This window comes from Nesterenkonia maliinae (assembly GCF_051262655.1).
Lineage (GTDB): Bacteria > Actinomycetota > Actinomycetes > Actinomycetales > Micrococcaceae > Nesterenkonia.
In genome coordinates, this window is sequence record NZ_JBIMEY010000004.1 from 54,318 (window position 1) to 106,692 (window position 52,375).

Genomic DNA, 52,375 nt, shown 5'->3' on the forward strand with positions numbered 1-52,375 from the left:
CGCGGCGCGGGTGGTCCGCGGAGCCTGAGCGCCGTGGAAGGTCGGCGGAGTCTCACCAGGTGTCATGCGCGTCTCCGATCAGATCGTCCCAGCTCAGGCGGTCCTCAGTCATCACCGTAGGCAGCGTCGCCTCATCGGTCTCGGCGTGGGACTGGCGGATGTAGACGCTGAGGTCGGCGACTCGCTGGGCATGGATCGCGTCCGAGGCGAGCGGTCCCGGCCCGAGTGCGCGCCCGGTGCGGTCGATGACCTCGGCGGCCAGTCGGTCGATGTAGGTGCGCACCGTGAAGGCCTGCGCCTTGGCCAGCGGCAGGTTGTGCGGGTCGGCGTCGACCGCGCGGGCGGTGCTGCTCATCAGGGCCCAGCCTGCGGTCAGCGCGGCGGCCACGGCTCCGGCATGAGCGCGCAGGATCGGTGAGGCGTCGGCGGCGGTGGCTCGGGTGAGCAGCGGTGCGGCGACCGCGCGGGCGGCGCCGTACCAGCACGCGGCCACCCCCACACCGCCGTGCCAGAAGCCGGCGCGGTCGAGGTAGTCAGCATGCGTGCCCAGCGCGGTCGCGGGCACCTGCTCGAAGGAGACCCAGCCCGAATCGCTGGCCGCCATCCCGACCGCCTGCCAGGTGTCTGGCACCGGAGCGACGCCCGGGGAGGAGAGGTCCACCGCGAAGAACATCTTCTGCGCCGCACCGCCCGATGCTTCGGTGCTTGCGGCGACGGTCGCGGTGACCAGCGCATGGGTGCACAGCGACGCTCCGGAGCACCACGGCTTGGTGCCGGTCAGGGTCCAGCTCTCGCCGCTGCGCACTGCGGTCAGCACCGGTCTGGGCGGCTCTGCGGCCCAGACGCCCCAGAGCTGACCGGGGGAGACCAGGGCGGGGAGATCGAGGTCCGTGGTGATCGCGACCGCGTCGGCGTGGGCCTCATAGAGCCGTCCCACCACGGTATTCTCTGCGGTGATCGCGGCCAGGCGGAGCCAGCGCGCCTCCGTGTCACCCCGCCCGGGAAGCCCCGGGGTGGGCTGGCGGAGGTGCTCGTGCAGCTGGTGCAGAAGATCCGTCATGCGTTCAAGGCTCCCAGGGTTCGAGCGAATCCGCGCGGGGCGCGGCCGGTGGTGCGCCGGGAGGTCATCACGGGCATGTCGGTGGCGGTCACGAGGACGGCGTCGCTGCGCTGCAGCCGAGAGACCAGGTCGACGTCCTCGTCATCGGCGAGGCTGCGGAACCCCTTCACGGCGAGGTAGGCGCGGGCGGTGAACGCCAGGTTGGCGCCGTGGATGTGGCTGTGCCTGCTGCCGGTGATCTTCTGCGCGTAGTCAGCCGCCCAGGCCAGACCCACCGGGTCGGCCCCGGCAACCGGGGTCAGCATCACGGTCCCGACGACGACGTCGGCGCCGCGGTCTCGATGCTCGGCCTGCTTGGCGAACCAGTCCGGCGGGACATGGCTGTCCGCGTCGGTCGTGGCCAGCCACTGTTCGTATGCCGGTGGTGGGTGATCCGCGCTCGCTGGGAGATCTGCGGCGTCCACGGGGCTGGTCAGTGCGTGATCGAACCCGGCCGCGCGGGCGGCCCCGACATTATTGGCATCGATCTCGAGCACCTCGGCGCCTGCGGCGCGCGCGATCGCGGCCGTCTCGTCGGTGCAGGCGTCGGCGACCACGAGCAGCCGAAGCCGCACGTCGGCCTGGCGGGCAGCGGCGTGGACGGAGCCGAGCGCAGCGGCGATGGTCTCGGATTCATCGTGGGCAGGGATCACCACGATCACCTGCGGGTCCTGCGCTGAACGGGCGGTCACCTGACTGAGTCTAGGCTCTCGGCGGGGAGGGGCGTCACCGCTGTCTGCGGTTTTGGTCCTGGTGCTCGGGCTCATCCTCCAGCAGCTGCTGGAGCGCCTCCTTGTGCCCGAGGTATGCCTCACGTCCAGCGGGAGTCAGCGAGAGCATCAGGCGGGAGCGGCCCTTGAAGACGAAGGGCTCCTCGCTGAGGTATCCGGCGTCGGCGAGCTGGCTCAGGTGCTTGCTCAGCGCCGATTTGGAGAGCCCGGTGCGCTCCTGGACCTCACGGAACTCGATGCCCGTCGCCTGGGACAGCATCGCGCAGATCCGCAATCGCTGCGGGGCGTGAATCAGCGCGTCGAAATGCGGCTCAGGCGCCACGGTGCCGCCGCTGATACGGAACCCCGACGGCGAGGACCCCTGCCGCGAGGATGGCGCCTGCCACCAGCCAGATCCAGGTGCCCAGGACATCGTCCAAGAGGATCGCCGCGACCGGGACCGCGCCTGCCAGAATGCCTGCCGCACAGACCTTGACCCACGGCACGCGGGTGCCTTGGTAGCCCGGCTGATGGAAGCTGAACCTGCCCACCAGTCCTCCGATCCCCACGGAGAACAGCACGGTGAGAACCACCTGGAGAATCCGCGCCGGGCCGCTCAGCCCCTGCAGGGCATTGAGGCCGCACAGGGCGAGGATCAGGCCAGCGATCGCCGGGAAGTACCAGAACGGCACCGGCCGGTTGATGGTTGCCTGTTCCTCCCGCTCGGCCGCGTCCAGAGCGCGGCGTGCTTCCTCCGGAGTCGGCCTTGACCGCTGTGTTTCCATGCAAGAAACACTAGCTAGTTTCCTCAATGGAAACAAGTGGTCTGGGTATGTGTCTCGACTCTCTCTCGAGCGTTCGGGGGAATTTCCGCAGCCTCTCCTGGCTTCCACCGGACATGACTTCCACTGCAGAATCCTCCACACCCACCGGCCGAACAGCGCTGATCGTAGGCGCCTCCGGGATCACCGGCTCCGCCATCGCCCGCCAGCTCATCGCTGAAGGGTGGGAGGTCATCGCGCTCTCGCGCAGCGCCTCCTCCGCCCCGGGCATTCGCGGAGTCGCCGCTGACCTCCGTGACCCGGAGAGCCTGCGCGGCGCGCTGGCCGCCGAGCGCCCCACGCACGTCTTCTTCACCGCGTGGCAGAAGCAGGACTCCGAGGCCGAGAACATCACGGTCAACGGCGGCATGCTGCGCGACCTGCTGGCAGCGCTGGCGCATGCGCCGTTGCAGCACGTGGCACTGGTGACCGGACTCAAGCACTACCTCGGCCCCTTCGAGGCCTATGCCGCGGGCGAGACCCCCGACACCCCCTTCCACGAGGAGGAGCCGCGCCTGGAGACCCCGAACTTCTACTACGCGCAGGAGGACGAGCTCTTCGCAGCCGCCTCTGCCCAGGGTTTCCACTTCTCGGTGCACCGCGCGCACACGATCATCGGCCACGCCGTGGGCAACGCCATGAACATGGGCCTGACCATCGCTGTGCAGGCCACACTGGCCAAGGAGCTCGACCTCGACTTCGTCTTCCCGGGCAGCGAGCAGCAGTGGAACGGTCTCACCGACATGACCGACGCCGGACTGCTCGCCGAGCAGATGATCTGGGCCTCCACCGATCCCGCTGGTTCGGATGAGGCGTTCAACATCGTCAACGGCGACGTGTTCCGCTGGCGCTGGATGTGGCCCCGACTCGCCGCAGACCTCGGCGTCCCCGCCGAGCGCGTCGTCGGCTACCAGGAGGCCCCGCGTCCGCTGGAGCAGCAGATGGCCCCGCATGAGGCGGCATGGCCCGGCATCGCCGAGAAGCACGGCCTCGTGGAGTCAGACATCAGCCGGCTCGCCTCCTGGTGGCACACCGACGCCGACCTGGGCCGGGACATGGAGGTCGTCACCGATATGGGCAAGAGCCGCGACGCCGGCTTCCTCTCCCACCGCCGCACCGAGCAGGCGTTCAAGGACCTCTTCGCCCGCTACCGTGCCGACCGGGTCATTCCCTGAACTGATGACCCGGTGCCCCGACTGACCCGGCGCCCCGACTGGCCGGGGGTGTTGGATGCTCCGCCGCCCTGAACGCTCTGCGGACCTGCGCGCCCGATTGAACTGAGCGTCCAGCCAGGCACTCAGCCCTGGACCGCGGCGACGGCTTCGATCTCGATGAGTTGCTGGTCGTAGCCGAGGACCGTCACGCCGAGCAGCGTGCTGGGCGGATCATGGTCACCGAACGCCGCTCGCACCACGCGCCAGGCGGTGACCAGGTCGGCCTGGCGCGTTGAGGCGACCAGCACTCGAGTGCTGACCACATCGCTGAGCAGAGCGCCGGCGTCGTCCAAGGCGGTGCGCAGGTTCGCCACACACTGCGCTGCCTGGGCGGCGTAGTCGCCGACGCCGACGGTGGCGCCCTCCAGGTCCAACGGGCACGCGCCGGCCAGGAAGATCAGCCGGGCGTCCGCCGGTGCGGTGGCCGCGTAGGCATACTCCACGGACCCGGCAAGAGAGTCGGACCGGATCAGGGTGACGGCGCGCCGCGCGCTCATCGCTGGCTGATCCGCAGCAGGTTGCCGGAGGGGTCGCGGAAGGCGCAGTCGCGGACGCCGTAGTCCTGGTCGATGGGCTCCTGGACCACATCGGCGCCGGCGGCCTCGAGCTGCTGGTAGAACGCGTCGAGGTCATCCACCGCCAGCGTCATGCCGGCGAAGCTTCCCTTGGCGATCAGGGAGTGGATCACTCGACGCTCCTCCTCGGTGATGCCCGGGTCCACCGCCGGTGGCTGCAGCACGATAGAGGTCTCCGGCTGCCCAGGAGGGCCCACGGTGATCCAGCGCATGTCTTCGTAGCCGACGTCCTGGCGGACCTCGAAGCCGAGCAGGTCCCGGTAGAACCCCAGCGCTGCCTCGGGGTCGGTGTGCGGCAGGAACGTGTAGTGGATGGTGATGTTGTTCATGACCGCCAGCCTAGGCAGGCACGTCCGCGTGCGCTTCTCGATTCCTGACCAGTTCTGCGGACGTTTCACCGGAGCTGCCCCGAATCGGTCGGCTGACCTGCTTGGCCAGGCACGGCGGGATCCCCTTCAGCGCCCCGGCTGCGGTCTCCCGGTAGACGCGTGGCGGGACCCCCACCAGCTCGGTGAATCGTGTGCTGAAGGTTCCCAGCGAGGAGAACCCGAAGGCGAAGCAGACATCGGTCACGGTCATGTCCGCCCGGCGCAGCAGCGTCATCGCCCGCTCGATCCGGCGGGTCATCAGATAGGAATACGGCGACTCCCCATAGCTGAGCCTGAACTGCCGGCTCAGGTATCCGGCCGAGAGGTGCACGCCCCGGGCCAGCTGCTCGACGTCCAGCGGCCTGTCGTACTCCCGGTCGATCCGGTCGCGCACCCTGCGCATCAGCACGAGTGTCCTGGGCTGCTGGTCCTGCCGTGCGCTGCCCATGACGGCATTGTGCCTAACTGTGCGGCGCCGCGCGAGGGTTCGGCGCACGGTAGTGACGATCATCGACGGCAGGGGGTGCCAGAGCTTTTCTGTCGCTGTACACTTAAACTTGTACCTACAACTAAAGACATGGTGTTCGGTGCCGCACCGACCACCACCCAACCCAGGAGCGACTCCGTGTCCGAGACCCTCGACGCCGCAGGCACCCTCAGCCCCGCCGCCGCCATGGACGCGGTCACCCTGCATGTGGGTGATCTCGAGCTGATGTCGGACTACTACGGCAAGGCGCTCGCGCTGACCCCGGTGGAGGAGGCTGCCCGTGGCCGACAGGTCCACCGGGTGCTGGGGCGCGAGGGGGTCCCGATGCTGCGCCTGATCCACACTCCTGGGCTGCCTCCGGTGAACCCGCGCGAGGCCGGGCTGTTCCATACGGCGTTCCTCTTCGAGACCCCCGCGGCGCTCGCGGCCACCGTCCAGCGAGCCGCCACGGACCCGCGCTCGCGATTCGTCGGCTCTGCCGACCACCTGGTGGGCGAGGCGTTCTACTTCACCGACCCCGAAGGGAACGGCATCGAGCTCTACCGCGATCGGCCGCGCTCTCAGTGGAGCCGGCGCAACGGGGAGCTGGCCATGGAGAATCTCCCGCTGCACCCCGGCGAGTATCTTCAGCAGCACCTCGAGCAGCAGGACGATTCAGGCCGGCGCGCCGCGGGCTCGGTCGGTCACGTCCACCTGCAGGTCGGGGACCTGGAGCGGGCCCGCAGCTTCTATGTGGACGCGCTGGGCTTCGAGACGACCGTGAGCAGCTATCCCGGAGCGCTCTTCGCCGCAGCGGGCGGATACCACCACCACGTGGCCATGAACACCTGGAACAGCCGTGACGCCGGGCCCCGCGCGGCCCGCCTCGGGCTCGGCGATGTCGCCATCACCGTTCCAGGTCGGGAGGACCTCGACGGCCTGTCCTCCCGACTGCGCGGGCATGGCATCACCCATGATGACGACGGACGGCGGATCAGCACCCGGGACCCATGGGGCACCCAGGTCACCGTGGCGCTGACGGGCAGCACGGTGGATGAGCTGCTCGCGCGCTGAGCTCAGCCGGTCCCGGGGCCCGGGACCGCGTCGTGCTTCGCGTAGACCGGACGCATGGCGTCCCCGACATCGAGCCGATCCAGGATGCTGCTGGTGATCTCGGTCAGCTGGGTGACCTGTTCGGCGCTCAACCCCTCCAGGACCAGGGAGCGGACCGCCTTCACGTGGACCGGTGCCGCGGAGACGACCTTCGCCCAGCCCTGCTCGGTGAGCGAGGCGTTGGTGGCGCGCCGATCCTCCGCACAGGGCTGCCGCTGCACGTAGCCACGGGTCTCGAGCCGAGCGACCACGTGAGAGAGCCGGGGGAGCGAGGCGTTGGTGACCTGCGCCAGATAGGTCATGCGCAGGGTCTTGCCCTCGGACTCGGAGAGCACCGAGAGCACCCGATAGTCGAAGTGGGTCAGCTCGGCGTCGCGTCGGAGCTGACCGTCCAGCGCACCCGGCAGCAGCTCTAGGATCGAGGCGAGCCGCACCCAGGCGGCGAGCTCGGTCGAGGTCAGCCAGGGAGTGCTCATGGGACGGTCCTTCCTGCGGTCTGCCGATTGGTTTCTGCGACAACCTTACGCCGGTCCACAGACGCACAGCGGCCCGCCGCAGCGGAGCTTCTCAGCTCTGCTGCGGCGGGCCGCTGATGCTGGGGGACCAGCCGGTGTGCCTGCGGGGATCAGGCGGCGGCGGCCTGCTCCAGCGATGCGATGTCGATGACGGCGCGGTAGCGCACGTCGCCGGAGACGACCTTCTCGTAGTACTCATCCACCTGGTCGGCGTTGATCAGCTCGATCGTGGAGGTGATGCCGTGCTCGGCGCAGAAGTCCAACATCTCCTGGGTCTCGGGGAGCCCGCCGACCATGGAGCCGGCGTAGTTCCGGCGCATGCTCAGCAGGGAGAACATCTGGAAGGACTGCTCCTCGCTCGGTGCGCCGACGTTGACCATGGTGCCGCCGCGGCCCAGCAGGCCGAGGAAGGAGTCCAGGCTGACCGAGGCGCCGACGGTGTTGATGATCAGGTCAAAGCTGCCGGCCAGATCCTTGAACGCGGAGCCGTCTTCGGTGGCGCGGTAGGCCTTGGCGCCGAAGGCCAGGCCGTCTTCCTTCTTGCTGTCGGTGCGGCTGAGCACGGTGACCTCGGCGCCCATGGCGGCGGCGATCTTCACGGCCACGTGCCCGAGGCCACCCATGCCGATGACGCCCACGGCGACGCCGGGACCGGCGCCGTAGCGCTTGAGCGGGGCGTAGGTGGTGATCCCGGCACAGAGCAGCGGGGTGGCTGCGGCGGGGTCCAGGCCCTCGGGGATGTTGAGCACGAAGTGATCGCGCACCACGATCTGCTGGCTGTAGCCGCCGTGGGTGTTCTCCCCGTTCTTGTCCTGGCCGTTGTAGGTGCCGACGACGCCCTGGCTGCAGAACTGCTCCTCGCCGTCCTTGCAGGCCTCGCACTCCATGCAGGAGTCCACGAAGCAGCCCACGCCCACGGTGTCGCCGACGCTGAACTTCGACACCGAGGAGCCGACCTCGACGACGTCGCCGACGATCTCGTGTCCCGGGGTGATCGGGAAGGTCGTGCCGCCCCATTCGTCGCGGACCTGGTGGATGTCGGAGTGGCAGATGCCGGCGTAGCGAATGGCGATGCGCACGTCGTCGGCGGCCAGGCTGCGGCGCTCGATGGTGCGGGTGGTGAAGCTGGACTCGGCGCTGTCGGCCTGAAGTGCAGTGACTGTCGTGGTCATGAGGGGTGATTCCTTAAAGCTGGGTGAAAAAGTCGTGGACACGGCGCAGGGCCGCGGCGGGCAGTGAATGCGCGCCGCGACCCTGCAGCAGTGTGGTGGACCCGGACGGGTCCAGGTGTGGTCAGCTCTCGAAGGTGGCGTCCAGAGTGATCTCCACTCCGGTGAGCGCCTTGCTGACCGGGCAGCCGGTCTTGGCCTCTTCGGCGGACTTCAGGAACGTGTCCTCGTCGATGCCGCTGACCTCGCCGTTGACGATGAGCTTGATCCCGGTCAGCTGGAAGCCGCCATCGGGATCGGCGCCCAGGGAGACCTCGGCGCGCACGTCGAGGGCTTCCACGGTGCCGCCGGCGCCGGAGAGCACGGCAGAGAGCTGCATCGCGTAGCAGGAGGAGTGAGCTGCGGCGATGAGCTCCTCCGGGCTGGTGCTGCCGTTGGCCTCTTCGGCCGAGCGCTTGGGGAAGGACACCTCGTAGGTGCCGATCTTGGAGCTGCTGAGCTCGACCTGGCCGGAGCCCTCCTCGAGTGATCCGTTCCAGGCGGTGCGTGCTGTGCGTGTAGGCATAATGAGTCTCCTTGAATAGGTGGGTTCAGCGTCAGTCTTGCCGCTGTGTCCGGATGCTTCCTGAACGTGATCAGCTGCGCAGGAAGGTCAGCAGGTGCTCGTTGACCTCCTGCGCGTGGGTCCAGAGCATGGCGTGGGGTGCGTCGTCGATCTCGTGATACTCCGCCGAGGGCAGCGCCTTGTGGAAGACCCGTCCGGTGGAGTCGATGGGCAGGATGTTGTCGGCGGTCCCGTGGACGATCAGCGCGGGGACGCCTGAGCGGCCGATGGCGGCGACGTCCTCGCGGAAGTCGGTGAGCCAGGTCGGCTGGGCCCAGACCGAGGCGTGCGGGGAGGCGGCGTAGGCAAGGTTCTTATGCGCCGCGAGGGCCTCCTCGCTGAGCCGGCTGCCGAGGGTGTCCTTGGTGTTGAAGAAGTCATCGAAGAACGCCGTGAAAAAGGCGTAGCGGTCGGTGGTGACGGCGTCGAAGAGGCCGTCGAACACCTCCTGCGGCACACCGGTGGGGTTGTCCTCGGTCTGCAGCAGGAAGGGCTGCAGCGAGCCGAGGAAGACGGCCTTACTGACTCGGTCCGAGCCGTGGTTGGCCAGGTAGCGAGCGACCTCGCCGGTGCCCATGGAGAAGCCGACCAGCACCGCGTCGCGCAGATCCAGGTTCTCCATGAGGGCGTTCAGGTCGGCGGCGTAGGTGGTGTAATCGTGTCCGGTGGTGGGGCGGGAGGACTTGCCGAACCCGCGCCGGTCATAGGTGATGACGCGGTAGCCCGCGTCGAGCAGCGCGGAGGTCTGCTTCTCCCATGAGGAGCCGTCCAAGGGGTAGCCGTGGATGAGCACGACGGGCTGGCCCGCGCCGTGATCCTCGTAGTAGAGCGAGATGTCTGTGCTGTTCTCGGTTCCGACGGTGACGTGAGACATGTCAGTTCCTCCTTGAGGTCGGAGAACGTTCGTTCTCCCTGTTCCACAGCCTAGGAGAACCATCGTTCTCTGGCAAGTACACTGGGATGAAGGCACCATGAAGAGCACGGAAACTGATACGCCCAGAAACCCGAGGAGAGGCCCGAGGATGACGCGTCAGGGGGACGCACGCCTGCATGAGCCCGTCGACCCAGTGCGCCAGGGCATCATCGAGGCGGCCGATGAGCTCTACTACGCCCATGGCTTCCGCGCCGTGGGCATGGATGCGCTGCGTCAGCGCGCCGGAGTCTCGCTCAAGCGCCTCTACACGGTGTTCCCATCCAAGGAGTCCATCGTGCTCGCGGTCCTGGACTACCGCCACCAGATGTGGGCCGACGAGATCGCCGCCGCGGTGGCGAAGGAGGTCACCCCTCGGGAGCGGCTGCTGGCGATCTACGACTACCTCGCCGGGTGGTTCCGCTCGGACTCCTTTCGTGGCTGCGTGTTCATCAACGCCTTCGGGGAGCTGGCCGCCGAATCTCCCGCCGTGGCCACCAAGGCCGCCGACCACAAGCGTGACTTCCGCCGCTTCATGGAGCGGCTCGCGACCGAGGCGGGGTTCTCCGAGGAGCTGGGGGACCAGCTGATGCTGCTCGCCGAAGGTGCGCAGACCACCGCGGCGATCACCGGAGACTCCTCGATGGCGCTCAAGGCACGTCGTGCCGCAGAGGCGTTGCTGCGCGCAGAGGCGTTGCTGCGCGCCGAGGCGTCCGCGCAGGCCCAGTCCGCGTCATGAGCAGGTCCACGGCGCTGCTCTGGTGGGCCGGCCTGCTGGGTCTGCTCAATGCGGCGCCGAGCTACTACTGGGCCTTCGGCGGAGGCGTGCTGCTAGAGACCATCGGAACCTGGCTCATCGACCTGCGGGACGAGCTGCCGGTCCTGACCGGCCTCGCCCTGCTCGGGATCGCAGTGAGCAAGACCCTCGCGGTGCTGATCCCGCTGGCCGCAGCCCACCTGCTGAGGTTTCGAGTGCGGCCGTCACGTGACCTGCGAACCGTCGCCGCCGGCTCACGGGGGTCTCCTTACGCGGCGTCCCGCCGGCTGGCATCGAGCAGACTCAGCCGGCGCCCGGACCTGTGGTGGAACGTCTCCCGGCTGATCGCCGCGGCGCTGATCATCTACGGGGCGGCTGGTCTGCTGGTCAACGCCGGTCTGCTGCTGTGGCCCGGGCTGGATCTGCAGGATCCCACCGCCCGGCTCGGTCAGGCGCTGCTCTGGTATCCGATGCTGCTGGTCTGGGGGCTGGTGCTGGCCGCGGGCCTGCGCCGGGTCAGAGCCACTCCCGCCGCTTGAAGACCGCCCACAGGGTCACACTGAGACCGACCATCAGCGCCACCGCCACCGGATAGCCCCAGGCCCAGCCGAGTTCGGGCATATTCCGGAAGTTCATCCCGTAGATCGAAGCGATCAGCGTCGGCGCGAAGAGGATGGCGGCCCAGGCCGAGATCTTCTTGCTCTGCTCACCCTGGGCATAGGAGGCGTCGGCGAGCCGGCGCGTGGCCTCGTTCTGCTCGATGGTCAGCAGGGTCGAATGCAGCGCCACGGCATTCTCCAGATGCGACCGCAGCAGCTCCACCCGGTCCCGCATCCGGCGGGTCCGCATGATCAGATCGGCCCAGGTGGAGGACTCCTCGCCGGGACTGCTGGACTCCGCGGCGTCGGCGGCGCGCTCGGTGGCCGCAGACTCCAGGGGGCGCAGCGCCCAGTCGAAGCGATGCACCTTCTGGAGCAGCTGGTAGATCCGGTGCGAGAGCTCCGCGTCGAGCCGGGCCTCCTGGAACAGAATCCCCTCCATAGCCTCGATCGCGTTCTCGAGCTCATCCAGCGCCACCGGGTATTCTCGCAGCACCACACCGAGCAGGCCCGCGACAGCATCCGAAGCGGTCACCGAAGACCGGGGCCGAGACCGCAGCGCATTCTCCAGCAGATTCTGCAGGCCCAGCGGCGCCTGCCCCGCCTCGACGGCCTGGACGGTCACCAGGAGTCCGGCTGCGGTGAGGACGCGCAGCTCCGAGAAGCGAAACCTCGTGGTCTGGGGTGACTCCTCGGTGCTGGTGGTCACCCGGTGGAGCACCGTGGCCACCGATGCGGGGGAGGAGGTATGCAGGGGAAGCCGGCTGCGGTTTCCGCAGAGGAACTCGTGCTGGGATTCGCGCAGGCCCAGTGCCGCCGCGGTGTCCGCGAAGTCCGGAAGGTCCTCCCCGGCGAGGTCGACCCAGAGCAGCGTCGTCTCGGGGCTGCTCTCGGGGGCGTCCATCAAGGACTCCACTGCGGAGCTCGACCCGTCGGCGGTGAACCGCCGCATGGTGATGGCCACTGCGCCCCCTGGGATGCCGGGGAGATCAGGACCTCCCTGATGCCCGGCTGGATCTCAGGGTAGCTCAGCGCTGGTCATGCCGGACGCTCGCAGGACCTGCGTGGGCGGACCAGCGTGACCGGACCTGCGTGGATCAGGACCGCTCAGTGCAGCGACATGTCGCGGTACCGGTTGATCGCAGCATGGATCTCATGGGTCCGGGGCCGGGCCAGGTGACCGGGATGCCCGCGGTGCGGGGAGAGCGCGTCCAGTCCTTCCACGTCGAGCCGTTCCACGAGCGCCGCGACCAGGGTGGGGACGTCGCGTTCACCATCGGCCTCCTCGGCGAGACGGTCCAGCGCCTTAGCCAGCGCTTCGGTCTGCGCCGGGTCCACCAGCTGAGCCACCGCGGTGAGGTCGATGTCCTCGCGGCCGTACTGGATCATCCGGTGACCGCGGCTGCGGGCGGGCTTGGGCTTCTTCCTCGGGTGCAGCGAGGCGCGACGCGGGACCCTGGCCGGGACGTCGGAGAAGACGGCTGAGTCCGAGGCTGCTGGGTGCGTCGTCGTCTGGTGGTCTGCGGCGATCCGGTGCGCCCGTGCGGTGACCTCGCGCAAGTGATAGTCCTGCAGCGCGATGACCTGGTCGGCGACCTCGAAGAACGCGCCGGAGCCGCCGGCGACCAGCACCGTGGAGACCCCGCGCTCGGTGAAGAGCGGACGGACCCGGTCCACGAAGGGCGTGATCGGTTCCCGATCGGCGGGGATGAGCTGGCGCATCCGGTCATCGCGGATCATGAAGTTCGTCGCCGAGGTGTCCTCGTCGATCAGCAGGGCGCGGGCTCCCGCCTCAACGGCCTCGACCAGGTTGGTGGCCTGGGAGGTCGAGCCCGACGCGTTGGTGCTGGAGAAGCTGCGGGTGTCGGCTCCGGAGGGCAGCCCGGAGATGAAGGGGGAGATGTCGACGCCGACGGCGCTGCGGCCGTCCTCAGCGCGGATGGAGACGGCGGAGGGTTCGGTGATGACCCACTCGCGGCCGTCGCCGGCGATGTGCGGGTAGACGCCGCGTTCGATGGCGCGCAGCAGGGTCGATTTGCCGTGATAGCCCCCGCCGACGATCACGGTGACCCCTTCGGGCACGCCCATCCCGGTGACCTCTCGGCCGCTGGGCAGGGTGAAGCTGCGGCGCAGCGCCGCGGGGCTGGTGAACTCGACCGCGTCGGCGCCGAGGGGCAGATCGGAATCTCCGGCCCGGCGGGGAAGCACGGAGCCGTCGGCCGCGAAGGACACCAGTTTCGACGCGCTGAGCTGGGAGCGCAGGTCCTCCTGGTCACGCAGCAGTGTCACGTGGTCGCGCAGCGCCTCGGCATCCAGGCTGGCGTGAAGCAGCGAGGCCTCCGCGATGCTGGGCAGGGTCTCGGTGAGCAGCCGGGCGGCTTTGCGGCCCAGCGCCTTGCGGCCCGCTGCAGGCAGCGCCACGGCGAGCCGTGCGGTGATCGCCTCGTCGGTGATGACCACGCTGGTGCGTTCGAGCACCTGCTGTCCGGGACGGCCGATGCTGATGCCTTCGGCGCCGGCACCCAGGGCCTCGGCGAAGGCGCGGGTGAGGAAGTCACTCGCGGCGATCCGGCCGAGCCGGTCATCGAGCAGCTCGAGCGGGAGGGCCGCGTCGTCGCGGGAGACGCTGAGCTGCATCAACGAGGGTGGCGCGAACGGGTCCACCTGGACCTTGTCCACATGCAGCGTGAAGCGGCCGAGGTCGTAACGACCGCGCAGCTGCTTATACGAGGCGTAGCCCCGGCCGTCGATCGAGGTCAGGGTCTGCAGCAGGGTCTTCTGATCGCTCATGCGCTCTCCGTGTATTCGCGCTGGCGTTCGCGCTGTCCGTGGGTCAGCCGGCGCAGGTCTACGCCGGAGTCGAAGCTTGATCCGATGGCGCCCGCGAAGACGCCCATTCCGGCGCTGAACCAGGCGATGTTCAGGTAGTTCATGAGGGTGACCTCGCTGCCGATGGTCATCGACATATATTCGGCGTCGATGATCACCAGTCCTGCCAGGAAGATGACCCCGACCAGGAAGAGGTAGAGCATCAGGATGCAGGCCAGCAGGGTGATCGCGGTGGACCCGTTGTAGAGGGTGACCACGGTCGCCAGGCTGCGGTTCTTGGGCCGGTCCCAGAGTCCGTCGCGGATGATCAGCCAGATGATCATGGTGATCACCGCGGCGAGTCCGACCAGTACCAGCCGCAGCGGGCTCAGCGCGTCGGCCATCTGCCAGATCGAGCTGTAGAAGATCCCGAACGCGCCGGTGGCGGCACCTGCGGCCAGGGCGCTGGAGAGCTTCGGGACGGTGGGCAGCGGATCGTTTCCCAGCACCATGCCGAGCATGGTGCGGGGACCGCCGGTGATGGTGTGGGCGAACAGACCCAGCCCGTCACCGCGTTCGGTGGACTTCCACTGGCTCCAGCGCTGGTCGTACTTCTTCGGATCCGGGCCGGCTCCGGAGGGGAGCAGGCGCAGCAGCGAACTGGTGAAGACCTTGCGGATGCGACTCCTCGTGGCCCAGGCCCCCAGGGTCGGACAGGACACGATCGCAACCCTGTTGTCGGGGAAGATCTCGGAGATCAGCGGGTGGCCCTTGGTGTGGCGGGGGATCTCGGTGAGCATGATGACCGCGTCGGCCTCGGCGTGATCTTCTTCCATCTCGCGCACCGCGTCGATGTCCAGGGTGGCGTCGGGGCGGATGCGCAGCATGCGGGTCTCCGAGGAGACGGTGACCTCGCCGGTGAGGAGCTTGCGCGCTTCCTCAGCAAAGTCTTCCTGGATGGATTTCACGCGCCGGGTGGGAAGACCCGGGTCGGCGAGTAGCCGGATGTGGAACGGTTTCGCGGGTTCAGACACAGCCTCAGGTGCTCCTTAGCTGTTGGGGTGGTGGCCTCACGGGATGAGGTCACCCGCCCGCTGGGCCGGTGGCCCAGCGGGAGATGCCCATGAAGTGGGCGGGCGAGCACGCTCTAGGCGAAGAGCGGTGCGAAGCCGGTGGGAAGCTGCGAGCGCAGATCCTTGATCTCACCCTCGGAGACGGAGTCCGAGAGCGTGGAGAACACTGCCTTCACCTGGGGGAGGGCTTCTTCGGTGCCGAGGCCCGACTCAAGCTTACTCGCGACGCGACGCAGGAACTCATCGACATCGTCGACGGTGTCGGTTCCGGCGTTGGCCGTCAGCGGCGCCTTCAGCTCCTCCGGCAGCTGGGCTGCGAGGTTGCTCGCTTCGCCGCCCTTGAGCCGCTTGCCGAGATCCTCCAGCACCACGTTCACCAGCTGGCTGGCCTGGTCGCGATCCTCGGGACCGCCCTTATCGGTGACGGTCTTCAGAAATTCGTCGTGGCGCATATGGTGCTCCTTCGCTTGCGGTGGCCAGTGGGCCTTGCGCGGAGACGAGAACGTCCGCTCCCACGTACCGGCAGGGTTCACGCGCTGCCGACGGGCCCGACTGGCCGATCCCTCCACCGTAAACACGGGACCCCCGCCGCTGTCGAACCACAGGTCTCATCGGCAGTCACACACGTGGCGCAGGCCATATGGCCCACGTCTCACCAGGGGTCCTGCGGCTCAGACATCCCGCGCGGTGCGGCCTATGCCTCGCGGGCGATCCGCCAGGCTGTGCGGACCAGGGGCACCTGCAGCGGCAGCCGGGCCAGGGCGATGGTCCGCGCCGTCGGCCGGTGCCAGTATCGCTTCACCGAATAGATGTTCGCCGGGTAGACGGCGAGCATCAGCGCCGCGGTGCAGACCCCGCCCGCCCGTCGGGTCGCCGGAACCGCGAGCAGCGCCGCGCAGCCGAGCTCGGCGACCCCGCTGGCGTAGGTGATCAGACGCCGGTCGCCCAGCTGCGGCGGGACGATGGCGTCGAAGGGCCCCGGCCGCAGGAAATGCATGGTCCCGGCGACACCGAGGAGTGCGGCCATCGATGTTGCGCGCTGGGTGCTGTTCATGGGTCCTCCGGGGTGGGATATCGGGGTGAGAGACTGAGCTGATGACGATCCTGACAGTGACTCGAGGCTTGTGGGGATCCTCTCATCCCGGACCGACCGTGGTGGTGACGGTGCTCGCCGCCGCGCTCGCGGTCTCGACCGGACTGGCGGTGGAGCGGATCGCGCTCCTGGCGGCCGCGGTGTTCCTCGGTCAGCTCTCGGTGGGCATCTCCAACGACGCCTTCGACGCGGAGCGGGATCGCGCCGTCGGACGCACCGACAAGCCGATCGCACGCGGGGACCTCAGCGTGCGCGCCGCCTGGGCGGCCGCGATCGGCTGCCTGGTGCTCGCGCTGCTGCTCTCGGCTCCGCTGGGTCTCGGGGTTCTCGGTGCGCACGCGGTCTTCCTGGCAGCCTCCTGGGCCTACAACGCCGGGCTCAAGGCCACGGTGTTCTCCCTGGCCCCGTTCCTGCTCGCCTTCGGACTGTTCCCGTCCATTGCGACCCTGGCGGCACCGGACGCGGCGTTCGCCGCGGGCTGGGCCTGGTTCGCCGGGGCGGCCCTGGGTGCCGCGATCCACCTGACGAATGTGCTCCCCGACCTCGACGACGACGCCCGCACCGGCATCACCGGCCTCCCGCACCGGCTCGGTGCCCGCCCCTCGGCGGCGCTGGCGGCCACGGCGGTGCTCGCGGGCGGGGTCGCGGTCACCGCCGGGGCCGCCGAGTGGCAGCTGCAGCAGGTCCCCCTGGTCTCCTGGGTGTTCTTCGTCCTGGTCAGCGCGGTGGCGCTGCTGTCGCTGGGCATGGCGCTGCGAGCCCGATCAGGGCGCGTGCTCTTCCGGCTGGTGATGCTGGCGGCGCTGCTGCTCGCCGCCCAGCTGGTGGTGGCCGGCGGCTCGCTGGCCGGCTGAGCATCGGACTGGCTGAGGTCAGCGTGGCTGAGGTCAGGCCGGTCGAGACTCGTGCCGACCGGGGTCAGGCCCCGGCGTCGAAGCCCATCGCGTAGGCATGTGCGAAGAGCCGGCCGGCACCGGGTCCCAGCATCAGGCGCACACCATGGCGGCGTGCGGCGTCCGCCGTCGGGCTCAGCGGTCGGCCGAGCCGGGTGTTCAGCGCCGCCAGCTGGGCCGCCCTGCGGGCAGAACGCAGCCGCGCGCCTTCCCACTCTCGGAGCTGCGGCTCTGGAGCGGTGCCGGTGCGGACCCAGGTGGTGAGCAGCGGAGCCAAGGTCGCGGCATCGAGCAGTCCCAGGTTCATCCCCTGGCCTCCGATCGGACTGACCTCATGGGCGGCGTCGCCGATCACCAGCAGCCGCTGATTGCGCAGCGCCGGCGCCACGAAGCGGCGCACCCCGAAGCCGCTGACCGCCCCGGTGAGCGGCTGGCCGTGGGCTGCCAGTACGCGTTCCATCCGGTCGCGCTGCGCGGCGGGCTCCTGAGAGGCGGGATGTTGGTGAACCGGGTTCTGAGGGGCGCCCGAGGAGTCCCAAGCGACGAACCGGCGTCGTCCCTGCGGCAGCGGGAAGGATTCCAGCACCCCGGAGGGCTCGAGGTGGACGACGGCGGTGCGCGCGTCCCGCGGCTCGCCGACCTGGTCCTCCGGCACGACCGCATCGGTCATCAGGTATCGATCCGGGTAGGTGTGCGCGAGTGGGGCCTGGTAGACCAGCTCACGGGAGCGCTGTCCTCCAGCGAGCACCACCAGCGGAGCGCGGCGGGTTCCGGCGCCGGTGTCGACCTCGACGTGCTCGGCGGTGGTGCGCAGCGCGTCGACGCTGATCCCGCGCTGTGGCACCGGCGCGATCTGGGAGAAGACCGACTCGGTGCCGGACTGCGGAAGGGTGGCGACAAAGGGAAATCGGGTGGAGAGTCGGTCGAAGCGCACCTCTCCGAGCATCCTCCCCTGTGAGTGCGCCTCCCCTCGGGGCACCCGCACGGCCTGCTCGAGCAGTCCTGCGGTGAGCCCGGAGTCCTCCAGGGCGGCGAGCACCGGGGCGTGGACTCCGATGGCGCGGCTGTCCCCGCTGCCCGCGCCTCGCTGTTCCAGGATCTCCACATCGATTCCGGCGCGGCGCAGCAGCCCGCCCAGCAGCAGTCCCACCGGGCCGGCGCCGATCACGATCACCTCAGCCAAGGCCGGGCGCCTCCGCGATCAGGCGGAACCGAGCCGGAGTGCTCACGGTCCATCCGGTGCCCAGGGCGGCGGCGAGCTCCTCGCGCCGGTAGCTGCGCCGGATCGAGCGCAGCCCGTCGGTGCGCAGGAAGGTCCCGGGTGCCAGTGGGGTGATGCCGAGCGAATAGAGGCTGTAGGCGAGTCGACCCCTGGCGATGTCGCTGTGCAGCACGGTCCCGGTGGAGAGTCGCCTGGAGGCCTCGGTGAAGTCGAGCAGCCCTGGTGCGTCGAGGTGGTGGAGCACATGGTTGGACACCACGACGTCGAAGCGCTCGCCTGCGGCCAGCAGCGCCTCGGCATCGGCGCAGAGGAACCGCACCGGTGGTGCTCCCTCAACGCCCTGAGCGCGCTGGAGCCGCTGGTCCTGGGTGTTCTGCGCCGCCTCGTGGGCCCGTGGATCCGGGTCCGCCCCGGTCCACTCCACAGGCAGGCCGTCTCGAGCGGCCAGCTGCGCGAGGCGGGTCACCACGTCTCCACCGCCGGAGCCCAGATCAAGCACCCGGGCGGGCCTGTCCAAGCGCAGCAGCGTCGGGCGCAGTCGTCGACGGTAGACCTGGTCCCAGCCGGAGATCAGCCGGTTGACCAGGTAGAACCGGCGCAGGGTCGCCTCGAGCCGCACCGGATCGCAGTCCGGGTCATCCATGAGCTCGCGCAGCTGTTCATCGCGGACGGAGAGTTTGACCGGGCTCATCGGGTCACCGGGTCTTGCGCAGCAGCGCGGATTCCACGGTGAGCCCGGGTCCGAAGGCCAGGGCAGCGATCCGCCCGCTGGCCTCGGGGTCCGCGAGCAGCCGGCGCAGGATGAACAGGATGGTCGCGCTGGACATGTTGCCGTGGTCGCGCAGCACCGCACGGGAGGCATCCAGCGCGGTGGGATCGAGCGCCAGCCCGGTCTCCACCCGGTCCAGCACGCTGCGTCCTCCGGGGTGCACGGCCCAGCGTGCGGGGGCCTCCTCCGCGCCGAGGAACCGGTCGACGGCGGCGCGGATCTCGCGTCCGATGATCCGGGGCACCTCTGCGGAGAGGCGCATGTTGAACCCGCGATCCCCGATGGTCCAGACCATGTCGGTCTCACCCTCGCTGGTCAGCGCGGTGGCGAACCGCTCCATGGCGATCCCACCGGGGGTGCCGAGGGTCTCGTCTGCGGTGACCACCGCGGCTGCGGCGCCGTCGGCGAAGACCGAGGCCGCGACGATCTGTTCGGAGTCCGCGGTGTCGCGGATGTGCAGCGAGCACAGCTCCACGCACACGACGAGCACCACGGCCGCGGGCTCGGCGGCGGTGATCTGGGAAGCGGTGCGCAGCGCGGGGAGCGCAGCGGCGCAGCCCATGAATCCCAGGTGGCTGCGTTCCACGGTGTCCGGCAGGCCGAGGTCGCGGATCAGCCGGAAGTCCAGCCCCGGGGCGAAGAATCCGGTGCAGGAGACGGTGACGACGTGGGTCACCTGGCTCGGGGCCAGGGCCGCCTCGGTGAGTGCCGTGCGGGCGGCGTCGGAGGCGAGGTCCGGTGCGGCCTCTCGGTAGAGGTCGTTGCGGGTGCCGGTGGTGGGGGCCAGCAGCGTGGAGCCCTCGCCGACGAACACCCCGTCCGGGGTGCCGCCCAGGCCGGTGAGCACCGAGTGTCGGGTCTCGATGCCTGCGGCGTCGAAGGCGGCCCCGATGAGTCGACGGGTCAGCCGGCTGTTCTCGGGCTGGTCCGCGAAGAAGGCACGCAGATCCTGCTGGGGCACCGAGGTCGCCGGGAGCGCCGTGCCGATGGAGATGATGCGCGCGGACATGTCACCACTAAACCATGACGACGACCCTCGCGGCCGTCGAGGACGGAACGGAGGACACGAAAGCAGGAAAAGTGCTTGCCGAATCGATGCGGCTGGTATTTGATGATCGCGTGAGACCAGATTCGGTGCAGCCGGCACGGGACGCCACCATCGACATCGCCAAGGCGCTGGCGATCATCCTGATCGTGCTTGGCCACGTGTGGCGGGCGTTCGAGCCGGCAGGTCTGGTGCAGGACCCGCTGCTGACCCAGGTGGATTCGGTCATCTACATGTCGCACCTGTCGGTCTTCGCCTTCCTGGCGGGACTCTTCGTGGCATCAGGGATGCGTCGCGACGGTGAGTGGCACTATGCCAGATCCCGATCGGTGACCTTCCTCTGGCTCTATTTCCTGTGGTCCACGCTGCAGCTGCTCATGAAGATCGGCGCGGGCTCGGCCGTGAACGATCCGGTGGATCCGGTCGAGCTGCTCATCATCTGGGAGCCGAAGGAACAGTTCTGGTTCTTCGGCTGGATCACGGTGATGATGCTGCTCACCGCCGCTGCGAAGCCCTGGCGCAGCCAGCGGGCCGCCGTCGTGACGCTGAGCCTGGCCGCTCTCGGTTCCGCCGCGGTGTGGGGCCTGAACTGGAGGATCCTCGGCGGAGAAGGGCTGGCGCTGACCATCTTCTTCTTCCTCGGAGTGGTGCTCACCGGCAGGCGACTGCTCAGCTGGGTGCAGCAGGTGCACATGGGCTGGGCCGTGGTCGTCGTCATCGGGGCCGGGACCGTATGGGTGGTGCTGGGCTACACGCTGCTGGCCACCCCGCCCACCGCCTACGGTGGCATCCGCACGCCTGCGCGCGTGGGGCTCGGGTTCATCGCCTCGACTGCCGGAGTACTCGCGATCCTCGCGGTGGCCCTGCTGCTGGCGCGGATGGGGGCCCGCACCCGCTGGCTGGCGCGCATCGGGGAGCTGTCCCTGGTGATCTTCGTGGCGCACGTCTTCTTCACCGCGAGCACCCGGATCGTGCTCAGCATGCTCGGGGTGGAGGCCCTCACCCCGCACGTGGTCCTGCCGACCCTGTGCGGGGTGATCGGGCCGCTGGTGATCTACGCGGTGGCGCAGCGGCTCGGACAGGACTGGCTGTTCGAGGCCCCGGAGTGGCTGCGTCAGCTCACCGGGGCCGCCCGATCAGAGGCTGCAGCGTCAGCCGCCCCCGAACTCGGTGGACCTACGCTCGGTGGACCTGCGCTCGGTGCGCCTACGCCCGGCGATCCTCGGACTGAGGGTTCCCCACCGGAGGCTTCCCAGGCCGAGCCTCCTCAAACGCGTCCGGATCCATCCCGGTGATGTAGGCGGCCTGGGCGAGGTGCGCCATGGCGTCCAGCGAGATGCTGATCAGTCGCGCCGCCCGGGTGACCGGCGGGTCCCAGTCGGTGTCGATCACCTCCTCGAGGTCCGCTTCATCCAGAGAGTCCAGGTAGGACAGCTGGGCCTCGACGACGGCGCGCAGATGCTCCACGAGCAGGTCGGGATCGCTGACTTGGATCCGGCGTGCCTCGGTGCCGGTATGGCCGAATCCCATCTCGTGGTCGTCGAGGTCCAGGCCGAACCGTTCTGCGAATCCCTGCGCGGTCCAGACCGGCTGCTGTCCGGAGAGGCTGGCGAGCTGCTCATCGACCTCTCGGGCCGAGTGCCAGAGCAGCCAGGCGATGGAGTTGTTGTGATGCGGGTGCGCGTCGAGCACCCTATGCGTCAGGGTCGGGCGCAGCGCCTGCGCCTCCTGTAGCGGGCGGCGAGCGATGTCCTTGAGAATCTCGATGCTGTTCATGGTGATCACCTGTTCTTCCATGGTGGGGAGTAGCTGCGTTCAGTCGGCAAGCAGGGCGCTGACGTGCCGCTTCAGCGTCGTCGTCGGACGTCCGAGGAGCCGGGCGAGCGTGCCGTCCGAGTCAGCGAGCAGCCCGTCGGCGATGTTCGCGTCCAGTGCCGTGACGAAGCCCGCGGTGCCCTCATCGAGGCCGAAGCTCTTCAGTGCGGCGAGGTGCTCCTCGGTGGAGACCTGCTGCACGCTCACCTCGCGTCCGGAGACCTCCGTGATGGTCGCGGCCAGCTCATCGAAGTCCCACGGCTGATCGCCGCTGAGCTCCAGGATGGCGCCGTCGTGCTCATCGCTGAGCAGCACCACGGCGGCGGCTTCGGCGTAGTCACGGCGCGGGGCGCTGGCGATCTTGCCGCCGGCGGTGCTGGTGAGCAGGGCGCCGGTGGCGACCCCCTGACGGATGGTGTCGTCGTAGTTCTCGGTGTACCAGCTGTTGCGCAGCACGGTGTGGGTCAGTCCGGAAGCAGCCAGGAGCTCCTCGGTGGCCTTGTGCTCCGGGGCGAGCACCAGCGCGGAGGTCGAGGCCTTAGGGGCGCTGGTGTAGACCACGGTGGCGCTGACCTGCCGCGCGGCGTCGATCACGGCCTGGTGCTGGGCGACCCGCTGGCCCACCTCGTTGCCGGAGATCAGCAGGATCTTCTCTGCATCGGCGAAGGCCGCCTCGAGCGTGGCCGGATCGTCGTAGTCGATGCGCGCGGTGCGCACGCCCAGGGTGGCGAGGTCACTCAGGGCGTCGGGGCTGCGCCCGCCGGCGACGATGTCGGAGGGTGCGGCCCCTCGGGCCAGCAGCTGCTCGATGACCTGGCGGCCGAGATGGCCGGTGGCTCCGGTGACGACGATGCTCATATGTGTTCTCCTTCGATTCTGGCACCCGTGTGGTGTCCTGCTGGGGTCAACCGTGCTCGATCGCAATCGCTTCCCAAAAGTTAGTACGCACTTTAAGGTAAGTTGCTGTCATGACCGTCGTCTCAGTTCTCAGCGCCAACTGCCCCAGCCGTACCCTGCTGGAACACGTCACCAGCAAGTGGGGCGTGCTGGTGATCTTTGCGCTCGCTCAAGATTCAGCGCGATGGAGTGAGCTGCGCCGCACCATTGAAGGGGTCAGCGAGAAGATGCTGGCGCAGACCCTGAAAGTGTTGGAGTCGGACGGATTCGTCGCGCGGTTGGATCACGGCACCATCCCACCGCGGGTGGAGTACTCGCTGACCGGCGCGGGGGAGGAGCTTGCAGCGCATCTGCTCCCGCTGTTGAGCCTCATCGAGGACCATGTCAGCACCCGGGAAGAGCAGTGAGACCGAGGGCTTCTCGGCAAAGGCCGTCCGCAGTGGGCGGATCAGCAGCGAGCTGCCGCCCGGTCTCCGGCTCATGATCCAGCGCCGCTGAGTGAGCTGATGGCGGCCGCGACGACTCTCGGGTGCGAGAGCATCGGCAGATGTCCGGCGGGCACGTCGAAGGTCTCAGTGGGGTTGAGCCGAGCGGCGAAGCGCCGCTGCAGGGTCGGGGGCATCTCAGGGTCCTCGGTGGTCAGGAGGTATCCGCGCGCAGGCAGCGCGCACAGGGCGGCAGGGTCTGCGGCACAGCTGGTGAAGTACTCGCGCGGCTCCGGTGACAGGTCGTCGACGAGGCGCTGGGTGGTGATCTCATCCAGACCGGCGCCGAGGCCTTTTCGGATCGAGGACTCTGGGGGCCGGGTCCCGACCACCCGCATCACCACCGGTAGGACCAGCCGCTGCAGGAACGGCATCGAGGTGACGAAGCATGCGTCTTCCCGGGGGACGACGGCGGCGATCCCGAGCACCCCGGTGATGCGTCCCGGCACGGCGGAGAGGACGAGGTCGGCGGCGACCACTCCGCCCGAGGAATGCGCGACCAGCATGAACCTCTCGGCAGGGGCCGCCTCCAGGGCGGCCCGGGCGTAATCAGCCACAGACGTGCCTGTGTCAGGTCGTGGCGCCACGCGTGTCGGGGCCTCCACCAGGGACCGGACCTCGTCCCAGATCCAGGAGGGGAGTCCGGCGCCGGAGAGGAACAGCAGGGGAGTGGACATGGGGTCGATGCTAGGAACAGCAGGCGTGAAGCGGAAGGTTCAGTCTGCCGCGGCTCTCCAGCCCGCCACGCAGAACCCCAGCTCGATAGGCTGTTCGGCATGACGGAATCGGATGAGTTTCCCGGGGACCTCGGCCTCGACGGCGCGACCGAGTCTCACCTGCCCAATCCGTTCGGCACGGCGGCCCAGCTCATCCCGGCCTCGTCCAGAGACATCGAACACATCCACATGGACCTGATGTATCAACGGATCGCCGACAACACTGGACCGCCGCGCGCCTTCGCGACGCGGTACCTTGAGGATTCAGTCACCTGAACGGAGCTGCGCGCGATGCAGGATGTAGCGGGCGGTGCTCAGCGTCAGATCTGGGCGCTGCCGGCGCAGAGCCGCGATCGCCTGCAGCTCGTGCCCCGGGCTGACCTGTGCCTGTCGGAGTGCCTCATGGGCCCAGGCGGAGGCGTGGTCTTCGTCGGTGAATCCTGCGTCACGGATCGCGATCCGCTGATCTCGCCGATCCCCGAAGATCTTGTGCTTCAGGTTCTCTGTCCGTGTACCCATGAACTCAAGACTATTGCTGGTCCTCCGGGGCTTATCCAACCATTCTCCGCGGGATCGTTCACTGTTCTGCTCGAAAACCAATGAGTGTTGTTCCAGGCAACTGGACGCGGATGTGCTGGGATGGGCGAAGCAGGGGGTCCGAATGCCGTGAGTATGAATGGGAGTTCATGCAATGCAGACAGCACCCTACGACAGCTTCGCCTCAGCCTACGCCGCAGACAACGAAGTAAATTTCGTGAACGGGCACTATGAACGCCCCGCGATGATCGACCTGGTGGGAGATGTGGACGGGCGCCGAGTGCTCGATGCCGGCTGTGGCTCCGGGCCGCTCGCCGCCGCGCTGATCGACCGGGGCGCCGACGTCGTCGGATTCGATCTGAGCCCAGCCATGGTGGAGATCGCCCGGCAGCGGCTCGGCACAGACGTGGACCTGCGCGTGGCAGACCTCGGCGAGCCGCTGCCCTACGCGGACAGCTCCTTCGATGACGTGGTCGGGTCCCTGGTGCTGCACTACCTCGAGGATTGGACGTCACCGCTGGCGGAGCTGCACCGGGTGCTCAAGCCCGGAGGTCGGTTGATCCTCTCGGTGAATCACCCTTACGTGTACATGCTCAACTACCCGAAGGCCGACTACTTCGCGACGACCCAGTTCTCCGATCAGTTCACCTTCGCGGGCGAAGAGGCGACGCTGACCTACTGGCATCGACCCCTGCCGGCGATCACCTCGGCCTTCACGGAGGCCGGATTCGACATCGCATCGGTCAGCGAGCCGCCCTATGATCCGGAGACACCTCTCGAGCTGATCCCACCGCCACTGGTGGGACGGTCGTTCATCTGCTTCATGTTCTTCGTGCTCGAGGCGCGGTGAGCGAGGTTGGAGCTCAGCCCCCGGACACCTCGAGGATCTCCGCGAGACCCACCAAGTGCTCAGCTTCGATCTCCGGGGCCTGGAAATAGCTCGGATACGCCGCCCCGGTGCGATTGATCCACGCCGTCCGAAGACCTGCCGTCGCGGCCCCGTGGATGTCCCAAGGGTGCACCGCGACCAGCATGAGCTCATCCACGCGTCGTCCGGTCTGCCCCGCGGCATACTCGTAGGCCTCCCGAGCAGGCTTCCACAGCGGTGCCTCCCCGACGCTGAGGCACTGCGAGAAGAGCTCCCGCACGCCGCCGCGGGCCAGCAGGGACTCCGCGATCGCCGCCGATCCGTTGCTCAGCGTGACCAGCTCTGCACTCCGGCGCAGAGCCGCGACGCCCGGCACGACATCGGGATGAAGCTCGAGGTGGGTGAAGACCTCCAGGACTCGGTCCGCCTGCCCAGGGTCATCGCGAGCTCCAGGGGCCATATCCAGGTGGCGGCGCAGGGCGTCGCGAGCGATCACCACGAAATCTGGATTCTCTCCGGTGGCGGTCAGTGCGAACCCGTCGCGGAGCACCTCGGTGAACCACAGCGACGCCCCCGCAGCCGGCATCCCCGCCTCCTCGAACGCCCCCACCAGGGGACCCATATCGGACAGCGTCTCGTTGACATCGAAGAGCACCACGGGCGGGGAGACAGTCATGGACCCCTTCCTACCACGGGCGGGGCGCCGAGCGCCCGGGATCCAGCCCGGGCCCCCGGCGCTCAGGGGCGCTGCCGCTGGGCTCCAGTACGCTCTGGAGAGTGAGTGACCAGGAGCCGGACCGCCCCAGCTCTGCGGCCGCGCATGCCCCCGGCTCCGCGGCCGCGACGCAGCGACGCCGCCGAGTCGCGGTGGTCAAAGCCGTGTTGCTGGTGGTGACGCTGGCGGTCTTCACCCTCGCTGCACTGCTGCTGCCACTGCCTCCGCTGGAGCAGATCCGCGCCCACCTCGCCGGTGCCGGCTGGTGGGGCCCGCTCGGGTTCGGTCTCGGCTACGCCGCACTGACCCTGGCTCCGGTGCCGAAGAACGTGCTCTCCATCGGCGCCGGAGTGCTCTTCGGCTTCGGCTCCGGGCTGCTGATCGTCTACACCGCCGCCATACTGGGTGCCTCCGCCGCCTTCTGGCTGGGTCGCGCACTGGGCCGCGAGGCAGTCGAGCGGTTCACCGGCACCCGGGTCGCTAAGGTCGAAGAGGTCTTGGACCGTCACGGGTTCGCCGCCGTGCTGGGCGTCCGGCTGGTGCCGGTGCTGCCCTTTACCGCGATCAACTATTCCGTCGGCCTGACCTCGTTGGGCTGGTGGCCCTATTTCCTGGGCACCCTGATCGGGATCATCCCCGGCACCGCCAGCTACCTGGCGATCGGCGCCTACGGCTTCGAGTCGGGCGCCCACGCGGAGCTGGCCCTCGCGGTGCTCGGAATCCTGACCCTCACCGGGGTCGCTCTTGCCGTCCGTGCCCACCGAAGGAGCACCGCGACCGATGTTTGATGCCAGGCTCAGGTCCGCTCTCAGCCCCGCGCTCGAGGCGGGCGCTCGGCTCCTGGATGTGCCCTGGGTGACCCCGAATCGGCTCACCGGGCTGAATCTCACCGCCGGCCTGCTCAGCGCCGCACTGGCCGCGACCCAGCAGTGGATCCCGGCGCTGATCCTCTGGCTGCTCTGCCGGGTCGCCGACGGGTTGGACGGCCCGCTGGCCCGGCGCCGGGCCGGTGGGCACTCACCTGACTCTGGACAGGGCGGCTTCTGGGACATCTGCGCGGACTTCATCGTCTATGGCGCCACAGTGGTCGGGGTGGCCATCGGCGCGACCGCGGCCTTCGAGGCACCCTGGCTGCCGTTCCTGCTGGTGCTCTTCGCCTACTACATCAACGGCGGCGCGTTCCTCGCGTTCTCCTCCATTGCAGAGAAGCAGGGCAGAACGCTCGACGACGGCCGGTCGCTCTCCTTCATCGGTGGCCTGGCGGAGGGGGCCGAGACCGTACTCGTGCACAGCCTGTGGCTGATCTTCCCCTTCGCGGCCGCCCCGATCGCCGCTCTCTGGGCGTTGCTGGTCGGCCTGAGCGCGGGGCACCGCGTCGTCGTCGGCTATCGGGCGCTGGGCTGAGACCCAGGACCGCGGCGGCGTCGTCGCACCAGGGCGGCCAGTGCGCTGGTCGCCGCCTTGACCGCGGGGGCGTCCAGTCCGCCGCGGGCATGGGCGATCGCGGCGTTCCAGAGGGCGTCGTTGAAGGTCGGGTAGGCGTGGGTGACCGCGGCGAGCTGCCGGGTGGTGAGCTTCTGCGCAACGGCGAGGGTCAGCTCTCCGAGTGACTCACCCGCCCGTGGACCCACGATGGTGCCGCCGAGGATCCGACCGCGCCGGCTGATCACCAGCCGGGCGAACCCTTCCGTGGAGTCCTCAGCCAGCGCCCGGTCAGTGTGCTCCAGCGAGACCGTCGAAGTGGTCATGCCTGGGCCGGTGGCTGCGGTGAGCCCGACCGCGGCGACCTCCGGGGAGGTGTAGGTGATCCGCGGTGCCGTGGCGCTGACCCGTCGGCGCAGACCCAGCACCGCGTTGGAGGCCGCAGTGCTGGCATGGACCCCGGCCAGATGGGTGAACTTCTGGTGCGGAGTGACGTCGCCGGCCGCGAAGAGGGCGGGGTTCGAGGAGCGCAGCGCGGCATCGACGATGACGTGGCCGGCGTCGTCGCAGTCCACCCCTAGATGTTCCAGCCCCAGGCCTGCGGTCCGCGGGGTGCGACCGGTGGCGACCAGGACGACGTCGGCCTCCAGCCGTCGACCCGCCGCAGTGGTGACCACCTTGTCGCCTGCCACGCCAGGTTCCTCGGTGGTGTCGGTGGTGTCGGTGCTGTCCGGCGCGAGCTGGACACTGGTGGGCTCATCATCGAGGAGCACCGTGACGCCGTCGCGTTCCAGGCCTGCCTGCACCAGGTCGGCGGCGTCGGGGTCCTCCTTGGGCAGCAGTCGCGAACGGGCTAGCACCGTCACGTGCGAGCCGAGCCGGGCGAAGGCCTGGCCCAGTTCGCAGGCGATCGGGCCGCCGCCGATCACCAGCAGCCGCGGCGGCAGCGCGGTCAGGTCCCAGACGGTCTCCGACGTGACATATCCGGCGTCGTCCAGGCCGGGAATCGTCGGGACGGAAGGAGTGCTGCCGGTCACGACCAGAACCTGGCGGAAGTGAATCCGATGAACCGCGCCAACTCCGTGCCCTGCGGCTCCGGCAGGGCTCTCGTTCCCCGCAGCACCATCGATCTGCGCGCCGCCCGAGACCTCCGCCACGCCCGGAGCGATGAACCGGGCGGTCCCGTGCACCACGGTCACGCCGGCGCGCTCCAGGGCCTCCGGGGAATCTTCGGGTTCGATGGTGGTGATCGTCGCGCGGATGCGTGCCCGGACCGTGTCGAAGTCCGGCTCGAGGCCAGCGGCCTCGCGGATCACCGCGGCCCGCCCAGCCGCGGAGAGGATGGTCTTCGAGGGTACGCACCCGGTCCAGAGACAGTCGCCGCCGGTCCGATGCTGCTCGATCATCACCGTGCGGGCACCCAGCCGGGCCGCGGTCTTCGCCCCCACAATCCCGGCGGTGCCGCCGCCGATGACCAGCAGGTCGATCAGATCCTCCATGGTGAGCTCCTTCGGCAGCGGACAGGCGAGACAGGCATCAGCACATACCCTGGGCGGTGAACCTGGAACAGTTGTGCACAGCGTACGTGGAAGGGAAGCCTGGTCTTGAAGAGAGGCAGCGCCGAGAAGTACACCGCTTTCGCCCCGTTCTACGATCTGCTCTCCGCCGAGCACCCCGTCTACGGTGCGGGACGACGACGGCTCATCGAGTCCCTCGCGGTGCGTGCGGGTGACCAGGCGTTGGACCTCGGCTGCGGCACCGGGCTGAACTTCGCGCTGCTGCAGCGCCGGGCGGGACCAGGCGGGGTCATCGTGGGCATCGATCGCAGCGCCCAGATGCTCGCCCAGGCCCGGAAGCGGGCGGACCGCCACGGCTGGGACAACGTGATCCTGATCCGGGCGGACGCGACCACCCTGGTCCCCGCAGAGATCTCCGAGCAGATCACCGACGCCGGCGGGCGGGCACTGTCCCGCGTCGGACTCGCCACGTATGCGCTGTCGCTGATGGATCCGTGGGAGCGGGCCTGGGAGAAGCTCTGGCAGCTGACCAGCCCCGATGCGCAGCTGGGGGTGCTGGACATGCAGCGCCCGACCGGACTCAGCGCGCCGCTGAGCCCGCTGGCCAGATTCGCCTGCCGGCTCGGCGGCGCCGACATCGAGGCACACCCGTGGACCGGGCTGGAACGCGACTGCGCGCACGTTCGAGCGGACTCGGCCCGTGGGGGTCACCTGCAGGTCCGGGTCGGGGTCAAGCCCCGAAAGACGTGATTGTTTTGGGCGAGACTCAGCTCCGGGGAGACGTCTAGGCTTGGATCGTGGTGGAGATCCTCAAGTACACATCCCAGCATCGAGACGCGGTGCTCGCCCTGTCCCTGCGCGCCTGGGATCCCGTGTTCCCACTCATGCGTGAGTCGGTCTCTCCGTTCGTCTACGAGAACTTCTATCCGCATGGTTGGCGCGAGCGTCAGTCTGAGGATCTGGCCGCGGTCCTCGATGGCGAGCCGGAGAACGTGGCCGTGGCGGTGGATGGTCCGACGACCGTGGGCTGGGTCTGTACCCGGCTGCACGCGCAGGACCAGATGAGTGAGATCTATGTGCTGGCGGTCGATCCGGCGTTTCAGGGAAGGGGCATCGCCCGGGCCCTCATGGAGCACTCGTTCGACCAGGGGCGCGCAGCGGGCATGCGCATGGTGCTGGTGGAGACCGGCGGTGACCCGGGACATGAGCCTGCACGTCTTGCCTATGAGGCTGTCGGTTTTCAGCGTTGGCCGGTTGCCCGGTATTTCAAAGATCTCTCCAGCTGAAGGTGCTCTCGCGGCTGAGCCGCCGCGCGAGGGTGAACGACTGCGGCCGCGCCCGCAGGCTCTGGGTGACACCGTGGAGGTGTGGCACCAGGGCCTGCGGACGCGGCCGCGAGCTTTCAGCATGAGTCAGATCAGAAGACCATGTCGAAGGCGAACGGTCCGATGAGCACGGTGAAGATCGTGATCAAGATGACCCCGACCACGTTGAGGACCAGCCCACCACGGACCATCTCGGTGATCTTCACATACCCGGTCGCGTAGACGATCGCGTTCGGCGGGGTCCCCACCGGCAGCATGAACGCGCACGTCGCGGCCAGCGCGGCCGGGATCAGCAGCGTGATCGGGTCCACCCCGATCCCGACCGCGACACCGCCGAGGATCGGGATGAACGTCGCCGCGGTCGCGGTGTTGCTGGTGATCTCAGTCAGCAGCAACACGATGGTCACCACCACCGCGAGCAGCAACACGATCGGCAGCGCACCCAGGCCGCTGACCTGTTCACCGAACCAGGCATCGAGCCCGGTGGACGCCACGGCCGCGGCCAGGGAGAGGCCGCCGCCGAAGAGCAGCAGCACGCCCCAGGGCAGGCCTTCTTCGGCGTCTTTCCACTGCAGGGTCATGTTCCCGTGCTTGTCTCCGGGGATCAGGAACAGCAGGACTCCGGCGCCGATGGCGATCACGGTGTCATCGAAGAGTTCCAGCCAGGGCAGCTGTTCGCCGATGTCGCCGATCCCGGAGAGCACTCCGGGCACGATCCAGCAGAACGCGGCCAGGATGAAGACCCCGAGCACGACCTTCTCGCCCTGGCTCATCCGGCCCAGACCGGCGATCTCCTGGTCGATGAGCTTCTTGCCGCCGGGGATCTCCTCGAGCTGGAACCGGAACATCACCCGGGTGATCAACAGCCAGGACAGGCCGATGAACACGATCACGATCGGGACGCCGAGCATCATCCATTGAGCGAAGCCGACGGTCTGGCCGAGTTCATCGCTGATGTAGCCGGCCACGATCGCGTTGGGTGGGGAGCCCAGCAGGGTGCCGAGTCCTCCGATGGTCGCGGCCCAGGCGATGGAGAGCACCAGGGCGACCCCGAAGATCCGGACTTCGCGGTTTTCGATGACGTCGCTGATGGCTCTGCCGGCACGGATCTCTTCACTCATCGATGCGGTCTCGGCCTGGGTGCCGGTGTTGCGGCTGTTTTCGATGACCAGGGTGAGCACGCTGAGTCCGATGGGCAGCATCATCAGGGTGGTGGCGGTGTTGGAGACCCACATGGAGAGAAACGCGGTGGCGATCATCATGCCCAGGATGATCTGGCGGGGGTGGGTGCCGACTCGTTGCAGGGTCAGCAGCGCGATGCGGCGGTGGAGGTTCCATTTCTGCATCGCGATCGCGATGAGGAACCCGCCGAGGAAGAGGAACACGATCGGGTTCGCATACGGTGCGGTGACCTCTGCGATCTCGAGGGCGGTCAGGACGGGGAAGAGCACGATGGGCAGCAGGGAGGTGACCGAGAGGGGCATGGATTCGGTCATCCACCACACGGCCATGAGGATCGCGACCCCGGCGACGAGTCGGGCGTCGGCGGACATGTCAGCGGCGCCCAGCAGTGCCCAGACCAGGATCGCGAGGATGATGCCGAGGGCGCGGAAGGCCCAGGTCTTCCCGGGCGAACGCGCAGGACCGGCGCTTTCGGTGGAGTGAACGGACTGCTCCGTATTCCCTTGCTGGGAGGCAGTATTCCCTTGCTGGGAGGCAGTGCCTGGTGGCTGCTCGGTCATGGTCTGGTCCTCTTCGATAGTGGGGTCGAACGGCTCGTCATTGATGCCGCAGAGGGGTGTAAGAATGCGCAACGGGTATCAAGCATGAGCTACATCACACAGCATCAGCTTGCATAGTGTCCAAGACGAAGAAGTGGTCACGTCGATAGGATTTTCTTATCTGTCTTGATTTTCCGGGTCTTCAGTGCTGGACCAGTCACCTGCAAGGGTGAGAAACGCATGCGCCGCGGGGCTGACCGGGCCCGGACGGTGCATCAGGTCGACAGCCAGAGACTCCGGGAGGTCCAGCTCTCTGACCGTGAGTCCCGAGGCCTCAGCTGCCGCGCGAAAGCCATCGGCCACCACGGCGATGCCAGCGCCGGCGAGGACCAGCGGAAGGAGTGCCTCGCGACTCTCGATCTCCACGGCGATGCTGCTGCCGGGAGCCCCGGCGAGCACCAGATCGGCTGCGCGTCGCACCCCGGTGCCGGGCTGGCCCACGATCAGGCGTGCGCCGGAGAGCGCCCGTGGAGGCAGGGGTGCCGGACCGGGGGGAAGGGCCTGCGGATCCTTGGCGACGCAGAGATAGTTCTGGACCTCCAGGGATTGGATGGTCAGGTCCCGGGGTGGCGCCTCGTTCACTGACCGCGCCATGAGGCCCAGCTCAGCGCCTCCTCCCCGCAGGGAGGAGACGACATCTCCGCGGCTGGCGGCGGCCTTGACCACGATCTGCACACCCGGATACTGCTCCAGGAAGCGCCCCACCAAGGGGGCCAGCGGGCTTGCCGCCTGTGAGGGAGTCGAGCAGATCACCAGACGTCCGGTCTGGAGCCCGTCGACGGCGTCGACCAACGACCGGGCCAGGTCCACTCCGTGCATCACCTCGCGTGCGGCAGGGATGATCGCTTCGCCTGCGGCGGTCAGCGTCAGGGAGCGTCCCGTCCGGTGGAACAGTCTGGTGCCGAGCTCCTGCTCCAGGCTCCGCAATGCCTGTGAGATCGAGGGTTGGGCGACCATCAGTGAGTCGGCGGCTCGGTGCACTCCTCCCTGGTCCACGACGGCGAGAAAGTACCGGAGCTGACGCAGATTCATCCAGCGGCCTGTCCGTGCGAGACCCGACGGACTCCTTCGAGAATCGCCTCGTGCACCCGAGCTCTGCCGAGCGGCAGGAAGTGTCCGCGGCTGCCGAGCTGCACATTGTGCGCGCCTTCGAGGTGGCTTCCACCGGGGATGTGCGGGTCGAAGCGACCGTAGATCGAGACGATCCTGCGATTCACCTGGTGGCTGGCACCGAGCTCTGCGAGCTCCGGGGAGCGCGGCAGGAAGAGTCTGATCGCGGGAAGCGGCAGCAGTCGGGCCAGTGGTGATCCCTCGAACGGGGTGTTCAGCGTGACCATTCCGAGGACCAGGTCGGTGTCGAGGCGCCGGGTGAGCAGGAGCTTGCCGATCAGTCCGCCCTTGCTGTGCGCGACCAGCACGCAGCGCCCGATGCCCTCACGTCGGATGTGCTCCTCCACCAGGTCGGCCATGTCCGCGATGGTGCCGCCGTTGTAGCCCAGGTCCACCACGGCGTGCACATCGTAGCCCGCCTCTCGCAGCGCGTCAGCCACCGGAAGCATGAAGGACCAGGTCTCATAGATCCCCGGCAGCAGCAGGACTGTTGGCTCCTCCGAGTCGGGCCGGCGGTACGCCTGAGGGTCAGGCCCACGGAGCAGTCCGGACACCTGCCAGCGCAGCGCGTAGGCGTAGTCGCGGATCCAGGCGCTGAGGTTGAGGCCGAGATCGGTCACGGCCCGCAGGCGACCATCGCCCCCGGTGCGGCAGGGGACGCCCCGATGCAGCCGAGTCATGCGGGCCGGGAGGTCTGCAGCGGGTCGCGCCGCTCGGCGTCGACGGCGGCCAGGAACGGGGCGCATCCGGCGGCGAGCTCCGGAGCCCGGTTGATCTGGAGCGCATGTGGAGCATCCGGGATCTCCAGCAGGCTGGCATCCGGGGCGAGGTCTACCAGCCGCCGGGCCCACTGCGCCGAGGCGATCGGATCCCGCTCGCCGCGGACCACCAGCCCGGGGATCGAGCAGCGCCGGACGGACTCCTCGGTCCGGTGCCTGAGCATGTGTCGGACCGTGATCAGGTAGCGCAGCGGGCCAATGCGCAGGTAGTTGCGGAACACCACGACGTTATTGCGCACCGGTTCACGCAGGGTGTCGCGGACCAGCCGTGCGCTCTGGCCGAGGAAGCTGCGCTGTCCCGGGTCCACTGTCGGCCCGATCAGCACATAGCCGGCATAGAGGCGCGGGTTGGTCGCGACCGTGTCGGCGATGACCTGGCACCCCATCGAATGCCCGACGACGACGGGGCGATCCAGTTCCAGGGTCCTGACCAGCCCGGCGACGACCGCGCCGAGTTCCGAGATGGTCAGCGCGTGATCCGGAGTGGGAGTCTTGCCGTAGCCGGGCAGGTCCAGCGCGTAGACGTCGTGGGTCGCCGCGAGCTCCTCGGAGAGGGGCAGGAAGTACTCTCCGGACATGCCGAGCCCGTGCACCAGCACGATCGGTGGGCGCTGCGGGGTGAACGTCCCGCGGACATCCACGGCATGCTCACCGACCTGCACCCGCCGCGTGCCGGGCCCCACATCGGGGGTCTTTCGCTGGAACATCGGGCCCCTTGGTGTTCTCGAGTGATGCCGGAGTGAGCCCAGTACGGCACCTCTCAGATGCTTCATCGTAGCGAGGCGAGCTGGACGTCCCGTCACGGGTCCTCGGCGGTGCCGGGTCTGCCGCCTAGGTGCTTCGGTCGGGGAGCTCCGAGGTGCTTGCCTCGGGCGAGAGGTCGAGCCGGCGCAGCAGCTGGGCATTCAGCGCAACCACGACGGTGGAAGCTGACATCAGGATCGCGCCGATGCTCATGGGCAGCACGAATCCCACCGGCGCCAGCACGCCCGCGGCGAGTGGCACCGCGGCCAGGTTGTAGCCGGCGGCCCACCATAGGTTCTGCTTCATCTTCCGGTAGCTCGCCTCGGAGAGTCTGAAGACCGACAGCACCGAGCGGGGGTCTGAGCTGGCCAGGATGACTCCAGCGGATCCTATGGCCACGTCGGTGCCTGCGCCGATCGCGATGCCGACGTCGGCCTGAGCCAGGGCGGGGGCGTCGTTGACGCCGTCGCCGACCATGGCCACCTTCATGCCTTCGGACTGGAGTGCCGCGACCTTCGCCGCCTTGTCCTCGGGCCGGACCCCTGCGAAGACCCTGTCGATGCCCAGATCTCGCGCCACCGTGTCGGCCACTGCCTGGGCGTCCCCGGTGATCATGACGACTTCGACGCCTCGGGCGTGGAGGGAGCCGATGGCGGCGCGGGATTCCGGCCGGACCTCGTCCGCCAGTCGCAGCGCTCCGATGACCTCGCGGTCTGCCAGCACGTGGAGGATGATCGCGCCTTCCTCACGCCACTGCTCTGCGACGGGGAGCTCCTCGCGTTCGCGCTGGTCAAGAAGATGTGGGCCGCCGACTTCGACGACGCTGCCCTCGACCGTGGCGCGGACGCCCACCGCGGGGGAGGAGGAGAACTCGGCAGCCCTGGGCACATCCAGCTCACGGGTCGCCGCAGCACCCATGATCGCCCTGGCCAACGGGTGCTCGCTGCCTGACTCCGCAGCGGCGGCCAGTGCCAGCACCTCGTTCTCTCGGCGGTCTCCGGCAGGATGGACCGCTGTCACCGTGGGTTCGCCCTTGGTGAGCGTGCCGGTCTTGTCGAAGAGCACGGCGTTGACCGTGCGCATGGACTCCAGTGCCAGACGGTCCTTCACCAGCACGCCTGCCCGGGCGGCCCGTTCGGTGGCGATCGAGACGACCAGGGGGATCGCAAGGCCCAGCGCGTGGGGGCAGGCGATCACCAGGACGGTGATCGTGCGGATCACCGCAGCGTCGGGCATCCCGAGGACTGCCCAGGTCAGCGCGGTGACGACCGCGGATCCCAGGGCGAACCAGAACAGCCAGCCGGCGGCGGTGTCAGCGATGCGTTGGGCCTTGGAAGAGGATTCCTGGGCATCCGAGACGAGCTTCTGGATGCCGGCCAGAGCGGTGTCCGCTCCGATGGCGGTGACTTCGACGCGCAGCCCGGAGTCTGTGGCCACCGTGCCGGCGACGACCTGCTCCCCGGTGCTGCGATGGACCGTCTTGGATTCACCGGTGACCATCGATTCATCCATCGAGGCGGCTCCGTCGGTGATTCTCCCGTCGGCCGGCACTGAGGAGCCGGGCCTGACGATCACCACATCGCCGACGGCCAGGTCGGCTGGGGCGACCGTCACGACGTCGTCGCCCTGGACCTTCTCGGCCTCATCCGGAAGCAGCGCCGCCAGGGAGTCCAGGGCCGAGGTGGTCTGCGCCAGCGAGCGCATCTCGATCCAATGGCCCAGCAGCATGATGACCACGAGCAGGGCCAGCTCCCACCAGAAGTTCAGCTCGTGATCCAGGATCCGCAGCGTCGCACCCCAGGACGCGAGGAACGCCACGGTGATCGCCAGCCCGATGAGCAGCATCATGCCGGGCTGCCGGCTCCGGATCTCTGCGACGGCCCCCGTGAGGAAGGGGCGGCCGCCCCAGAGGTAGACGACCGTGCCCAGGATGGGGGAGACCCACCACACCCACGCGGCGTCGGGGAGTTCGTAGCCGACCAGGTGCGCGAACATCTCGTTGAAGCCCACCACCGGGACGGCCAGCGCCGTCATGATCCAGAACAGCCGGCGGAACTGGCCGACGTGGTCAGCGTGGCCCTCATGTCCTCCGTGGCTTCCGTGGCTGTGTCCTGAATGTCCAGCGTGGTCCTGATGCGCTTCAGGGCTGTCATGGCTCGGATGTTGATCCTGCCCGTGCCCGTGCCCGTGGTGTGGGGTGTCCGCAGCGGGGCCTGCTGCGGTCTCGTGGGGTGCTCGCGGTGAATGATCCATGGTCCATGTATACCCCCAGGGGGTATATAGGTCAAGGTCTGGCCACGACGTGAGCTTCATCGAATCTTGAGCTGATCCGACGCCCTTCTAGGACCTGTCGCGGCTAGGGTTGATGGCTGGCCGTTCCACTCTTGGAGGAGATAGACCAATGCAGCGCGTGAACCGCAGACGCCTCATCGCCGGGGGTCTTGGAGTGCTCGGAACGGGTGCCCTGGCAGCCTGCTCGCGCGAAGCTCAGCCGGAGGCCCCGGCCCAGGCCCAGGCCCCGGCATCAAGTCCAGCGCTCTCCCACATCCATGCCGTCGTCCGTGATCCCGACGATCCGTCGGTCGTGCTGCTGGCAGCGCACGAGGGGCTGTTTCGCCTCAGCGAGCGGCGGCCGACCGCCGTCGGACCGGAGATCGATCTGATGGGCTTCACCGTAACCCCCGAGGGTCGCTATCTCGCATCTGGACACCCCGGGCCTGGGGTCGACCTTCCCGAGCCGCTCGGGCTCATCGAGTCCACGGATCGGGGCGAGAGCTGGAACGTGATCTCCCGGGGAGGCGAATCCGACTTCCATGCGCTGGCGTCCACCTCCGATCGCGTGCTGGGCTTCGACGGCGAGCTGCGAGTCAGCGAGGATGGCCAGAGATGGACGACCCTGCCCATCGAGTCCGCTCCCGCATCCGTCGCGATCGCCGAAGGCAGCGGAGTCATGCTCGCCGCGACCGAGGAGGGCGTCCTGCGCTCCGAGGACGGGTCCACCTGGGATCGACTGGACACGCCGCAGCTCATCCAATTTCTAAGCTGGGTCGATGCGCAGACGATCGTGGGCGTCAGCGTCGCGGGCCATGTGTTGATCAGTCATGATGCGGGAGACAACTGGACGGTCAGTCAGGAGTCGGTCGGGGAGGTCTCTGCCCTGGGAGCAGGACTGACCGGCGAGGGTGACGTCGAGTTGCTGCTGGTGGTGGGCGTGACGGTTCTGCGCACACTCGACGGCGGGGAGACCACCGAGCGGCTCCTCTGAGCCGATCGGTGGGCACCTTCCTCAGAGGTCGGTCAGCAGTTCTTCCATCTGCTCGATCTCGGCCTGCTGGGACTCGATGATGGACTCCGAGAGCTCCAGGGCTTCGGGGCTCTCGCCGTCCTGAAGGTGCTGCTCTGCCGAAGCGACGGCGCCTTCATGGTGGACGATCATCTGCTCCAGGAACAGGCTCGACGCGGCGGTGCCGGTGGACTCGTCGAGCTGTTCGAGGTCGTCCTCGCTCATCATGCCCTCATGGCCCATTTCGCCGCCCATCGCGTCGCCGTCCATCTCGCCGCCCATGTCTTCTCCATCGCCCATGTCCTCGTGGTCCATGTCCTCCATGTCCCCATGGTCGGAGGCCTCGTCGCTCGCCCCCCACGCATCCAGCCAGGATTCCATCTGCTCGATCTCGGGGCCCTGAGCGTCACGGATATCCTCGGCAAGGGTCTGAACCTCTGGCTCGACGTCGTCCTTCTCGAGCATCATCTCGGACATCTGGACTGCCTGCTGGTGGTGGGGAATCATGCCGGAGATGTAGTCCACATCGGCGTCGTTGTAGTCCGATGAGGTCTCCTCCGCGGCCTGCTCCTGATCGGACGGGGTGTCATCAGCCGGGTCCTCGGTGGGGCCGCAGCCGGTCAGTGCGGCGGTGAGCGCGAAGGCGCCGATGAACGCTGCAGATGTCCTGGTCCTCATGGTGTTCTCCTTGATCGAAGTCAGCAGTGCCTTGTTCAGGAGTCAACCGCGCGGCCGGCCCCGGCATTGCCCAGAAGCGCGATCTTGAAGAAACCTTCATCAAGTGCAGACTCGTTCTTGATCAGAGCGCGAGATCTGAGCCTGGCCGGTCTGCTCAGCGCGCCCGCCGGGACAGTTTGGGCGCCCGCAGGAGAACCTCCAGCGGCCCTCGGGTGAAGCGCTGCCGCCAGAGCCAGGTGAACGCCGTCAGGGCGGCGACCGTCGCGGCGCTCGCGAGGACCCCCTCGAGCAGCGTGTCGGGTCCCGGACGGACGATGAAAGCGAGGATCAGCAGGTGTCCCACGTAGGCCGTCAGGGCCAGCTGGCCCAGGTGGATCAGGGGAGACGCCACCGGGTGGGACCAGGTGCGGATCTTCAGGCACACGCCGAGGACGAACACCGCGGAGCCCGTGCCGCCGATCAGCCAAAGCGGCATCTGGGAGTGGGCCACTGAGCTGAAGAGTCGCTGCCAGGCCAGGTCGCTCGTGGGTTCAACGAAGGTCGCCAGCAGGAGAAGCGAGGCCACGCGGGCCCCGATCGCCGCCACGGCTCCCCAGATGATCATCCGGGTGCTGACTTTCGCGTCCGTGAGGGCGATGCGTCCGAGCCAGATCCCGAGCACGAAGGGAGCAGCCCAGACGATCAGGGGGTAGGGGCCCGTGAGGACGATGTCGGTGAAGATCCCCCAGAGCGGGTCGGAGGCGGAGACGGGGTCTCGATCGAAGTCTCCGTCGGTCTGAGACTGCACCGCGATCCAGATCAGCGGGCCGATGAGGGTGCTGGCTGCGGCGGTGAGCAGCAGGATCCTGCCGGAGGCCCGCAGGAGCGGGAGGGAGAAGAGGATCAGCAGGGCGTAGATCTGCAGAATGACCGAGACGTCGTGGGTGAGTTCTTGGAGCGCGAGCCCTCCGAGGAGCAGCAGGGCGCAGCGCCAGAGCAGCGAGATCCAGGGCAGCGGAGCGTGCTGTACGCGACTGCGCCGGGTCATCAGGGAGATTCCGATGCCGCCGAGGAGGACGAAGAGCAGCGATGCCCGACCGTATGGAACCCGGTAGAGCAGCTCCAGGAGCTCGTTGTCGCCGCGGGGACCCGTGTTGACGGCGATCATGCCGATCACCGCCAGGCCGCGTGCCGCGTCCAGCGCAATCATCCGCTGAACACCCGAGCGAGGCGGCCTCTCCCTGGAGGTCTTTCGCTGAGACAACACTCCCGCTCCCTGTCTGATCCGTTGGTGGGCCCCGTGACGGTGAGCACCCAGCTCTTGACTCTATCCATCTGCCCTTGTGGGCGTTGTGGAGACGTGGGTCCTTTATGGAACCTTCATGGTTTTGTGGGCGGACTGAGGCAGCTCGACGGTGAAGGCCGCACCGCTGCCCGTCCCTCTGCTGGAGGCCCAGACGGATCCGTCGTGAGCGGTGACGATGGAGCGCACGATCGCGAGTCCGATCCCGGATCCGCCGTGGGTGCGGTCGCGCGCGCTGTCGGCGCGGTAGAAGCGTTCAAAGATGTGCGGAAGGTGGCCAGCGTCGATTCCGTGTCCGGTGTCGACGACGTCGAAGGTCACGGAAGATTTCGACGTGCGAGCGCCGAGGAACACCTCGTCGTCGGGGTCCGTGTGGTGCAGCGCGTTGTCGAGCAGGTTGGTCAGGACCTGACCGATGCGGTCGCGGTCCACGCTGATCCGTGCAGCTCTGGTCCGGCCGTCGGCCTTGACCGCGAGGTGCACGCCGGCGGCCTGATAGCGGGCGCGGATCTGGGCAGAGGCGGCGTCGAGGAGCTCACCGACTGTCACGGGAGCGGGACGGAGGTTCAGACGTCCCTCCTCGGCGGCACTGACCAGGGAGATGTCCTCGGCAAGACGTTTGAGACGTTCGGTCTGTTCTCTGAGCATCACCAGGGTCTGCTCATCAGCCTGGGCGACCCCGTCCTGCATCGCTTCTAGGTACCCATCGACGGTGGACACCGGTGTGCGCATCTCATGAGCGAGATCTGAGAGCAGCCGCTGACGCGTGAGCTCAGTGCGGTCCAGCTCTGCGGCCATGCTGTTGAAGGCGACCATCAGCTCGGTGAACTCCGCTCCGATGCTGCTCTCCGGGACCCTCGCGGAGTAGTCGCCCTCGGTGATCTCACCCACGGCTGCGCGGATCTTGCGGATCGGCCTGACCAGTCGGCGGACCAGGATCACGGTGACCACGATGGACGTCCCGAATGCGGCCAGGAGGGCCAGCAGCAGGGACAGCCTCCACGCGGCGTCGAAGGCCTCCTCCGCGTGGGCCACGACGCCGGGATCGGGGTCAGCGGTCTCGACCATCTCCATATGGTCATCGAAGATCGCTGGTCCGACCACAAGCGCGACGACCCAGGCCGTCACAACCGCCACGCACAGCACCAGGATCAGCGCGGTGAGGATCCGGGTGCCCAGACCGGTGAGGCGCCTCGGCCGGATCAAGGCCTGGGTCCTGTCTTGTACCCGATGCCCCGGACGGTGTGGATGAACCGGGGGTTCGTGGGATCGTCGCCGAGCTTCCGGCGGAGATGCCCGATGTGGACGTCGACCAGGTGGTGGTCGCCGAACCAGTCATCGCCCCACACCTTGGTGATCAGCGCGCTCCGGGACAGCGCCACTCCGGGTTCCGAGAGCAGGGCCGCCAGGACCTCGAACTCGGTCAGGGTGAGATCCACCGGCCTCCCGCGGAGCTGGACCTCCCGTCCGGCCAGATCAACGCGGAGGTCCCCCAGCTGGTGGGACGCGGGGTCCGTCTCGGAGGCGTTTCGGGGCCTGCGCAGCATCGCCTTCACCCGCAGCACCAGCTCCCGGGGGCTGAAGGGTTTGGTCACATAGTCGTCTGCGCCGACGGAGAGTCCGATCAGTCGGTCCACCTCCTCGGCCCGGGCTGTGAGCATGATGATGTAGCAGTCGGAGAAGGTGCGGATCCGGCGGCAGGCCTCCACGCCGTCCAAGCCTGGGAGCCCGAGGTCAAGGATCACGACCGCGGGGTTCTGTTCCCGCACGATGTCCACTGCGCGCGCTCCATCTCCGGTCGCCTCGACGTGGAACCCCTCGCGCAGGAGGTACTGCTCGATCAGGTGGACCAGCGGCGCCTCGTCATCCACCACCAGGATCTTCATGGGACCTTCCGAGACGGCAGACATGGACCCGATCCTAGATCAGGCGGCACGTCCCGTACTGGCAATGTGACGCCGCGGAGGTCCACCACATCCACCTCGGGCTCGCTGCGATGCAGCGGCGCAGCCGTCTGCACGACGACGGGCCAGCGGCCGCGTGCCGTCGGGGGCGCCGAGCTAGCGTTCCGCGCGGCCCATGTCGTCGAGCCAGCTGGCGTGCCAGGCCAGCGCGGCGTTCCAGTTGATGGTCGTCTCATTGGTCGACCAGGAGTCGGGCGCATCCACGTAGCAGAACTGCGGCGCGCAGCCGGAGAGTCCGTCCTGCGCCGTGGGGTCACCGAGGATCGAGTTGGCTCCGCCGGCGAGCTTGCCGTCGGGGAACGGCGGGAGACGCTCATGATCGGCCGCGTACCAGCGGCTGTGCATGTTCTCGGAGAAGTAGCTGCCGTAGCCGGTGATGTAAGAGTTGTTGATCGCATTGCGGCCCAGGACATAGTCGATGGCCTCGATCCCGGCATCGCGATATTGCGCCTCCCCCGTGAGGTCGAAGGCGGTGGCGATCACCGCGGCGTTGTTGAGCACCATGTGATTGGATCCCCAGTGGTATTTTTCGGGAGCATAGGGGTGTCCAAAGGGCTGGCCCTCCTGGATCGCCAGATAGGCGTCGGCGCCCTGGATCACCGAGTCGATGACCTCCTCGCGGTCTTCCAGCTCGCTGTCCACGGTGGCCAGGTCCAGCCGAGCGGCGGCGGCGGTGTTCTGCCAGTCGAAGGCCGGGGTGCCGAAGACCTGATCCTCGGCCCCGCCCACATGATGCGCGTTGGTGGTCACCGCGTCCTCATAGCTGGCTGATCCCGTGGTCAGGTACAGCTGTGCCGCCGCCCAGTAGAACTCATCACCGAACTCGTGATCCTCGTACGGCCCGCCGCCGGGATTCGGGTCCGTACCCTCGCTGCTCCGGTAGATGTCGTCGTGCTCGGAGGCCGCGATCCATGCGGATTCCGCGGCGTCGCGCAGCTCCTCGGCGAAGTCAGGATCGAACGGCTCGTAGACGCGGGCGCCGTGGGCCGCCGCCGCGGCCAGGTTCAGCGTCGCAGCCGTGGAGGGCCGGTGCAGGTATCGCGGCATCGGATCCTCATGGGGGAGCGTGTCCATCCCGGTCCAGGCGACGTCGTGCAGCTTGTGGTGCGCCATCCCGCCCGCATCGATCTCGACCCCGTCGATCGTCATCCAGGTGTCCGCGGGCACCTGCATGGAGAGCATCCATTCGAGGTTCCAGCGGACCTCGTCGAGGATGTCGGGCACCCCGTTGCCCCGCTCGGGGACCAGCAGGGTCTCATCCCCGAGGGCCTCCTCCACGGTGGTCTCGGCGGTCTGGCTGCGCTCATAGGTGGCCAGCAGCTGGCTCACCGAGATCCCAGAGTTGACCACATATTTGCCGTGGTCGCCGGCGTCGTACCAGCCGCCTGCGGCATCCAGCGCGTAGTCCTCCGGGCAGCGCCAGGCCTCAGGGTCGGCGTAGACGTCGGCGCTGCCGTGCTGCTCCGCCCCGTTCCACACGAAGCGCTCCGCCGGCAGGCAGGGCACCTGCAGATCGCCGCGGTTGAGGTCGTCGGCATCGGGCAGGTCTTCCCAGGGGGGCACGAACTCCGAGACGTGCCCGGCAGGACGCTCGTACTCCTGCCGCTCGAGGGTCCCCTCGACCTCGATCGCTTCGATCGGGATGCCAGATCGATGGGTGTAGTAGATGTTCAGCGAATCCTCACGCAATGAGCTGTAGAGGTCCTCGGCGATGTCGAAGGGGTAGCTCTGCTCGCCCTCGGCGCTCAGCGTGTAGCCCCATCCGAAGTCGCCGTAGTCGCTGAAATCGATCGTGTGCACGTCGAGGCCCGCCGAGGGGTCGAAGCCCTCCGGGGAGGACGTCCCTTGCGCCGCGAGCTCGCCGTCGTCGTCGCGCAGCTCCCAGCTCACGGACTCTTGCTGCTCGGTCACCAGCGTGGCGCGCTTCGGGCCGTCGGGCAGGTAGCCGAGCTGATTGACCCGCACGCGAGGCCCGGTCTCGTGGCCGAGGTCCACCGATGCCGAGGACGCGGAGTCCTCGCCCGAGGCGTCTGAGTCTCCGAGCGCCTGAGCGCTGTCATCGGCGCAGCCTGCCAGCGCGAGGACGACGGCGGCGACTGCTGCAGTCCCCATGAGAGGACGGGAGCGGGCGCCCGGTGTTGCGCTGGAGTGCATCAAGGATCCTTGCTTCGGCGGGGAACGGCCCGCGGCGGTGAACGCTCAGCAGCGGCACTGGTCCTGAGGCTCCTGATGAGCAGTTTTGGGCACGATTCGGGCGGATGTCAAAGGGTCCGGGCCGGGGTGCCGGGCTCTGTGTTTTCTCGGTCTGCTTCTCCAGGGCTGGGGTCAGAGATCTTGAACTTCTTAGAAGACCCTTATCAAATTCCTAAGGTGGCTTTATGAATGTCCTTCACGCTTGGAACGTAAGTTCCACAGTGGCGAACTTCATCCTCAGGGAGAGGTCCTCGAACATGTTCATCCTCCGTCCGGCCGGACTACCTGGAACAGCCACCGATTCGTCTGCTGATCCGGACGATGCGACCCGAGCCCTCTATGACGAGCGCAGGAAGCTGCTGGACGGCCTGATGGCGCCCGCCGCGGAATCATGGGAAGAGCTGTCTGAAGGCCTGAAGGAGCGGTGGCGGCGCACCAGTGAACGCGCTGCGACGAGATAGGACGCAGTCGTTGCGGGGGCCGCAGCCCAGCAGTGACGGGATCCGCCGAGCCGACCGGCAGTCGCAGGAAAGTGCTCGATTTTCACGGGTCGAACCAGGAGAATCCCGTCTATGCGAATCCTTCTCGTCGACGACGAACCGGCCCTTCTGCGCTCCGTGGCTCGTTCCCTGCGTTTCGAAGGGTATGCGGTCACCACTGCGACCGACGGGTCCGAGGCTTTGGAGGCGCTTGCGGCGACTCGGCCGGATCTCGTCATCCTTGACCTGATGCTGCCCACGCTGGGAGGCCTGGAGGTGTGTCGGCGCATCCGCGCCGCCGGCGAGGTGGTCCCGGTCTTGATGCTGACGGCCCGTGACGCCGTGACCGACCGGGTCGCTGGGCTCGATGCCGGGGCAGATGACTACCTTCCGAAGCCCTTCGCCTACGAGGAGCTGCTGGCTCGGCTGAGGGCGTTGCTGCGCCGATCGGTGCCGGCCAGTTCCGAGGCGCTGTTGAGTCATGGGCAGGTGGTCGTCGACCCCGGTGCATGGCGGGTCACTGTCGGAGGAGAGGATGTGGCCGTCACGCGGACCGAGTTCCTGCTGCTTGCGCTGCTTCTGCGCCACCCCGGCCAGGTGCTGACCCGGCGGGCGCTCTATGACCACGTCTGGGACGGAGACCTGGATGAGAGTTCCAACTCGCTGGAGGTCTACGTCGGATACCTGCGGCGCAAGCTCGCCGGGGCAGGGGTCCACGGACTGATCCACACCGTGCGCGGGGTCGGCTACTCCGTTCGAGGTGAGGGATGAGCCTCCGCTCGCGGATCACCGCGCTGGTGGCGTCGGCGGTGGCACTGGCCTTCGTGATCGCGGCGCTCCTGGCCTGGACGATGATCCGCTCAGTGCTGATGGCTCAACTGGATGACACCCTTCTGAGCCGCGTGCCAGACGCCGGAGAGATCCGGTCGGTCTCTGAGGAGCTCCCACCGGGCGCCATGGCCAGAGACCGGTTGCTGCGATTCAACTCGCTGACCCAGGATGACCAGGTGGCCGTGCAGTTCATCGGTCCCGACGGTTCCGTCGATCGCCAGCTCGCTCCAGGTGCACTGAGTCTGGAGAGCCCGAAGGTCGAGAGTCTTCCCGCGCCCGCTCCGGGAGAACCCCGCCTGGACAACGTGATGATCGAGGGTCAGAGCTACCGCGTGCTGACGGCTGCGGTGAGCGACAGCGGGTCGCTGATGCGGATGTTCCAGCCACTGGCTGCGTTGGAAAAGACGCTCTCAGCTGTTGCCTGGGCGTTGAGCGCCATCGCGCTGGTCGGAGTGACGGTGGCGGCCGGTCTGGGCTGGCTGATCGCGCGAACTGCCGTCCGTCCGGTGCAGCGACTGGTCGCAGCGTCAGAGGCTGTCACGGCAACCGGTGATCTGAGCCGCCGGGTTCCCGTCACGGCGGGGGGCCGGGATGAATTGGCGCGGCTGAGCACATCGTTCAACTCGATGCTCTCCGCGCTGGAGTCCAGCCGCGCGCAGCAGCGTGAACTGTTGGAGAACGCGAGTCACGAGCTGCGCACCCCGCTCACGGTTCTGCGAAACGACTTCGGCCTGCTCGCACGCCTGGAACGCAGCCAGGGTGAGGGTGGAGAGGAGCGGGAACAGCTGATCCGAGACCTGGATTCGCAGGTCACGGCGCTGGCCGAGGAGGTCGACCAGATCGTCACGCTCGCCCGCGGTGACTCCACGGCGGAGCCGCCGTCGTCGGTGTCGCTCGGGGAGCTCCTCGAGGCTGCGGCGAATCGAGTTCGCCGATTGAACCCCCAGGTCACAGTGAAGGTCGAGGGGCCCGACGCTGAGGCAGTGGTCTTCCCGCACACGCTTGAACGCGCCGTGACCAACCTGGCGCGCAACGCGGTCCAGGTGAGCCCCGAGGGAGGGACGGTGACGATCGCCTTGAAGGCGACGCCGAAGAGCTACGCCATCGAGGTGTGCGACGAGGGACCGGGGATCGCCGTCCAGGAGGTTCCGCTGCTGTTCCAGCGGTTCTTCCGCGGTGCCGGTTCCCGACAGCGGCACGGGTCCGGGTTGGGGCTGGCCATCGTGGAACAGGCCGCGGAGCTGCATGGCGGCCGAGTGGCCACCGGGAACAGGTCTTCGGGCGGCGCGCGGTTCACGTTCAGCTGGCCCACGGCCGACCCTCGCGGTTCTTCGACGCCAGGACGGCTCGGCACCGACTGAAGAGGATGAAGTCGAGGAGCTGCTCCGCCGCGTCGACGACAGCTTGTGAGTGCTGGAACTGCTGGTGCCGAGAAATAAACCCCCGCCCAGGGGGCGTTGGCCCGGAGGAGAACACCGACAAATGTGAGGAATTCTGATCCTATGCGCGAGCTTCACCAGCTGCTGAAAAACACCCTCGGCTTCGGCACGGCACCCCTGGGCAACATGTTCCGCGAGATCCCCGAGGACGAGGCGCTCGCCACCGTCGAGGCCGCCTGGGACGCCGGCATCCGCTACTTCGACACCGCCCCGTTCTACGGAGCCGGTCTTGCCGAAAAGCGTCTCGGCGTCGTCCTGGGGGAGAAGCCGCGCGATGAGTTTCTGCTCAGCACCAAGGTCGGGCGCTACATGTCTGATGAGACCGAGGAGAAGGAAGGGCTCTTCGCCGACGGTCGCAGCAACAAGGTCATCACCGACTACACCGCCGAGGCCACGCGGACCTCGCTCGCGCAGTCCATGCAGCGCCTGGGCATCGACCGGCTCGACTTCGTGTTCGTCCACGACATCTCCCCGGACTTCCACGGCGACGAGTGGACCGCAAAGTTCGAAGAGGCCCGCACCGGAGCGTTCCGCGTGCTCACCGAGATGCGCGAGCAGGGTCTGATCAAGGGCTGGGGTCTCGGCGTGAACACCACCGAGCCCATCGAACTGGCCATGCAGCTTCAGGAGACTCCTCCCGACCTGAGCCTCTCCGCCACGCAGTACACCATCCTCCAGCACGAGAAGGCGCTGCAGCGGATGATGCCCAACGCAGAGTCCCAGGGCGTCGGAATCATCGTGGGCGGCCCTTACAACTCCGGAGCACTGCTGGGCGGAGATCACTTCGACTACGCCGAAGCACCACAGTCGGTGAAGGATCAGGTGGCAGCGCTGTCAACCGTCGCCGCTCGGCACGACGTCGACCTCAAGGCGGCGGCCCTGCAGTTCTCCATTGCTCACCCCGCGGCGGTCGCGGTGATTCCCGGTTCAAGCCGACCGGGCCGGATCGCAGAGGACCTCGCCGCGCTGTCCGCGACGATCCCCGGTGCGTTCTGGGACGAGCTGGTCCAGGAAGGTCTGATCTCCGCCAAGGCACCGCTGCCGCAGAGCTGACCGCGACCGCACCCGCCACTCCACCCCCGTGGTTGCGGTCTCCGGTCGGTATATATCCGCCGGAGACCGCAACCACGGGGGTGGTCTGTGCAGCGTGTCAGTCGAACCTCGGGTCCCGCCCATAGTCCTGGAGACGCAGATCCAGCGCTGCTCGAACCTGCTCGGGGGCCTCGTCCCCGATGAGCAGCCTCAGCCGGGCATCGTCGGCATCTCGCACATGGACCAGCAGCGCGGCGGCGACCTCAGCGGCGGGGGCGCCCTCGTTGGCGTCGCTCGCGGGCCAGGGCAGGGTCGGGCTGCCGAAGAGGTTCTTGCGCAGCTCGTCGTAGGCGCCGACCGGGGTGCTGAACCGCATGCTCTTGCCCGCCCAGTCAGTGGCGATGGCGCCCGGCTCGGCGAGGGTCACTCGGATTCCGAACGGTGCGACTTCAGCGGCCATCGCCTCGCTGAAGCCCTCGAGTCCCCACTTGGCCGCGTTGTAGAGCCCCAGGGTCGGCATCGTGCCCACCGCACCCACGGTCGAGATCTGGATGATGTGGCCGCGTCCCTGGTCGCGCATCATCGGGATCGCGGCCTGGCACAGCCAGAGGGGTCCCAACAGGTCCGTCTCGAGGATGTCGCGAGCCTCGTCCTCACTGACCTCTTCGGCGGCGCCGATGAGCCCGTAGCCTGCGTTGTTCACGACGACGTCGAGGCGCCCGAACCTCGCGGCCGCGTCCTCCACGACCTGGAACGCGGCGGCCCTGTCCCGGACATCGAGCTCCCGCACCAGGAGCTGGTCGGATGCGGGAAGGTCATGGCCCCCTCGCACGGTGGCGACGACGCAGTGGCCCGCCTCGAGCGCTGCCAGCGTGACCGCGCGGCCCAGACCGCGGCCGGCACCGGTGATGAGCCAGGTCTGTTGTGGGGTCATGGACTCAGACTAGTGAGAAGCCCCTCCGCGACCGACCCTTCCCTTCCTGGCTGGTTGCGTTATTCGGTCGATACGTACCGACCGGATAACGCAATCAGCCAGGAGGAGTGGGGATCTGAACCGACGGTCCACTTATGATCCCTCTATGGGACGACCCCTCACCGAGCGCGAACGAGACGTGCTGGCCTTCATGATCGACACGGCGCTTCCCTCCGGGGGTGACCGACCCGTGCCTGCCGCCGCGCGTGCACGCTGGCGCCAGTCGATCCCGACCACCACGGCGGGCCGGCGCTGCGAGTGCGGCGCGTGCCCGTCGATCGATCTGGTGGATGAACGGGCTCGGACGTCTAAGGGCGGAAGGAGCGTGGTGCTGCGCGCCGACCACCCGAAGGCGTCACTGTTGCTGTTCATCGATGATGATCGGCTCAGCTACCTCGAGCTGGCGCCCCACGGAGATGAGGCCATTGATCACTTCCCGCCGGTCGTGGAGCTCAGCATCTGAGCGGGTGGCGCACCGTCGTGCTTCGCGAGCTTCGAGGGCCACCAGACTGCGGGTCCGATGTCGTGCACCAGCGCCGGCACCAGCAGAGCCCGCACCAGGAACGTGTCCAGCAGGACGCCGAAGGCCACGATGAACGCGATCTGCGCCAGGAACAGGATCGGGATCACCGAGAGCGCCGCGAACGTCGCCGCGAGCACGATGCCGGCAGAGGTGATCACACCTCCCGTGACGGTCAGCCCGCGGATGACGCCTCGCCGCGTGCCATGGGTGAGCGACTCCTCCCGCACCCGGGTCATCAGGAAGATGTTGTAATCGATCCCCAGTGCGACCAGGAACACGAAGCCATAGAGCGGCACGGTCGGATCGGCACCCGGGAACTCGAAGACGCCGTTGAACACCAGCGCCGAGACCCCCAGGGCCGTGGCGAAGGACAGCACCGTCGTGAGCACCAGCAGCACCGGCGCCAGGATCGAGCGCAGCAGGAGCATCAGGATGAGCAGGATGACGACCAGCACGATGGGGATGATCAGGTTCCGGTCGCTGATCGCGGCATCGTTGGTGTCGATCGCCGTGGCGGTCACGCCGCCCACCAGCACCTCGGAGTCGGCTTCGGCATAGGTCTCCCGCAGCTCGCGGACGGTGTCCTGGGCGGCCGAGGAATCAGCAGCATCGGTGAGCGTTCCCTGCAGCATGATCGACCCGTCGATCACCACAGGCTCCGGGGCAGGCGTCCCGGGAGGCCCGAAGCCGCTCACGCCTTGCGCGTCCACCGGGGCGGAACCGGCGTCGTCGTCGGTCATCACGGTGACCCCGTCGACCCCGCTGTTCTCCAGCAGGACATCCGCGGCGCTCTGGAGCGAGTCTTCATCGGTGACCACGTACGCGGGGCTGCCGGAGCCTCCCGGGAAGTGTTCGCCCAGGGCGACCTGGCCGTCGCGCGCCTCGGACTCGCCCAGCACCAGCTCCGACTGCGGGACGCCCTGCGCGTCGAACTGGGTGACGCCCACGGCGCCCAGGAACAGGATCAGGGTCGTGGCGATCCAGATGCGGCGGGGCCTGCGCTCGACGGCTCGTCCGGTCCGCGCCCAGATCCCGCGGCTGGGGACGCCGTCCTCGGCGGCGACGACCTCGGGCTCGAACCGGGGGCGGCGGGGCCAGAAGGCGGCACGGCCGAAGAGGTAGAGGACTGCGGGCAGGAAGGTGAGGGCTGAGGCTATGGCGAAGAGGATGCCGATCGAGGCGACCGGGCCCAAGGTGCTGTTGGACTTCAAGTCGCTCAGCAGCAGGCACAGCAGGCCCGCGATGACGGTGCCGCCGGAGGCCAGGATCGGTTCGAAGGATCCACGCAGTCCCTTCCAGGTCGCCGTCCATTTGTCCTGATGGACCCGCAGCGCCTCCCGGTAGCGCGCCACGTAGAGCAGCGAGTAGTCGGTGGCAGCGCCGATGACCAGGATGAACAGGATGCCCTGGGTCTGCCCGCTGAGCAGCAGGATCTCCGCATAGGCCAGCCACCAGACGGTCAGCAGTGAGACCGTGAGTGCGAAGACGCTCGTCGCGAGCACGGCGATCGGCAGCAGCAGCGACCGGTACACCACGATCAGGATCAGGAAGACCGCAGCCAGAGAGACCGCGAGCAGGATTCCGTCGATGCCGGCGAACCCCGCGGCCAGGTCTGCGGTGAACCCGGCGGGTCCGGTGACGAAGACCTCGACGTCGGGAAGCTCGGCACGGAGAGTCTCCGAGATCTCACCGACGACGACGCCGAGGTCCTCCCCCGATCCGATCGGCACGAACGCCTGGACCGCGAGCCCGTCCTCGGACGGGATCACCGGGGAGAGATCGTCCTGCACGCCCGAGATCTCGGGAAGCTGCGCGACGGCGTCACCGATCGCCGTCGTCTGCGCGTCGCGGAGCTCCGAGTCAGCGGTGACGACTACGACGGCGGGGATCGTGTCTGAGTCATTGAACTCACCCAGCAGCTCCTGCACCGCGGTGGCATCCGCGGACTCAGGCAGGTACGTCGTCTGATCGTTGGAGGAGACCTCCGCGACCCGGCCGAAGTACGGCCCTCCAATGGCGGTGCCGGTGAGCCAGATCAGGATCAGGACGGCGGGGAGGAAGACCCGCAGCCACCGGGGAATGCTGCCCCGGGAGGGGCGACCGCCATGCCCCGCGCCGGAGCCGCCGGAGCCTCCTCCCTCAGAGCTCTCGCCTGCGTGGCCGTCGATGCCGTCACCGCGGGGTCTGCCCGCCCCGGAGCTGGGTGACCTGCGGGTGTCCGTGGCGGTGCGCGGCATGTTCTTCTCTCCCGACGAGACGAGTTGCTTGAGTGAAGGATATAGTGTCTTCAAAGATAAATTACACCACAGGATAATAAACGCCGCTAGGGCCGGTGCCGCGTCGTAAGGTGGTCAGCATGTCAGCAGGAGAGACCGGGTCGGATCCCGTAGCAGAGCACCTCTACGAGGTGGATGCCACGGACCCGCTGGAACGACTCGTGGATCGCTCCGACGTGTCCTCCGCGGACGTCGTGCAGATCGGTCGACTGATGCGGGCTCTGTCGGAGCTGCGGACCGCCGAGCAGCGCTTGTCCGAGGCCTCCCAGCAGTACATGAAGCTGAGCCAGCTCGACATGCGAGCAATCCACTATCTGATCGTGGCCGAGAACCGCGGAACCACAGTGACGCCGGGGATGCTCGCGGCGCACCTGGAGATTTCGGCGGCATCGACCACCAAGCTGCTGAACCGGCTCGAGCAGGGTGGCCACGTCACCCGTGAAGTTCATCAGGCTGATCGGCGGGCCTTCATCGTCCAAGTCACACCAGCCACAGCGGAAGCCGCGATGGAGACGGTCGGCCGGCAGCAGGCCAAGCGATTCCACTCCGCCGCGGCGCTGACCGCGGAGCAGCGCGAAGTGGTCATCGACTTTCTCCAGGACATGACGCAGCAGCTCTCGTTGGAGGATGTCGCCTGGGCCAAGGGTGAGGACGGGTGAGCACACAGCGTCACATCTTCACGCTGTCCTGCTGGGCGATATATCGTTAAGTCTGATCGGACCCATCCTGGGTGCGGCGCTAAGGAGGCTGTTGTGACTGGATCATTTGCAGGCGACTCACATGCCCGCGGAATCTTCGGAGACCGCCGACCAGCTGCAGGAGGCCCACCGGCTGACCTGTGGGATGCACTCGATCAGCTGCGTGGTGCGTTCAAGGACAAATCCGCTC

59 protein-coding genes (2 of these 59 only partly in view) are annotated in these 52,375 nt (G+C 68.2%); 21 read left to right on the forward strand and 38 right to left on the reverse strand.

The window, feature by feature from the left end; genetic code table 11:
• The 5 genes in view from ACHAA4_RS09050 to ACHAA4_RS09070 are tightly spaced (at most 34 nt apart) and all read right to left on the reverse strand, a layout consistent with a single transcriptional unit that may run on beyond the window.
• Positions 1-66, reverse strand: partial view of a PIG-L family deacetylase gene (locus ACHAA4_RS09050; RefSeq protein ID WP_435773846.1) — the 5' end (the start) only. It extends 1,365 nt beyond the left edge of the window; only the first 66 of its 1,431 coding nucleotides appear in the window; it begins with the start codon at positions 64-66; its stop codon lies beyond the left edge, outside the window.
• Positions 53-1,060, reverse strand: a complete 1,008-nt coding sequence (locus tag ACHAA4_RS09055; protein ID WP_435773847.1) for an acyl-CoA dehydrogenase family protein — start codon at positions 1,058-1,060, stop codon at positions 53-55. Before ACHAA4_RS09055 ends, ACHAA4_RS09050 begins: the two co-directional genes overlap by 14 nt.
• Entirely contained in the window at positions 1,057-1,791 is a 735-nt protein-coding gene (locus ACHAA4_RS09060) for a glycosyltransferase family 2 protein (RefSeq protein WP_435773848.1), read from the reverse strand. Before ACHAA4_RS09060 ends, ACHAA4_RS09055 begins: the two co-directional genes overlap by 4 nt.
• A 34-nt stretch (positions 1,792-1,825) precedes the next feature.
• Positions 1,826-2,152, reverse strand: coding sequence for a transcriptional regulator (locus ACHAA4_RS09065; RefSeq protein ID WP_435773849.1), 327 nt, complete (start codon positions 2,150-2,152; stop codon positions 1,826-1,828).
• Positions 2,142-2,594 (reverse strand): hypothetical protein, encoded by a 453-nt coding sequence (locus ACHAA4_RS09070; RefSeq protein WP_435773850.1) that lies wholly within the window; start codon positions 2,592-2,594, stop codon positions 2,142-2,144. Before ACHAA4_RS09070 ends, ACHAA4_RS09065 begins: the two co-directional genes overlap by 11 nt.
• Before the next feature lie 113 nt (positions 2,595-2,707).
• Here ACHAA4_RS09070 and ACHAA4_RS09075 point away from each other — a divergent pair, with 113 nt between their 5' ends.
• Positions 2,708-3,805: an SDR family oxidoreductase gene (locus ACHAA4_RS09075; protein ID WP_435773851.1), complete on the forward strand. Its 1,098-nt coding sequence runs from the start codon at positions 2,708-2,710 to the stop codon at positions 3,803-3,805.
• 122 nt (positions 3,806-3,927) lie between these two features.
• On the opposite strand, the gene ACHAA4_RS09080 is transcribed toward ACHAA4_RS09075, so the two are convergent.
• Genes ACHAA4_RS09080 through ACHAA4_RS09090 form a run of 3 tightly spaced genes read right to left on the reverse strand, consistent with a single transcriptional unit; the run spans position 3,928 to position 5,235 of the window.
• Positions 3,928-4,341 (reverse strand): RidA family protein, encoded by a 414-nt coding sequence (locus tag ACHAA4_RS09080; protein WP_435773852.1) that lies wholly within the window; start codon positions 4,339-4,341, stop codon positions 3,928-3,930.
• On the reverse strand, positions 4,338-4,748 hold the full coding sequence (locus ACHAA4_RS09085) for a VOC family protein (RefSeq protein WP_106122557.1): 411 nt from the start codon (positions 4,746-4,748) through the stop codon (positions 4,338-4,340). Before ACHAA4_RS09085 ends, ACHAA4_RS09080 begins: the two co-directional genes overlap by 4 nt.
• A 10-nt stretch (positions 4,749-4,758) precedes the next feature.
• Positions 4,759-5,235: a helix-turn-helix transcriptional regulator gene (locus tag ACHAA4_RS09090; RefSeq protein ID WP_435773853.1), complete on the reverse strand. Its 477-nt coding sequence runs from the start codon at positions 5,233-5,235 to the stop codon at positions 4,759-4,761.
• Positions 5,236-5,460: 225 nt separating this feature from the next.
• On the opposite strand from ACHAA4_RS09090, the gene ACHAA4_RS09095 reads away from it, so the two are divergent.
• A complete protein-coding gene (locus ACHAA4_RS09095; protein ID WP_435774035.1) occupies positions 5,461-6,327 on the forward strand; it encodes a VOC family protein in 867 nt (288 codons plus the stop codon).
• Between the two features lie 2 nt (positions 6,328-6,329).
• Here ACHAA4_RS09095 and ACHAA4_RS09100 read toward each other — a convergent pair whose 3' ends face one another.
• From ACHAA4_RS09100 to ACHAA4_RS09115, 4 genes are all read right to left on the reverse strand, one after another.
• A complete protein-coding gene (locus ACHAA4_RS09100) occupies positions 6,330-6,842 on the reverse strand; it encodes a MarR family winged helix-turn-helix transcriptional regulator (RefSeq protein ID WP_435773854.1) in 513 nt (170 codons plus the stop codon).
• Positions 6,843-6,991: 149 nt separating this feature from the next.
• Positions 6,992-8,053, reverse strand: coding sequence for an NAD(P)-dependent alcohol dehydrogenase (locus ACHAA4_RS09105; protein ID WP_435773855.1), 1,062 nt, complete (start codon positions 8,051-8,053; stop codon positions 6,992-6,994).
• Positions 8,054-8,174: 121 nt separating this feature from the next.
• On the reverse strand, positions 8,175-8,615 hold the full coding sequence (locus tag ACHAA4_RS09110) for an OsmC family peroxiredoxin (RefSeq protein ID WP_435773856.1): 441 nt from the start codon (positions 8,613-8,615) through the stop codon (positions 8,175-8,177).
• A 70-nt stretch (positions 8,616-8,685) separates the two neighbouring features.
• Entirely contained in the window at positions 8,686-9,528 is an 843-nt protein-coding gene (locus ACHAA4_RS09115; protein ID WP_435773857.1) for an alpha/beta fold hydrolase, read from the reverse strand.
• A gap of 148 nt (positions 9,529-9,676) precedes the next feature.
• Between ACHAA4_RS09115 and ACHAA4_RS09120 the strand changes: the two genes are divergently transcribed.
• A complete protein-coding gene (locus tag ACHAA4_RS09120; RefSeq protein ID WP_435773858.1) occupies positions 9,677-10,303 on the forward strand; it encodes a TetR/AcrR family transcriptional regulator in 627 nt (208 codons plus the stop codon).
• On the forward strand, positions 10,300-10,860 hold the full coding sequence (locus ACHAA4_RS09125) for a hypothetical protein (protein ID WP_435773859.1): 561 nt from the start codon (positions 10,300-10,302) through the stop codon (positions 10,858-10,860). The genes ACHAA4_RS09120 and ACHAA4_RS09125 overlap by 4 nt, the downstream gene beginning before the upstream one ends.
• On the opposite strand, the gene ACHAA4_RS09130 is transcribed toward ACHAA4_RS09125, so the two are convergent.
• From ACHAA4_RS09130 to ACHAA4_RS09150, 5 genes are all read right to left on the reverse strand, one after another.
• Positions 10,838-11,884 (reverse strand): CorA family divalent cation transporter, encoded by a 1,047-nt coding sequence (locus tag ACHAA4_RS09130; RefSeq protein ID WP_435773860.1) that lies wholly within the window; start codon positions 11,882-11,884, stop codon positions 10,838-10,840. The two genes, ACHAA4_RS09125 and ACHAA4_RS09130, sit on opposite strands and share 23 nt — an antisense overlap.
• A 143-nt stretch (positions 11,885-12,027) precedes the next feature.
• Complete coding sequence (locus tag ACHAA4_RS09135; RefSeq protein ID WP_435773861.1) at positions 12,028-13,710, reverse strand: ABC-ATPase domain-containing protein; 1,683 nt, start codon at positions 13,708-13,710, stop codon at positions 12,028-12,030.
• Positions 13,707-14,762 carry a hypothetical protein gene (locus tag ACHAA4_RS09140; RefSeq protein WP_435773862.1) on the reverse strand — a complete coding sequence of 352 codons (1,056 nt, stop codon included), beginning with the start codon at positions 14,760-14,762 and terminating at the stop codon, positions 13,707-13,709. Before ACHAA4_RS09140 ends, ACHAA4_RS09135 begins: the two co-directional genes overlap by 4 nt.
• Positions 14,763-14,875: 113 nt before the next feature.
• The gene (locus ACHAA4_RS09145; protein WP_435773863.1) at positions 14,876-15,253 is read right to left on the reverse strand and encodes a DUF2267 domain-containing protein; all 378 of its coding nucleotides are present in this window, start codon (positions 15,251-15,253) and stop codon (positions 14,876-14,878) included.
• A gap of 242 nt (positions 15,254-15,495) precedes the next feature.
• The gene (locus ACHAA4_RS09150) at positions 15,496-15,855 is read right to left on the reverse strand and encodes a DoxX family protein (RefSeq protein ID WP_435773864.1); all 360 of its coding nucleotides are present in this window, start codon (positions 15,853-15,855) and stop codon (positions 15,496-15,498) included.
• A 41-nt stretch (positions 15,856-15,896) separates the two neighbouring features.
• Between ACHAA4_RS09150 and ACHAA4_RS09155 the strand changes: the two genes are divergently transcribed.
• Positions 15,897-16,748 (forward strand): UbiA family prenyltransferase, encoded by an 852-nt coding sequence (locus ACHAA4_RS09155; protein WP_435773865.1) that lies wholly within the window; start codon positions 15,897-15,899, stop codon positions 16,746-16,748.
• A gap of 64 nt (positions 16,749-16,812) precedes the next feature.
• Here the strand turns inward: ACHAA4_RS09155 and ACHAA4_RS09160 are convergent, their stop codons facing one another.
• From ACHAA4_RS09160 to ACHAA4_RS09170, 3 genes are read right to left on the reverse strand one after another with little or no spacing between them, the layout of a single operon-like run.
• Entirely contained in the window at positions 16,813-17,961 is a 1,149-nt protein-coding gene (locus ACHAA4_RS09160; protein ID WP_435774036.1) for an FAD-dependent oxidoreductase, read from the reverse strand.
• A 1-nt stretch (position 17,962) separates the two neighbouring features.
• Positions 17,963-18,700 carry a methyltransferase domain-containing protein gene (locus ACHAA4_RS09165; protein WP_435773866.1) on the reverse strand — a complete coding sequence of 246 codons (738 nt, stop codon included), beginning with the start codon at positions 18,698-18,700 and terminating at the stop codon, positions 17,963-17,965.
• 4 nt (positions 18,701-18,704) lie between these two features.
• Complete coding sequence (locus ACHAA4_RS09170) at positions 18,705-19,787, reverse strand: type III polyketide synthase (protein ID WP_435773867.1); 1,083 nt, start codon at positions 19,785-19,787, stop codon at positions 18,705-18,707.
• A gap of 14 nt (positions 19,788-19,801) precedes the next feature.
• On the opposite strand from ACHAA4_RS09170, the gene ACHAA4_RS09175 reads away from it, so the two are divergent.
• On the forward strand, positions 19,802-21,118 hold the full coding sequence (locus tag ACHAA4_RS09175) for an acyltransferase family protein (RefSeq protein ID WP_435773868.1): 1,317 nt from the start codon (positions 19,802-19,804) through the stop codon (positions 21,116-21,118).
• On the opposite strand, the gene ACHAA4_RS09180 is transcribed toward ACHAA4_RS09175, so the two are convergent.
• Together ACHAA4_RS09180 and ACHAA4_RS09185 are read right to left on the reverse strand one after the other, a co-directional pair.
• Positions 21,030-21,620 carry a mycothiol transferase gene (locus tag ACHAA4_RS09180; protein ID WP_435773869.1) on the reverse strand — a complete coding sequence of 197 codons (591 nt, stop codon included), beginning with the start codon at positions 21,618-21,620 and terminating at the stop codon, positions 21,030-21,032. The two genes, ACHAA4_RS09175 and ACHAA4_RS09180, sit on opposite strands and share 89 nt — an antisense overlap.
• An 18-nt stretch (positions 21,621-21,638) precedes the next feature.
• Positions 21,639-22,496 (reverse strand): SDR family oxidoreductase, encoded by an 858-nt coding sequence (locus tag ACHAA4_RS09185; protein WP_435773870.1) that lies wholly within the window; start codon positions 22,494-22,496, stop codon positions 21,639-21,641.
• A 110-nt stretch (positions 22,497-22,606) separates the two neighbouring features.
• Between ACHAA4_RS09185 and ACHAA4_RS09190 the strand changes: the two genes are divergently transcribed.
• Positions 22,607-22,942, forward strand: a complete 336-nt coding sequence (locus ACHAA4_RS09190) for a winged helix-turn-helix transcriptional regulator (protein ID WP_435773871.1) — start codon at positions 22,607-22,609, stop codon at positions 22,940-22,942.
• 71 nt (positions 22,943-23,013) lie between these two features.
• Here ACHAA4_RS09190 and ACHAA4_RS09195 read toward each other — a convergent pair whose 3' ends face one another.
• Positions 23,014-23,697 (reverse strand): alpha/beta fold hydrolase, encoded by a 684-nt coding sequence (locus ACHAA4_RS09195; protein ID WP_435773872.1) that lies wholly within the window; start codon positions 23,695-23,697, stop codon positions 23,014-23,016.
• A gap of 99 nt (positions 23,698-23,796) precedes the next feature.
• Here ACHAA4_RS09195 and ACHAA4_RS09200 point away from each other — a divergent pair, with 99 nt between their 5' ends.
• Positions 23,797-24,012, forward strand: a complete 216-nt coding sequence (locus ACHAA4_RS09200) for a hypothetical protein (protein WP_435773873.1) — start codon at positions 23,797-23,799, stop codon at positions 24,010-24,012.
• Here the strand turns inward: ACHAA4_RS09200 and ACHAA4_RS09205 are convergent.
• Positions 24,001-24,255 carry a hypothetical protein gene (locus tag ACHAA4_RS09205; RefSeq protein WP_435773874.1) on the reverse strand — a complete coding sequence of 85 codons (255 nt, stop codon included), beginning with the start codon at positions 24,253-24,255 and terminating at the stop codon, positions 24,001-24,003. The two genes, ACHAA4_RS09200 and ACHAA4_RS09205, sit on opposite strands and share 12 nt — an antisense overlap.
• Positions 24,256-24,427: 172 nt before the next feature.
• Between ACHAA4_RS09205 and ACHAA4_RS09210 the strand changes: the two genes are divergently transcribed.
• Positions 24,428-25,123, forward strand: a complete 696-nt coding sequence (locus ACHAA4_RS09210; protein ID WP_435773875.1) for a class I SAM-dependent methyltransferase — start codon at positions 24,428-24,430, stop codon at positions 25,121-25,123.
• Between the two features lie 13 nt (positions 25,124-25,136).
• Here the strand turns inward: ACHAA4_RS09210 and ACHAA4_RS09215 are convergent, their stop codons facing one another.
• Positions 25,137-25,817 carry a haloacid dehalogenase type II gene (locus ACHAA4_RS09215; RefSeq protein ID WP_435773876.1) on the reverse strand — a complete coding sequence of 227 codons (681 nt, stop codon included), beginning with the start codon at positions 25,815-25,817 and terminating at the stop codon, positions 25,137-25,139.
• Positions 25,818-25,918: 101 nt separating this feature from the next.
• Here ACHAA4_RS09215 and ACHAA4_RS09220 point away from each other — a divergent pair, with 101 nt between their 5' ends.
• Both ACHAA4_RS09220 and ACHAA4_RS09225 read left to right on the forward strand, forming a co-directional pair.
• On the forward strand, positions 25,919-26,644 hold the full coding sequence (locus ACHAA4_RS09220; protein ID WP_435773877.1) for a TVP38/TMEM64 family protein: 726 nt from the start codon (positions 25,919-25,921) through the stop codon (positions 26,642-26,644).
• Positions 26,637-27,260 (forward strand): CDP-alcohol phosphatidyltransferase family protein, encoded by a 624-nt coding sequence (locus ACHAA4_RS09225; RefSeq protein WP_435773878.1) that lies wholly within the window; start codon positions 26,637-26,639, stop codon positions 27,258-27,260. Before ACHAA4_RS09220 ends, ACHAA4_RS09225 begins: the two co-directional genes overlap by 8 nt.
• Here the strand turns inward: ACHAA4_RS09225 and ACHAA4_RS09230 are convergent.
• The gene (locus ACHAA4_RS09230) at positions 27,242-28,777 is read right to left on the reverse strand and encodes a dihydrolipoyl dehydrogenase family protein (RefSeq protein ID WP_435773879.1); all 1,536 of its coding nucleotides are present in this window, start codon (positions 28,775-28,777) and stop codon (positions 27,242-27,244) included. The genes ACHAA4_RS09225 and ACHAA4_RS09230 overlap by 19 nt on opposite strands.
• A 105-nt stretch (positions 28,778-28,882) precedes the next feature.
• On the opposite strand from ACHAA4_RS09230, the gene ACHAA4_RS09235 reads away from it, so the two are divergent.
• The gene (locus ACHAA4_RS09235) at positions 28,883-29,545 is read left to right on the forward strand and encodes a class I SAM-dependent methyltransferase (RefSeq protein WP_435773880.1); all 663 of its coding nucleotides are present in this window, start codon (positions 28,883-28,885) and stop codon (positions 29,543-29,545) included.
• Between the two features lie 47 nt (positions 29,546-29,592).
• Entirely contained in the window at positions 29,593-30,081 is a 489-nt protein-coding gene (locus tag ACHAA4_RS09240; RefSeq protein ID WP_435773881.1) for a GNAT family N-acetyltransferase, read from the forward strand.
• Between the two features lie 131 nt (positions 30,082-30,212).
• On the opposite strand, the gene ACHAA4_RS09245 is transcribed toward ACHAA4_RS09240, so the two are convergent.
• From ACHAA4_RS09245 to ACHAA4_RS09265, 5 genes are all read right to left on the reverse strand, one after another.
• A complete protein-coding gene (locus ACHAA4_RS09245; RefSeq protein ID WP_435773882.1) occupies positions 30,213-31,862 on the reverse strand; it encodes an SLC13 family permease in 1,650 nt (549 codons plus the stop codon).
• A 156-nt stretch (positions 31,863-32,018) separates the two neighbouring features.
• The gene (locus tag ACHAA4_RS09250; RefSeq protein WP_435773883.1) at positions 32,019-32,933 is read right to left on the reverse strand and encodes a LysR family transcriptional regulator; all 915 of its coding nucleotides are present in this window, start codon (positions 32,931-32,933) and stop codon (positions 32,019-32,021) included.
• Positions 32,930-33,631 (reverse strand): alpha/beta hydrolase, encoded by a 702-nt coding sequence (locus ACHAA4_RS09255; protein WP_435773884.1) that lies wholly within the window; start codon positions 33,629-33,631, stop codon positions 32,930-32,932. The genes ACHAA4_RS09250 and ACHAA4_RS09255 overlap by 4 nt, the downstream gene beginning before the upstream one ends.
• 56 nt (positions 33,632-33,687) lie before the next feature.
• On the reverse strand, positions 33,688-34,497 hold the full coding sequence (locus tag ACHAA4_RS09260; RefSeq protein WP_435773885.1) for an alpha/beta fold hydrolase: 810 nt from the start codon (positions 34,495-34,497) through the stop codon (positions 33,688-33,690).
• A gap of 124 nt (positions 34,498-34,621) precedes the next feature.
• Positions 34,622-36,787, reverse strand: coding sequence for a heavy metal translocating P-type ATPase (locus tag ACHAA4_RS09265; protein ID WP_435773886.1), 2,166 nt, complete (start codon positions 36,785-36,787; stop codon positions 34,622-34,624).
• Positions 36,788-36,935: 148 nt separating this feature from the next.
• On the opposite strand from ACHAA4_RS09265, the gene ACHAA4_RS09270 reads away from it, so the two are divergent.
• Complete coding sequence (locus ACHAA4_RS09270; protein WP_435773887.1) at positions 36,936-37,799, forward strand: F510_1955 family glycosylhydrolase; 864 nt, start codon at positions 36,936-36,938, stop codon at positions 37,797-37,799.
• A gap of 21 nt (positions 37,800-37,820) precedes the next feature.
• On the opposite strand, the gene ACHAA4_RS09275 is transcribed toward ACHAA4_RS09270, so the two are convergent.
• The 5 genes from ACHAA4_RS09275 to ACHAA4_RS09295 all read right to left on the reverse strand — a co-directional run bounded on the left by ACHAA4_RS09275 (position 37,821) and on the right by ACHAA4_RS09295 (position 43,853).
• On the reverse strand, positions 37,821-38,495 hold the full coding sequence (locus tag ACHAA4_RS09275; RefSeq protein ID WP_435773888.1) for a DUF305 domain-containing protein: 675 nt from the start codon (positions 38,493-38,495) through the stop codon (positions 37,821-37,823).
• A gap of 154 nt (positions 38,496-38,649) precedes the next feature.
• Positions 38,650-39,684 carry a DUF418 domain-containing protein gene (locus tag ACHAA4_RS09280; protein WP_435773889.1) on the reverse strand — a complete coding sequence of 345 codons (1,035 nt, stop codon included), beginning with the start codon at positions 39,682-39,684 and terminating at the stop codon, positions 38,650-38,652.
• Between the two features lie 159 nt (positions 39,685-39,843).
• Positions 39,844-40,983, reverse strand: coding sequence for a sensor histidine kinase (locus ACHAA4_RS09285; RefSeq protein WP_435773890.1), 1,140 nt, complete (start codon positions 40,981-40,983; stop codon positions 39,844-39,846).
• Complete coding sequence (locus tag ACHAA4_RS09290) at positions 40,980-41,687, reverse strand: response regulator (protein WP_435773891.1); 708 nt, start codon at positions 41,685-41,687, stop codon at positions 40,980-40,982. The genes ACHAA4_RS09285 and ACHAA4_RS09290 overlap by 4 nt, the downstream gene beginning before the upstream one ends.
• Positions 41,688-41,837: 150 nt before the next feature.
• Positions 41,838-43,853: a glycoside hydrolase family 9 protein gene (locus tag ACHAA4_RS09295; RefSeq protein WP_435773892.1), complete on the reverse strand. Its 2,016-nt coding sequence runs from the start codon at positions 43,851-43,853 to the stop codon at positions 41,838-41,840.
• Positions 43,854-44,191: 338 nt separating this feature from the next.
• Here ACHAA4_RS09295 and ACHAA4_RS09300 point away from each other — a divergent pair, with 338 nt between their 5' ends.
• The 4 genes from ACHAA4_RS09300 (at position 44,192) to ACHAA4_RS09315 (ending at position 47,736) form a co-directional block, all read left to right on the forward strand.
• Complete coding sequence (locus ACHAA4_RS09300) at positions 44,192-44,395, forward strand: hypothetical protein (protein ID WP_435773893.1); 204 nt, start codon at positions 44,192-44,194, stop codon at positions 44,393-44,395.
• Positions 44,396-44,506: 111 nt separating this feature from the next.
• On the forward strand, positions 44,507-45,184 hold the full coding sequence (locus tag ACHAA4_RS09305; RefSeq protein ID WP_435773894.1) for a response regulator transcription factor: 678 nt from the start codon (positions 44,507-44,509) through the stop codon (positions 45,182-45,184).
• Entirely contained in the window at positions 45,181-46,605 is a 1,425-nt protein-coding gene (locus ACHAA4_RS09310) for a HAMP domain-containing sensor histidine kinase (protein WP_435773895.1), read from the forward strand. The genes ACHAA4_RS09305 and ACHAA4_RS09310 overlap by 4 nt, the downstream gene beginning before the upstream one ends.
• A 141-nt stretch (positions 46,606-46,746) precedes the next feature.
• Positions 46,747-47,736, forward strand: coding sequence for an aldo/keto reductase (locus ACHAA4_RS09315; RefSeq protein ID WP_435773896.1), 990 nt, complete (start codon positions 46,747-46,749; stop codon positions 47,734-47,736).
• 97 nt (positions 47,737-47,833) lie between these two features.
• On the opposite strand, the gene ACHAA4_RS09320 is transcribed toward ACHAA4_RS09315, so the two are convergent.
• Positions 47,834-48,649 (reverse strand): SDR family NAD(P)-dependent oxidoreductase, encoded by an 816-nt coding sequence (locus ACHAA4_RS09320; RefSeq protein ID WP_435773897.1) that lies wholly within the window; start codon positions 48,647-48,649, stop codon positions 47,834-47,836.
• Positions 48,650-48,794: 145 nt separating this feature from the next.
• On the opposite strand from ACHAA4_RS09320, the gene ACHAA4_RS09325 reads away from it, so the two are divergent.
• Positions 48,795-49,151, forward strand: a complete 357-nt coding sequence (locus tag ACHAA4_RS09325; protein WP_435773898.1) for a hypothetical protein — start codon at positions 48,795-48,797, stop codon at positions 49,149-49,151.
• On the opposite strand, the gene ACHAA4_RS09330 is transcribed toward ACHAA4_RS09325, so the two are convergent.
• The gene (locus tag ACHAA4_RS09330) at positions 49,118-51,448 is read right to left on the reverse strand and encodes an MMPL family transporter (protein WP_435773899.1); all 2,331 of its coding nucleotides are present in this window, start codon (positions 51,446-51,448) and stop codon (positions 49,118-49,120) included. The genes ACHAA4_RS09325 and ACHAA4_RS09330 overlap by 34 nt on opposite strands.
• A gap of 119 nt (positions 51,449-51,567) precedes the next feature.
• Between ACHAA4_RS09330 and ACHAA4_RS09335 the strand changes: the two genes are divergently transcribed.
• Positions 51,568-52,146 (forward strand): MarR family winged helix-turn-helix transcriptional regulator, encoded by a 579-nt coding sequence (locus ACHAA4_RS09335; RefSeq protein WP_435773900.1) that lies wholly within the window; start codon positions 51,568-51,570, stop codon positions 52,144-52,146.
• Between the two features lie 93 nt (positions 52,147-52,239).
• A protein-coding gene (locus tag ACHAA4_RS09340) for a helix-turn-helix transcriptional regulator (protein WP_435773901.1) crosses the window boundary here: on the forward strand, positions 52,240-52,375 show its 5' portion. It continues 440 nt past the right edge of the window; the window shows 136 of its 576 coding nt (coding positions 1-136); it begins with the start codon at positions 52,240-52,242; its stop codon lies beyond the right edge, outside the window.

Excerpts from the sequence above, each read along its gene's own strand:
- ACHAA4_RS09105 (WP_435773855.1), bottom strand. The coding sequence starts at position 8,053 with ATGACCACGACAGTCACTGCACTTCAGGCCGACAGCGCCGAGTCCAGC.
- ACHAA4_RS09195 (WP_435773872.1), bottom strand. The coding sequence starts at position 23,697 with ATGTCCACTCCCCTGCTGTTCCTCTCCGGCGCCGGACTCCCCTCCTGG.
- ACHAA4_RS09250 (WP_435773883.1), bottom strand. The coding sequence starts at position 32,933 with ATGAATCTGCGTCAGCTCCGGTACTTTCTCGCCGTCGTGGACCAGGGA.
- ACHAA4_RS09075 (WP_435773851.1), top strand. The coding sequence starts at position 2,708 with ATGACTTCCACTGCAGAATCCTCCACACCCACCGGCCGAACAGCGCTG.
- ACHAA4_RS09135 (WP_435773861.1), bottom strand. The coding sequence starts at position 13,710 with ATGAGCGATCAGAAGACCCTGCTGCAGACCCTGACCTCGATCGACGGC.
- ACHAA4_RS09170 (WP_435773867.1), bottom strand. The coding sequence starts at position 19,787 with ATGTCCGCGCGCATCATCTCCATCGGCACGGCGCTCCCGGCGACCTCG.
- ACHAA4_RS09280 (WP_435773889.1), bottom strand. The coding sequence starts at position 39,684 with ATGATTGCGCTGGACGCGGCACGCGGCCTGGCGGTGATCGGCATGATC.
- ACHAA4_RS09115 (WP_435773857.1), bottom strand. The coding sequence starts at position 9,528 with ATGTCTCACGTCACCGTCGGAACCGAGAACAGCACAGACATCTCGCTC.
- ACHAA4_RS09185 (WP_435773870.1), bottom strand. The coding sequence starts at position 22,496 with ATGAGCATCGTCGTCACCGGAGCCACCGGCCATCTCGGCCGCCAGGTC.
- ACHAA4_RS09335 (WP_435773900.1), top strand. The coding sequence starts at position 51,568 with ATGTCAGCAGGAGAGACCGGGTCGGATCCCGTAGCAGAGCACCTCTAC.
- ACHAA4_RS09180 (WP_435773869.1), bottom strand. The coding sequence starts at position 21,620 with ATGGAAGAACAGGTGATCACCATGAACAGCATCGAGATTCTCAAGGAC.
- ACHAA4_RS09175 (WP_435773868.1), top strand. The coding sequence starts at position 19,802 with ATGACGACGACCCTCGCGGCCGTCGAGGACGGAACGGAGGACACGAAA.
- ACHAA4_RS09150 (WP_435773864.1), bottom strand. The coding sequence starts at position 15,855 with ATGAACAGCACCCAGCGCGCAACATCGATGGCCGCACTCCTCGGTGTC.
- ACHAA4_RS09070 (WP_435773850.1), bottom strand. The coding sequence starts at position 2,594 with ATGGAAACACAGCGGTCAAGGCCGACTCCGGAGGAAGCACGCCGCGCT.
- ACHAA4_RS09165 (WP_435773866.1), bottom strand. The coding sequence starts at position 18,700 with ATGAGCCCGGTCAAACTCTCCGTCCGCGATGAACAGCTGCGCGAGCTC.
- ACHAA4_RS09095 (WP_435774035.1), top strand. The coding sequence starts at position 5,461 with ATGGACGCGGTCACCCTGCATGTGGGTGATCTCGAGCTGATGTCGGAC.
- ACHAA4_RS09330 (WP_435773899.1), bottom strand. The coding sequence starts at position 51,448 with ATGCCGCGCACCGCCACGGACACCCGCAGGTCACCCAGCTCCGGGGCG.
- ACHAA4_RS09270 (WP_435773887.1), top strand. The coding sequence starts at position 36,936 with ATGCAGCGCGTGAACCGCAGACGCCTCATCGCCGGGGGTCTTGGAGTG.
- ACHAA4_RS09260 (WP_435773885.1), bottom strand. The coding sequence starts at position 34,497 with ATGTTCCAGCGAAAGACCCCCGATGTGGGGCCCGGCACGCGGCGGGTG.
- ACHAA4_RS09055 (WP_435773847.1), bottom strand. The coding sequence starts at position 1,060 with ATGACGGATCTTCTGCACCAGCTGCACGAGCACCTCCGCCAGCCCACC.
- ACHAA4_RS09110 (WP_435773856.1), bottom strand. The coding sequence starts at position 8,615 with ATGCCTACACGCACAGCACGCACCGCCTGGAACGGATCACTCGAGGAG.
- ACHAA4_RS09210 (WP_435773875.1), top strand. The coding sequence starts at position 24,428 with ATGCAGACAGCACCCTACGACAGCTTCGCCTCAGCCTACGCCGCAGAC.
- ACHAA4_RS09085 (WP_106122557.1), bottom strand. The coding sequence starts at position 4,748 with ATGAACAACATCACCATCCACTACACGTTCCTGCCGCACACCGACCCC.
- ACHAA4_RS09275 (WP_435773888.1), bottom strand. The coding sequence starts at position 38,495 with ATGAGGACCAGGACATCTGCAGCGTTCATCGGCGCCTTCGCGCTCACC.
- ACHAA4_RS09125 (WP_435773859.1), top strand. The coding sequence starts at position 10,300 with ATGAGCAGGTCCACGGCGCTGCTCTGGTGGGCCGGCCTGCTGGGTCTG.
- ACHAA4_RS09315 (WP_435773896.1), top strand. The coding sequence starts at position 46,747 with ATGCGCGAGCTTCACCAGCTGCTGAAAAACACCCTCGGCTTCGGCACG.
- ACHAA4_RS09245 (WP_435773882.1), bottom strand. The coding sequence starts at position 31,862 with ATGACCGAGCAGCCACCAGGCACTGCCTCCCAGCAAGGGAATACTGCC.
- ACHAA4_RS09290 (WP_435773891.1), bottom strand. The coding sequence starts at position 41,687 with ATGTCTGCCGTCTCGGAAGGTCCCATGAAGATCCTGGTGGTGGATGAC.
- ACHAA4_RS09325 (WP_435773898.1), top strand. The coding sequence starts at position 48,795 with ATGGGACGACCCCTCACCGAGCGCGAACGAGACGTGCTGGCCTTCATG.
- ACHAA4_RS09145 (WP_435773863.1), bottom strand. The coding sequence starts at position 15,253 with ATGCGCCACGACGAATTTCTGAAGACCGTCACCGATAAGGGCGGTCCC.
- ACHAA4_RS09320 (WP_435773897.1), bottom strand. The coding sequence starts at position 48,649 with ATGACCCCACAACAGACCTGGCTCATCACCGGTGCCGGCCGCGGTCTG.
- ACHAA4_RS09190 (WP_435773871.1), top strand. The coding sequence starts at position 22,607 with ATGACCGTCGTCTCAGTTCTCAGCGCCAACTGCCCCAGCCGTACCCTG.
- ACHAA4_RS09080 (WP_435773852.1), bottom strand. The coding sequence starts at position 4,341 with ATGAGCGCGCGGCGCGCCGTCACCCTGATCCGGTCCGACTCTCTTGCC.
- ACHAA4_RS09305 (WP_435773894.1), top strand. The coding sequence starts at position 44,507 with ATGCGAATCCTTCTCGTCGACGACGAACCGGCCCTTCTGCGCTCCGTG.
- ACHAA4_RS09230 (WP_435773879.1), bottom strand. The coding sequence starts at position 28,777 with ATGGAGGATCTGATCGACCTGCTGGTCATCGGCGGCGGCACCGCCGGG.
- ACHAA4_RS09215 (WP_435773876.1), bottom strand. The coding sequence starts at position 25,817 with ATGACTGTCTCCCCGCCCGTGGTGCTCTTCGATGTCAACGAGACGCTG.
- ACHAA4_RS09100 (WP_435773854.1), bottom strand. The coding sequence starts at position 6,842 with ATGAGCACTCCCTGGCTGACCTCGACCGAGCTCGCCGCCTGGGTGCGG.
- ACHAA4_RS09200 (WP_435773873.1), top strand. The coding sequence starts at position 23,797 with ATGACGGAATCGGATGAGTTTCCCGGGGACCTCGGCCTCGACGGCGCG.
- ACHAA4_RS09120 (WP_435773858.1), top strand. The coding sequence starts at position 9,677 with ATGACGCGTCAGGGGGACGCACGCCTGCATGAGCCCGTCGACCCAGTG.
- ACHAA4_RS09265 (WP_435773886.1), bottom strand. The coding sequence starts at position 36,787 with ATGGATCATTCACCGCGAGCACCCCACGAGACCGCAGCAGGCCCCGCT.
- ACHAA4_RS09300 (WP_435773893.1), top strand. The coding sequence starts at position 44,192 with ATGTTCATCCTCCGTCCGGCCGGACTACCTGGAACAGCCACCGATTCG.
- ACHAA4_RS09310 (WP_435773895.1), top strand. The coding sequence starts at position 45,181 with ATGAGCCTCCGCTCGCGGATCACCGCGCTGGTGGCGTCGGCGGTGGCA.
- ACHAA4_RS09225 (WP_435773878.1), top strand. The coding sequence starts at position 26,637 with ATGTTTGATGCCAGGCTCAGGTCCGCTCTCAGCCCCGCGCTCGAGGCG.
- ACHAA4_RS09295 (WP_435773892.1), bottom strand. The coding sequence starts at position 43,853 with ATGGGGACTGCAGCAGTCGCCGCCGTCGTCCTCGCGCTGGCAGGCTGC.
- ACHAA4_RS09155 (WP_435773865.1), top strand. The coding sequence starts at position 15,897 with ATGACGATCCTGACAGTGACTCGAGGCTTGTGGGGATCCTCTCATCCC.
- ACHAA4_RS09090 (WP_435773853.1), bottom strand. The coding sequence starts at position 5,235 with ATGGGCAGCGCACGGCAGGACCAGCAGCCCAGGACACTCGTGCTGATG.
- ACHAA4_RS09205 (WP_435773874.1), bottom strand. The coding sequence starts at position 24,255 with ATGGGTACACGGACAGAGAACCTGAAGCACAAGATCTTCGGGGATCGG.